This window comes from Bacillus sp. FCW2 (genome assembly GCF_021228595.1).
In the GTDB taxonomy this organism is placed as follows: Bacteria; Bacillota; Bacilli; order Bacillales; family Bacillaceae; genus Bacillus; species Bacillus velezensis.
In genome coordinates this window covers 2,751,672-2,808,517 of record NZ_CP089436.1, presented here as the reverse complement: position 1 = coordinate 2,808,517, position 56,846 = coordinate 2,751,672, and the positions used below count along the sequence as shown (strand labels likewise).

The window sequence follows — 56,846 nt, the reverse complement described above, 5'->3', positions numbered from 1 at the left end:
TTTACCTCGGTGGACAGGTGCCACATCGCCTCAGTTTTAATGAGTGACGGTTTTTCCGGCACATCAAGCACACGGCAGAACGGTTTAAGGGCGGCGGCCACGGCGGCCACGACTACGGCATGTTCATGCAGATCTTTTGCTGATTGCAGCAGTTCTTCCGCTCTTCTCTGATCCTCGGCGGGATCTGTGCTGCGAGGTCTGGAACCTGCCAGCGGATTGGACAGAATCGATGTTCCGTTTTTGGACAGCAGCAGTTCAGGACTTGCGCCGAAAAGCGTTTTTCTTGTTTCTGACGTTCCCGTCACATCCGCAGCGAATGTATAGCCGCGCGGGTTGTGCTGCGCCAAATGCTTGACGGCCTGAGGAATGTCGATATCCTTTTCAGCGGTCAGATGAAGCGTCCTTGACAGCACGATTTTGCTGAGCGGACCGTCCGTAATGTTGAATACGCCTTGTTCCACACCGCTCATAAAGCCCTCAGGCTCCGGAACGGGACAGATGTCATATGTATTGGATTGCGGCTTTTCTGCGGAAGATACCGCAAACGAAAGCGGGCCTGCCGTATGGACATTCTTCGGTACAAAAAGCCGGGAAGCTTTTCTGCTGTCAAAAGGAATGGCGCCGGCCGCAATCGGATGTTTGATGCCGGCTTGCTTTGCCTCAAGAAGCGTCTGTCTCACGCGTTCAGGCAGTGAATCCAGCTGATTTTCCGCGTCTGTATCAGGCACTTCCGCAAACATTCCTTCCGCAAGCATCGTACTTTTCGGGGAAGCTAAAAAGAACGCCCCGGGCTTGTAAGCGTCCAGCACCTCTTTTGCTGACACTTCCGCCAATAAATGTTGATTTGTCATGTTTGTCCCTCCTTCTCGTTAAATCAAACGCCTAAAGTAGCGCCGCCATCAACGCATAAATCATGCATCGTAATATGGTTTGCCTGTTCAGAAGCCAGAAACAAAACGGCATTTGCAATATCAGAAGGCTTCGCCAGCTTTTGAAGCGGAATTCCCGTTTTATATGTATCAAGCGAACCTCTGATGACGTCCCGGGCTCCGTTCTCGTCCTGCCACAGCGCCCGCTGCATGTCGGTTTCCGTTGAACCCGGAGATACGATGTTGCAGCGGATATGATGGGCCGCAAGCTCCAGTCCGAGGCATTTCGTAAACATGACGGCAGCCGCTTTTGACGCCGCATAAGCCGCCATGGAAGCACGCGGAACGCCGGCTGCATTCGAACCGACCGTAACGATGGCGCCTTTTTGACGCTCAATCATGTACCGGCTTACAGCCCGCGATACATGAAAAACGCCGGTCGTATTAACAGAAAATGTTTGATCCCAATCTTCATCACTGAGGGATTGCACCGGACCCGGCCGCAGCACGCCCGCAACGTTCGCCAATATTTCAATAGGCCCCATGTCGCGTTCAACGGCGGCGATGATATCATTGACAGCCGCACTGTCAGATACATCTGCGGCAAACCCCTGCGCCTGCACGCCTTTTTTCCGAAGTCTGTCAGTAAGCCCGAGAAGCAAGTCTTCATTTGTATCTATAGCTGCCACATTTACGCCTTGTTCAGCAAGGGCAAGCGCTGTTGCTTCTCCGATGCCTTGAGCGGCGCCGGTGACAACGGCCGTTTTCCCTTTCATTCCCAATGCGTCCATATTATCATTCCCTTTCTATATTGATAATGATTATCATTATCAATTATGATTCAAGACAATCATATCCAAATCAAAACACGCAGTCAATTAGAAAATTAGAATCAGCCGCATTTAGTTCGAAGGGCCTGTTTTTTCTCATACGGGAGAATACGGGGTATGCGGCCCTCCCGGATTCAGGCAGAAACGCAGGGCTCTGCTGATTAAAACGGGCAGGACAGAAATATGGCCTTCTCCTTCAAACTCGCTGTATTCAGCACGGACTCCATCATCTTCAAACCCGGATAATAAAGAGTACAGCGCCTCTGCGTGCTGCGGGATTCTGCTTTTATGTGTTTTTTCAATTTCTCCCGCAGCCAGCAATACGCTGACTTGAAGATTTTCCGCAGAGAGCCGGTCTGACAAACGTTCCGCTTTTTCCTGAATAAAACGCTTGTTCCAGTGAATTGACGGACTCCCGGCAACATAGGTCTGAAACATGTCCGGCCTCGCCAAAAGCACTTGCAGCACAAAAAGACCGCCCAGCGAATGGCCGAAAATCGTCTGCCTGCCTCTGTCGATCGGATAATCCCGCTCCATCGCGGGCTTTACTTCTTCTTCTATAAACTCCAGAAATGCTTCCGCCCCTCCCTGTTCGGGCCATGCCGCGCCGCGCGGATGCACCGGCAGTTCTGATTCAGAAAGCGGCATCGTAAAATCACTGTGACGTTCGGCGGAAAACGGCTGATCTGTCGGGTAGCCGATTCCGACAATCACCGCCGGAACAACGCCTGTTTTTTCAGGCCGTCGGCTTTGCACCCGCAAAGCTTCGGCCATTGTGCCGAATACGGAATTCGCATCGAGCAGGTATATGACGGGGAAGCCGGATGCAGGCGGTTCTTCTTGAGGAAAAGAGACAAAGATACGATACGTACGGCCTCCTTTTGAGCGCATTTCTCTTACTTCTGTGCCCGGAACCGCGTATCGGCCGGCCGGCGCGAAACCCCGCTTTATTTGTTTTCCGTCCATTATGTGTTCATCCCCTTTGCGGCAATTGCTTTATCTATGCTTATTGATAATGATTTTCAATATCAAAAGACACCTCAAATAATAGGTTTTTTGCCAAACAAAGTCAATGGATTTTTGATATAAAAAAAGCACCTTATTTCAATAAGGTACCTAAGAACTATATAGTGATAGGAGGCTTAATCCCATGTAAAGCGCTCATTCTTCCATGGATCTCCCCTCATATGGTAGCCGTTTTTCTCCCAAAAGCCGGGGTGGTTTTCCTTTGTGAACTGAATGCCGCGCAGCCATTTGGCGCTTTTCCAAAAATAAAGATGGGGGAAAACGCCTCTGAGCGGATAGCCGTGCTCTGGCGTTAACGGCTCGCCGTTATGCGCATATGCCAGCAGGGATGTTTCCCGCGTAAAATCAGAAAGCGGCAGGTTGGCCGTCCAGCCCTCTTCAGCGTGCAGAATGACGAATCCCGCTTCTTTGTGCACGCCCGCTTTCTCAGCGATGTCTTTGGCGCGTATTCCCTGCCAGATATTATCAAGACGGGACCAGCCCGTGACGCAATGAATATCATTTTTCACTTCGGCTTCCGGAAAGGCTTTGATATCTTCAAAGCTTAACAGCATAGGACGGTCAACAAGTCCGTACACTTGCAGATTCCATTTTGACATATCTTCATAATAAGGAACATTTCCGGCGTGAAGCACGGGAAACTTCGTTGTGACATTTTGGTTTGGCGGAATCCGTTCCGACTGTTTTGTTTGTTTCGTTTTCCCGAAAAACATATGGCTCCCTCCATTTAGTAAACCTGCATTAAATCTTTGTTGACAATCAATCACCCTTCGATTACGCTAATCTGGTACAAGTGTAAGGGGGAAAAACAAATGAAACAACGCAACCTTCGTGCGGGCGATATGGCGCTTATCGGCATGTTTGCCGCACTGATGGCCGTCGGCGCCAACATTACATCAATGGCTCCTTTTTTGCAAGTTGCGGGAATTCCGTTATCGCTGCAGCCTTTCTTTTGTCTGTTAGCCGCGATGCTTCTCGGCGCCAGACGGGCAGCCATTGCAATGACGGTATACGCATTGGCCGGACTCGCGGGGGCGCCTGTTTTCGCCCAATTCTCAGCAGGCTTTGCGCCGTTTATCGGAAAGAGCGGCGGATTTATTCTCGCTTACATCCCGGCGGCATTTGCAGCCGGATGGCTGCTGGAAAAAACAAAAAAACCCGGCCGCCTGCATTATGCATGGGCCTCTTTGATCGGTACCGCCGTCATTTATATCATTGGCACGACCTATACGTATATTGCGCTGAAATTATGGCTTCATGCTCCGATCAGCTACGGAATGGCCTGGTTTTACATGATATGGTTTTTCATAAAAGATATCGTTTTAGCACTGTTATTGGCATCAATCGCGCCTGCCGTATACAGGTCTATTCATAAAGCGACGGGGTTCAGCAGAAATCCGGCGTAAGATGTTCTCAGCATACAAAAAGGCTCCCCTTTCCGGGAGCCTTTTTTTTACAGGACAAGCGCGGCAATCCAGCCGAATATCACAAGCGGAATGTTATAGAAAATAAATGTCGGTACGCACGTATCCCAAATGTGGTGGTGCTGTCCGTCGGCGCTGAGGCCTGACGTCGGCCCGAGCGTACTGTCACTTGCAGGAGAACCCGCATCACCGACCGCGGCGGCCGCTCCGATTACGGCGATCGTCGCCATCGGGCTGAATCCGAGCTGAGCGCACAGCGGGACAAATATGGTCGTAATGACGGGTACGGTTGCAAATGATGATCCGATTCCCATCGTGATTAATAAACCGACCACCAGCATCAGGAGCGCGCCTAATGATTGGCTGTGGCCGATAAAGCCTGTTGATGCTTTGACCAAGGAAGCCACATCGCCCGTTTTATTCAATACATTTGAAAAACCGGCTGCAACAAGCATGACAAACCCGATAAAAGCCATCAGAATCATGCCGTCCGTGATCAGCTTATCCGCTTCATTGCGCTTCATGACTCCGCTGATAAACAGCGTAAACAAGCCGGCAAGCGCGCCCATGATCATACCTTCCACTCCGAGCACCTGTGACAGATAGAGCTGAACGGCAAGCGACACGGCAATGGAGATCAGGGCGATGGCAATGCTTTTTTTCGTATAAGGAGAAGACGATAGTCCGGCAATCTCCTTCGTCTCATATTTCTTCGGTTTCCGGAAGACGATGACGGCTAAAATTAAACCGACCGCCATCCCGGCCGTCGGGATGATTAAAGCATACGGGATATCACTGAGCGGCACCTTTAAACCGGCTGACGCCATATTATCTCTCAGCATCCCCTGGAAAATCTGTCCGAATCCGACAGGCAGAACGATATACGGCGCAGTCAGTCCGAATGTCATCACACACGCGATCAGCCTGCGGTCTATTTCAAGTTCGTTAAATATTTTTAAAAGCGGCGGAATCAATACAGGAATAAACGCAATGTGAACGGGCACCACGTTTTGCGAGAAACAGGATATGATTAAAATAATCAGTACGATTAACACTTTTGACAGTGCTTTTTTCCGCGAATCTTCCTTTTTTCCGATTAGTTTGACAGACGCTTCCACCATTGCATCGGGAAGCCCCGTCTTTGTCAGCGCCGCGGCAAATGCTCCGAGCAGCGCGTAGCTGACCGCGACGGTGGCATTTCCGCCGAGACCGTCCGTAAAAGCCTTCACCGTCTCTCCGAGGCCTAAGCCGCCGGTCAGCCCGCCGGCAAGCGCGCCGATCATTAAAGCTATAATAATATTGACACGCAGCAGGCTTAAGACGAGCATGAGCAATACTGCGACAACAACAGCATTCATTGATGAGTCCCTCCAAAAATCCTTTAGTTTGCTAATGTAGTAGATAATTAAAGTTACCATATATTCTGCGCTTTAGTCAACTAAAGATTTTGGAAATCAAAAAACCCGCTGCATCAAGGCAGCGGGCTGCTGTTATCTTTCGGGCGTAAACCGCTCAGTCAAAACAGCCAACGTCCTTGCCATGACGCCTGTTGCGCCGGCAGGGCCGAAGCATGTCGCTTTATTCGCCGTTGCGGTTCCCGCAATATCGAGATGAACCCACGGCGTGTTTTCCGCGAATTCACCAATGAATGCCCCCGCCATAATCGCGTGGCCTTCTCTTCCCGGAGAATTGTTCAAATCAGCCATCTGACTGTTTCTCACCCGTTTTTTATCCTTTTCTGTAATCGGAAGCTGCCAGATCGGCTCGCCGGATTCTTTCGCCGATTCCGCCACCTGTTCATAAAACGCGGCGTGATTGGTCATAGCGCCTGTCATTTCGTTCCCTAAGGCGACAATGACACCGCCCGTTAACGTTGCGACGTCTACGAGGACAGAGGCTCCGTGCTGCTTGGCGTATGTGATGCCGTCGGCAAGCACGAGACGCCCTTCCGCATCGGTGTTCAGGATCTCAATGGTTTTTCCGCTGAGCGAAACGATGACATCATCCGGCTTCATCGCATCGGACGAAATCATGTTGTCCGTAGACGGTATGACAGCGAGCACGTTTTGTTCAGGCCGCAGTTCGCCAATAATCTCCATTGCCCCTAATACCGAGGCGGCCCCTCCCATATCGCTTTTCATGCCGACAATGCCGGTTTTCGGCTTAATTGAATATCCGCCCGTATCAAAGGTAATTCCTTTACCGACCAGGCCGATGACGTCTTCCCACTGATCTTTGCCCTGGTACTTCAGAACGATCATTTTCGGCGGTTCGGATGAGCCCTTGTTAACAGCAAGCAGCCCTCCCATGCCAAGCTCTTCCATTTCATCTTTTTCTAAAATTTCACACTCGAAATCGTATTTTGCCGCAAGCTCAGCGGCATATGACGCCAAATCAGTGGCCGTCAGCATATTACCCGGCATATTCACAAGCGTGCGGGCTGAATTCGTCCCTTGGCCGTATGCCGCTCCGACGTTCAGGCCGGCCTGCACTTCCCTCAGGTCTTCTTCGGTCACGGCGCAGACTGATTTCAGTTCCTGATCCGGCTCATTCGATTTATGTTTATAATCCTGCACTTCGTAAACCGCAAGCAGACAGCTTTCTGAAAGCGCATGAGCGGCATCGGCGGCAGGCACTTCACCGGAGACGAATGTATCGAGCAACACGGATACTTCCTGTTTTTTATCTTGATGAATCTGCTGAAATACTCGTGCAAAGCATTCTTTCGTATCTTCAAACGAATAATCCGCTTCTCTTCCCAGGCCGATAAAATAAATACGTTTCATACCGGTCGCAGCCGGAGGGTATACTTTTGATACACGATTGCGTTTGGCGGACACATCACCATCCTTTAACAGCTGGGTCAGATGACCGTCCAATTTATCATCCAATTCCTTCGTAAATCCGTTCAGCGTGCTTTTTTGAAAAAGACCGATGACCAGTGTTTCGGGATGCCGCAGTTGATCAGATGCATAAAACATGAGTACACACTCCTTATGTGGGTATTTGTTATGTAAAGTGGTATAATGAAAAAACATTTTTCATTGATTTTATTTTACCAAACTAAGGGCGTTTTCTGCAGTTTTTCGATGCGATCGGAATCAGCAGATACAGAAAGGATGTCGCATATGGATGTACTTATGAATTTTCCTTTACTGGCGAGTTTTGCCGCCATTATTTTTGCCCAAGTTGTAAAAGTGCCTATTCAATTTATCGTATCCAAAAAACTTGACTGGTCTCTTGTGACGAGCACAGGCGGCATGCCGAGCTCCCATTCCGCCGCCGTCACCGCGCTGTCAACCGGAGTCGCTTTGGAACAGGGGCTGGACTCGCCCCTGTTTGCAGTCGCCGCGATTTTCGCCGTCATTACGATGTTCGACGCTACAGGTGTCAGGCGGCATGCGGGTGAACAGGCGACGGTCATTAATAAACTGGTCATCGACTTTAATCGGTTTGTCAGCGAAGCGAAGGACTTTCAGAAAGCGGAAGAGAAAGAAAAACAGAAGAAACTGAAAGAACTGCTCGGCCATCAGCCGATTGAAGTATTCTTCGGCGGCGTCACCGGTATTGTGCTGACATTGATTTTAGATTATTTCTTTATGTAAAAAACGCTTCAGCGGACGCTGAAGCGTTTTTATTCTTTTACCGTTTTGTATTGATTTCTGAACACTTGCAGCGACTTGGTTTCGTTCAGCTTTACAAGTTCGTCCTCGGTCACTGTGCCGTTCCCTTTTTTAATAATGTAGACCTCAAGTGTTTTTTTGCCCCAATTGTTATAGACGTCCTTGACGGTGTCAAAGTAGAGGTCAAGGCGGCTGCCTTTAATTTTTGAGCCGGTATCGGCGACAACCCCGTAACCGTAATTCGGTATAAACAGAATCGTCCCGATCGGGAAAACAGACGGATCGGCCGCAACAGTTGAATATAAATCTCGTTTGACCTTCACGCCTGAATATGTAATTCCGTACTGCGGATGCCCGGGAGATTTTCCGGTAGATTCCGCTCCGGCGGTATAACCGGTGGCCGTCACCTTTTGTGACGGATAGCGTTCCCAGTCAAAAGCTTCTTCCAGCGGTTTTACCCTGCCTGATGCCTTCTTTTCCGGCTGATTCTGTAAGGATTGAAACGGAGTGCCGATGTTTTTCAAAACGGCGCCGCGATGTTCCGTCATCCAATTTGTCAGATCCTTTGCTTCAACACCGGTTATGGAAAAGTATGTCGCATGGCATGCGCCCAAAAAGAGCACGATCATGAATACGCGTCTGATTATCGTCAATCTGAAATCACTCTCCTCCGAGTCATTGTTCCCAACTCGGTGAAGTGCTATACAAAAAGCGCCGCGACACAAAAAAAGCTTTCTCGAATAAGAAAGCGGCTTAAAACATTTGATATCCTCTTTTTCTGAGCGCCTTTATGGCAATGCCTGACATGATGGCTCCCGCCAGTCCGCCCGCCAAAATCACGACATCCGCAACCGCTAATGACATGATGCGCTGAAACAGGCTTTGAAAGGATTCCCCCGGCGCCTGCACGTAACTGATCATCTTTTTATTGCTGATAATGAAAAGGCATACAATCGGATAGACAACAGCCATAATCCACGACATTCTAAGCAGCATGTTCAACAGAAAGCCTATGCCGAAAAACAGTACAAAAAATAGTACGATTGAGATCAGGACAACCGGCAAACTAATCACAAACATCCACCCCCTACAGCACTTTCAGTGTACCTCGGGGGCGGTAAAAAAGTCAACGTCTGGAAAAATCATTGTCTCTCTTTGCCGCTTCCCTGGCAGGAGGGACATGTTTCGGAGCCGCCAAGAAGCAATTGAAAATACCCTTTACCTGAGCAGAACGGACACGCCGCCGTGCTTTTTGCTGTCGTTTTCATGCGGATCACCCTTTTTCTTAATTTTCTGATAATATACCATATTTACTTGTCAAGCACCAAGTCAGAATATGTGACAAATCAACTCATGTAAGCGGAAACATTCATTTTTTTCTCTTACATGCTTTTTATAGCGCTCTTTTCTAAAAAAAGAGAAAACCCGCGGCCGCGGGTTTTCAGAAGAATTTAAACTTCCCTTTTTTCAGCGTCAGGCCCAGTCCGCCGATCATAAAGAGCGAGCGGTTGTCAATGACCTTTTTCATAAAGGACGCCGGCATGCCTTTGAGCTTCCTGCCGTATACGACTCCGACAGCGTTATGCTCACCGAGGGAGGCGACGGTTCCTTTAATGTCAGGCTTGAACTCTTCAAGCTGGCCTCCTTTAATCAAACCGCCCAGATTTTTGGCGACCGTTTCTCCTTGCTGCATCGCGATCTGAGCAGTCGGCGGGTACGGCCGTTCCGTCTCTTCATTGATAAAGAGCGAGCTGTCGCCGAGAATAAAAACGTCATCATGTCCCGGCGCCCGAAGATCAGGGTTGACCTTGACACGGCCGCGCATATTTTCAAAACCCGCTTCCTCCACGATCGGATGTCCGCGCACGCCCGCGGCCCAGACAACAGTCTGCGATTTGATTTCTTCCGGCTCTTCATCTTTCTTGCCGACTGTGACACCGTCTGCGCGGCATTCTTGAACCGCGGTGCCGATTTTAAATTCAACGCCTTTGCTCTCAAGGTATTGAACGGCGTAATCGACAAGCTCCGGATCAAATCCCGGCAAAACCGTCGGGGCGGCCTCGACACAGACGATCCGGACGAGACTTTCATCTATATCATAATATCTGCATAACTCCGGCTTGCGGTTCGCAAGTTCACCGAGAAATTCAATTCCCGTAAAGCCCGCTCCGCCGACAACGATGGTTAAGCGGTCAGGGCGTTTTTCAGCCTCCGTATTGTATGTCGCAAATTGGAGCTCAATATGGTCTTTCAGCTGGCGCGACGTATTAATATTCGCGATCGGAAAAGCGAATTCTTTTAAGCCTTTAATCCCGAATGTTTCAGGGACGGCGCCAAGCCCGATGACAAGATAATCATAAGGGATGTCCCCTTGTGAAAGCGTCACCTTTTTATTTTGCACATCTATCGCTTTTACGGTATCCTGCACAAATTTGACCCGTGATTCATTGATTACATCTTTTATTTGATATCTGCAGCGGTCATGATGCAGCGTTCCTGCGCTCGCTTCATGCATCCATGTCGTTTCATAATGATAATTGTGTTTATTGACCAAAGTAATGTCAGCGTCATTTGCCCCGATATGCTTCGGAAGCCTTGTTACTGTCATTAATCCACCATAACCTGCACCTAAAACCACGATTTTGGGTTTATTCAATGCCATCACATCCACCTTCTTTTTTTTGCTGTTAGACGCATAATCAAATCAACATTTGTATTAGCTTCAGCTTATTGGCGGGATTTTATGAAATGAAATATAAAATTTTTTAGAAAACCGCACATGTCTGCATATCACCATACTATCCGGAAGAATCAGAAAACATTCAGGAAAAAACAGATTGGAATTTGTCCCCATATTAGCGGCGGCCGCAATTTTTTTCAAGAATGAAGCGGCCGGGCGGTTTTCGGCACTCGTCATCCTTTTAAATTGTATGTTATAATTAATAACAATTTTCAATTAGGAGGCAATTTGGTATGCAAGAGGATTCAAAGGTTTATGATATTACGGTCATCGGCGGCGGCCCGGTCGGCCTGTTTACCGCTTTTTACGGGGGAATGAGACAGGCGAGCGTCAAAATCATCGAGAGCCTGCCTCAGCTTGGCGGCCAGCTCAGCGCGCTGTACCCTGAAAAATATATTTATGATGTAGCCGGATTCCCGAAAATCCGCGCCCAAGAACTTGTGAACAACTTAAAAGAGCAAATGGCAAAGTTCGATCAGACCATCTGCTTAGAGCAGGCCGTTGAATCTGTTGAAAAACAGGCGGACGGTGTGTTTAAGCTTGTCACGAATTCAGAAACGCATTATTCAAAAACGGTTATTATTACAGCGGGAAACGGCGCATTTAAGCCGAGAAAGCTTGAGCTGGAATCAGCGGAACAATATGAGGGCAAAAACCTGCACTACTTCATTGACGACCTCAATCAATTCGCAGGCAGACGCGTTGCCGTTCTGGGCGGCGGCGATTCCGCGGTGGACTGGGCGCTCATGCTTGAGCCGATCGCCAAAGAAGTCAGCATCATCCACCGCCGTGATAAATTCCGCGCGCATGAGCACAGTGTCGAAAACCTGCATAATTCTAAAGTCAACGTGCTGACACCGTTTGTTCCCGCTGAACTTGTCGGTGAAGACCGGATCGAACAGCTCGTTCTCGAAGAAGTGAAAGGCGACCGTAAAGAAATCATTGAAATTGATGACCTGATCGTAAACTACGGCTTTGTTTCTTCTCTCGGCCCGATTAAAAACTGGGGCCTTGAAATCGAGAAAAATTCCATCGTCGTCAAAAGCACAATGGAAACGAATATCGAAGGCTTCTTTGCCGCCGGAGATATCTGCACATATGAAGGCAAGGTCAAGCTGATCGCCAGCGGTTTCGGCGAAGCTCCGACAGCCGTGAACAACGCGAAGGCTTACATGGACCCGAAAGCGCGCGTCCAGCCTCTGCATTCTACAAGCATGTTTGAAAAATAATAAAAAAGAGTCTGTGTCATACCGGCACAGACTCTTTTTTATTTAAACATCCAAATATAATTCATGACGGTTCCGACAACAAGCGCAATGACAAGCGCCGACACGACCCAAATCGTGCCTAAAATAATCCGGTCCTGAATTTTTTGGGCTTTCGGGCTGTGCCCGGGCTGTTTTTGTTCCACACCGGCCCCTCCCTTCTTCTGCAAATCTATCTATCGTAACAAATGTCTTACAACACCCAATACTACTATGATAACCAAACTGCAAATGGATGACAAGCTGACCGCATATGAGGCGGCATGAAATCATTTGACATTCCTGACAAAACAAAGTACATTATAAAAAGACGAACATTTCAATTTTATTTAATTATATTATTCGCTTTTAGGGGTGTTATATATGGAAAATGTATTTGATTACGAAGATATTCAGCTGATTCCTGCAAAATGCATTGTTGAAAGCCGATCTGAATGTGATACATCAGTTACGTTGGGCGGACACACGTTTAAACTTCCGGTCGTACCGGCCAACATGCAGACGATTATAGATGAAAACATCGCGGCCTGGCTCGCGGAAAACGGGTATTTTTATATCATGCACCGCTTCGAGCCGGAAAAACGCCTGGCTTTTGTCCGGGATATGAAAGCGCGCGGACTGATTTCTTCCATCAGTGTCGGCGTGAAGGAAAATGACTATGAATTCATCCGGGAGCTGAAAGAACAGGAGCTGGTGCCGGATTATATTACCATTGATATCGCGCACGGCCATTCCAATGCCGTGATCAGCATGATTCAATTTATTAAAGAACATGTCCCGGAAAGCTTTGTCATCGCAGGGAATGTCGGGACGCCTGAAGCTGTAAGGGAGCTGGAACGCGCGGGCGCTGACGCGACAAAAGTGGGAATCGGCCCCGGGAAAGTCTGCATCACCAAAATTAAAACCGGCTTCGGAACCGGCGGGTGGCAATTAGCCGCGCTTCGCTGGTGCGCAAAAGCGGCGAGCAAACCGATCATTGCTGACGGCGGTATCCGCACGCACGGCGATATCGCGAAATCCATCCGTTTCGGCGCATCTATGGTCATGATCGGATCATTATTCGCCGGCCACGAAGAATCACCGGGACAAACGATCGAAATCGATGGAAAGCTTTACAAAGAATATTTCGGCTCCGCTTCTGAATTTCAAAAAGGCGAAAAGAAAAACGTCGAAGGCAAAAAAATGCATGTCGAACATAAAGGGTCTTTACAGGACACGCTGGTTGAAATGGAGCAGGATCTGCAATCTTCCATCTCTTACGCCGGCGGCAATACACTCGAAGCCATCCGCAATGTCGACTACGTGATCGTAAAAAACTCTATTTTCAACGGCGACAGATTTTAACACGCAGCAGAGCCGCAAAAAAGATAAAAAAATGACATTCAATATGAATGTCATTTTTTTATTAAATACCGAAATAAAGAGCCGCACTGGCTAACAGATTAATCACAAAAATAAACAAAAAGATGTAACGAATGAATTTATTTTGCACCGGAGCAAATATAAAGAGATATAGTCCTGCCACCCCAAAAGTAAGAACAGGAAACAGCCACTCAAAGGATAAAGAAATGATATAACCGATAATCATAACAATCGGCACACCGATTAATGATAATTTACTTCTCATATGATTTCTGCCCCTTTTACTTAAAAATTGGTGTGATGTAAGCTTCAATAATGGCAGCGGCGATCAGCAGACAAATAATTATGAGCACCAATATTCCAATATGCCTGAATATTGAAGCCATTATCTTTTTTTCCTTAGAAAAACACAGCCTGATGACCAATTCAACGCCCTTAAAACCAATGGCGCCACTTAATAATAACGCGGGAACTTCAAATATACCATGAGGAATTAGCAGTAAAAAAATCTGATAAAAAGGAACCCCGCTATGCACATTTTCTATAATAGAGCCGCTTAAAATAAACCCGTTGGTGAATAAATAAAAGATTGAGGTCAACCCAAAGGTAAAAAAACCCGCGGCTAAAAACAGACAAGCGATTGCATTGTTTTTCAGCAGTTCAACCGCGCCTGACGAGCCGTTGTAAGACGCTGTTGAAACAAAGTGATCGGAAAAAAACGCAGCGATCACACCGCCTGAAAAAAACAGCAATGACGCGGTTAACGGAATGGCGGACGTTCTGATTGCCGGCAACATGCGGTTCATCATGTATAGATACTCTCAGCCAATTCTTCAATCTCTTCTAATGAATGCTCGGATGACTGATACTCCGCCGCAAAAACGCCCTCATGTATAATACCGATCGTATCGCACAGCGAATGCGCCAGCTCCAGCAGGTGAGTTGATAACAGGACCGTATTTCCCTGCTTGACGTACTCCTTTAATAACGTCCGTATCGTTTTACCGCTGATTAAATCAATGCCCGTCAGCGGCTCGTCAAGAATTAATATCTTTGGCTGATGAATGAGCGCGGCCGCAATTGATAATTTTTGTTTCATTCCGTGTGAATATGTTTTAATCAGCTGATTTCCGTCTTGAGCAAGCTTCAGCGTCTCTAACATATTCTTTATATATTCATTTGTCCGCTGAGACGGCACTTGAAACATCTCCGCTGTAAAACGCAAGTATTCGACTCCCGTTAAGTAATCATATAAAAAAGCATGGTCGGGCACAAAACCGATATCAGCCGATATTTGCCCCCCCTCTTCTGAATCCAGTTCCTTGCCGTCAATCATGACGCGGCCTGAAGTCGGTTTAAGCAGGCCCGAAATGATTTTCAAAGTCGTTGTTTTCCCGACTCCATTAGTCCCCAGCAAAGCATAAATTGAGCCTTTTTTCACCTCAAACGAAATATCTTTCAACACCTGTTTTTCACTATAGTTTTTTTGTATATTCACTAATTTAATCATTGTTCGCAAACCTTTCCGCCATATTGATTCTGCGAAGAAACAGAAACATGACTCCATAGTTTAATAGTGTGAACAGGACAAAAATACCTGATGCAGAATGAATAAGCATCGTTTCAAGTTCCGGCTTTTTATAGATAAAATACGATGTGATCGCAGCGATTTGAAGCGACACAATGAAAATGAAAGAACTGTATAAGTTGTTATACGTCTTTGCTTTCCCCGCTTCTCCAATTTCGTACAGATGCTCCCAGTTTTTCTTAGGATACAGGGCGGTGCTTGAAATCTGGACAAGACTGTATAAAAAACCCGAACATAAAAACACAATAAACAAGTAGATCGTCAGCGCCGCAGAAGACGGAAAAAACACCGTAATCAAAATGGTGATGATGAACGAATAGATAAGAGCGGCGAGATTATAAATACATACTTTCGGAAACACCAGCTGCCACGCATGTTTGATATTCCGGTGAAACAAATGCTGATTTTTTATTTCCCCGTCCACTGATAATACTGTTTTGAGCGCATCTCCGACGAGCTGATACGAAAAGTTCGCAATGATAACCGCCGCAGACACGATGGCGGCTGCCGAATACCCGATAAAGTGATGCGATAAAAGCGGAATACAAAAACCTAAAAACAGCATGAACAAATACAGCATACTGCCGAAATTCCTGATAAAAAACCCGTCAATTCTCGATAAGAACAGGAGGTCCTTTTGAAAAACGGCATGAAATATTTTGTTATTTCTATATAATTTCAGCTTTGGCGCAAAATCTGCGTTTGTCAAAAACATATAAGGAATAAGGTCCATTTTCTTCAGGGTGGCCGACCACAGTTTAAACATTCCCGCCGTTAAAAGGACGCCGGCCGCAAACACCGCAGCGAAAACGAGCACGGAATGTGAGCGGAATGCTAACCATACATACGGCGTATTCATGAGGATGTTCCGGAAAGCCGGTGACTCCGTAAAGCTAGAAATATCCTTTGCGGTATACTCCCCAAACACGAGAAGATAAACGGCATACCCGACTGCAAGCGGAACCAGCAGGCTGACGCTGAATAAAATGCCTTTCATGATTTTCAAGTAAAACAATTTGCTCCACATATTTGTAAGAAGATAAACAACATAAGAAAACAGCATAGATAAAAATAAATTGAGAAGAAAATAAACGAAGCCCAAGAAAAATACGATGATCGCCGCAGACCCGGTCATGCCTGCGCTTGATAAAAACAAAAAGACCGGAAAAACAAAAAGATACCATACGAAAATGGTTTTTTTGATCGCCTGGCCGGCAAAAACAGAAAACAGCTGTAAAAAACGAACCTTTTTTAATTGATGAATAACCTTGCGCGTATCCAGCAGAAAGGCATTGTGATGTTCTTTAAAGAAGCCGGCAGCCCAAAAAAGCTGCTCAAGTGAAACGGCGATTAAAACAAATTGCCCCCATGCGCTGAGGGGCAGCTGAATCAGTTTTGTCCCGAATACAACACCGCATCCCAGGAAAACGAGATATAAACATAACAGAGAAATAATAATGGCAGACAGCAGTTTGCTGTTGAGTTGAGGAATGCCCCAATCTTCCTTTCTTTTTCGAAACGATGACAGGGTATTATATTTGATAAGAGCCGCAATTTGTTTGACTATCATACTTTCAATCCTTACATATGTATTTGGGAGAGAGGCTCTTTTTGCAGCTTGTACAAAAAGAGCAATTATTTATTGATCGATTTTACCAAGCAGCTGCGTATTTTTTGCCGTATTTCTTAATCATTGTTTTTGCTGTTGCAACGATTGCATAAGAAATCGCGCCTGCGCCTGTAACGATACCGATAAGAGAAATGATAGAAGCAATTGTTGATGCCGCATCAATAATATCAATTGCTTTTTTAGCTGCTGCTGTAGAGATGCCGAGAGTAGAAGCTAATTCAGCATTGGCTGAGAATGCATGAGCCGCCGCCACGTTTAATTCAGTTCCCGTTAATAATAGTGCATAAACCAATGTTGCTGCAGCAAGAGCCGCGCCAAACAAAATGAAAGACTTTTTATTAGATTTTACTAAGTTCATCATAACATCTCCCTACTCTGTTTTTTTAATTTATAATAAAATTCAGCTTAATTGACTCTCTCCCGAGCTAAATTTTATCCGCCATAAAATAGTTTAAGAAAATAGTAAAGAGTTTTAGTAAAACAAAACATCCAGTCAAAATGATTCTCTTGCCTTTACTGAGATCGGTCAGTTTTCCTGCGGCAGCATAAAGAGCCGCGATTGATATGAGCAGAAATGGGTCCAGCAGCTGCAGACTCAAGCTGGTGCCGCCGGCAGAATATATAAGCGAGGAATCAGCCGTTAAGTAGTTAACAACTGAAAGAATCAACATTTTAAATGCCGAGATTAAAGAAGTCAGCGTATATAGAAGCAAATAATTTTTTTTCGGTTTCTTTGTGCCGAGAATAAAAGCGGTAACAAATAACAGAAATCCGCCTATCAGAATTTCCACAAAAGTTGTGAAGATCATAAATCCTTGCAGAAACATGACAATCGTACGAACACTTTTCTCCCCGATATCGTAGGTACTTTCTCCGACGGAAGAATAATACGACTGCAGAACTTTATCTGAAATACTGAATTGGAAGAGTAATGAACAGATCAAAATGATGAAAAAAGAACTTAAAAATATTTTTTTATTGCTCAATTGACCTATCATATTATCATCCTTTTCTTACAAAATAAATTAACTATTCTATACTTTTACAATTTAGTTTAATCCTATCAAAAAATCAATATCCTTTCGAAAAATATGACTTTAGGATGTGTTGACAATGAGCACATCTTTCAGAGTTTTCAGTTCTATATACCCTTTATTTTTTTTTGAATTTGCAAATAGTATGATTTAGACAATTGATTTGAAGTTTTAGGAAGAACCTGTCGAAAGAGACGAAGGATATAAAAAAGGAGGATATTGTCATGTATCCTCCGGATGTATGATCGCCAGCACCTGATGATCTTCCCATTTTCCATTTATTTTTACATTTTTTCTCGCAATGCCTTCTTTATGAAAGCCAGCTTTTTCGAGCACCCGGATTGACGCCTTATTGTGCGGCATGACTCCGGCTTCTATCCGATGCAGTTTCAGCTCATTGAATGCATAATCGACTGCCAGCTTAACAGCCTTCGTCGCATAGCCTTTCCCGTTATGTTTGCCATCTAAAAAATAACCGATAAAAGCGCTTTGGAGGGAACCCCGAACCACCTGAAAAAGGCTGATCGTGCCAATCAGGGTCTGATCTTGAAGAAAAATGCCGAAGCTGTATTCTGTGTCATTTTCCGCATTCTTCAGTGATTGTTCAATTCGTTTTTTCCGGCCTTCCAGCGTATAAAAATCCTCTTGTCTCGACATGGCAAACCGTTCAAAAAACATGCGGTTTTCCGTCTGCAAAACCAGTTCCTGCTCTGCATCATTCAGGCTGAGCGGCCTGATATCAATGCTGTTTCCTTCCTGCACATGCATCGCCGTCCTTTTGTTTTGGTTTTTTAATTGCCTCTCACCCATGTGATACGGTACGCTTTATCGCATCAAGAAAATTCCAAGACTTCACATTCACCTTTCGTGACCTATGTCTGATGTGAGTAACCGAAACGGAATCACAAGATTCTTTTGTTGACTTAAACCGTGCTTTAAGCCGTATCATCATATTGTGACAAGGAAAGAATAACTTTGGCGGTTTCCCGATCATCCAAAAAATATATTGATTGGATTGCAGCTGCAGGATAGAAGCGGGAGCTGAAATGTTATCTAAGAAGTATGAAACAATCGGAAAAGAGGAGTTAATATGAAACTGACGGGAAATACAATACTGATTACAGGCGGAAATGCCGGAATAGGATTGGCTTTCGCAGAACGGTTTTTAAAAGCGGGAAATAAAGTCATTGTGACCGGACGGCGTGAGCACGCTCTTCAAAAAGCAAAGGAAACATTCCCGGATCTTATTACATATGTCAGTGATTTGAGCATTCCATCTGAACGTATATCACTGTTTGATTGGGTGAAAGAAAATTATCCGGAAGTGAATGTGTTAGTAAACAACGCGGGGATTCAACAACGTTTTCATGTGCTGAAAGCGGATGCGAAGGACAATTGGGACTATTTCAATAAAGAAATCACAACGAACATTGAAGCTCCCTTCCACCTGTCTATGCTGTTCGCTCCGTTTTTTGCCGGAAAAGAAGATGCGGCTGTCATTAACGTCTCTTCGGGATTGGCTTTTACACCGCTTGCCATTGCACCGATCTATTCAGCAACGAAAGCGGCGCTTCATTCATTTACAATGAGTCTGAGACATCAGCTTTCTGATTCATCTGTAGAAGTGATTGAAGTTGCGCCTCCGGCGGTGAATACAGATTTAGGCGGAGCAGGGCTGCATACTCAAGGAGAACCGCTGGATGAATTCGCTGATGGGATTTTTAAAGGACTGAAAGAGGGCAAACTAGAAATCGGATATGGTTCTTCAGCGGAACGGCTGCGCATGTCACGGGATAAAGCCGATGAACATACGGCAAATATGTACAATGCAATGAAACATACAATTGAATAACATCTTTAAAAAAGCAAAACCCGCTTCTGTTGAGCGGGTTTTATTTTTATTAAACAGATAAACGCCTTTCTTAACAATAGTGCAAGCGCCACCGAAAAGAAAGACGTCATATTTTTTCATCCTAAGAATGGCGGGTTGACCTTAGCACTCTTCCGGCGTACCGGCGTTTTTGGCCGTGCGGAAAGATGAACCGCAGCCGCAGGAAGCGATGGCGTTTACTTCAGTTACGATAAATGATCTACCTGCACTCGGGCTGCTTTTTATTTCGCGGTTTGTTCCTGAATAACGTTTTTTATTAATCGTAGATCATTCGCTGAATCATACGCTCTACTATTCGCTTCATCTAAGATTCGGATAATAATTGCTAGCCCGAAAAGGATGGCGCCGGATACTACACCGGCCAAGACGCTAAAGAATACGGAAAACTGCATACTGTTCGCTAATGCTTTGTCCGTTTTATATTGCGCTTGCGCGACAGAATTATCGTATAGCTCCTCGCTTACCTTCTTACTCGTTTTTGCATCTTCTGCTACGTCCCTATCATATATTACGAAACCCGCAATAATCCCCGCTATTACACAAATAACGCTCAAATACATGAGCACTTTAACAGTAATCTTCTCCAAAATTCCACACCTCCCCTATTTATAGTAAAATTATACCGGACACCTACCATTTTCCACAACACCTGTTCGTTATGTAACACGGACACCTACGTATTCATGCGCAAGTGCCCGTAAAGCTCTTCGTTATCATGTTTACATTACATATACCATTTGCAACATTCTTATATTTCTTCTATGTATCAACCACACTGCGTTAATTGGATATAATTTACAATATTAGAAAACGTGCGATTTTTTTATTAATCACTTCACGCAGTTCTCCCGACCTTTTTTCGCTCAAAATAATTTCTATTGCTTCACTGAGTAACAACTTTCTCTTGAAAACGCCCGCAACTCTCCCCCGTTTTTGGTTTATACTCATAATAAAAACGCCTTTCTTAACAATGGTGCAAGCGCCATCGAAAAGAAAGACGTCATATTTTTTCATCCTAAGAATGGCGGGTTGACCCTTAGCACTCTTCCGGCGTACCGGCGTTTTTGGCCGTGCGGAAAGATGAACCGCAGCCGCAGGAAGCGATGGCATTCGGGTTGTCAATGGTGAAACCGCCGCCCATCATGGACTGTTTGAAGTCAATGATCGTGCCGGTCATAATATCGAGGCTTTCGCTGTCGACCAAGACGGTGATTCCGTGCTGTTCAAACATGCTGTCTTTTTCGCCTTTTTCATGCTCAAATCCCATTCCGTAAGACAGGCCGCTGCAGCCGCCGCCTTTTACGCCCACACGAAGGAACGCGTTTTCTTCTTCATGCTCTTTCATCATATCTTTTATATGCAAAGCCGCTGCTTCAGTGATGGTTACTGGAACACTCATAGGTAGACCTCCTTTTTTAAAAACAATGCTGATATCTATTATAAACCTTGAGGAGAGTATTTCTCAAACGAGCTGTTTACAAATAAAAGACGCCGCTGCATACGGTTTCGGCGGGTCCCGTCATCAGCACGTGCCCGTTGTCCTGCCAATTAATCACAAGGTCGCCTCCCGCTAAATGAACGGTGATATCCCGGTTTCGTTCGGAAACACCGTTCAATACGGATGCGACAGCCGCCGCACAGGCGCCTGTTCCGCAAGCCTGTGTAATGCCGGAGCCGCGTTCCCATACGCGGAAATGAAGTTCATCGGCGCTGACGGTTTCCACAAATTCGACATTGACGCCTTCCGGAAATCTCGGGTCTTTTTCAATGACGGGACCGAGCGTTGTAAGAGGCGCTTGATTGATATCCGCAACCGGAAAAACAATATGGGGGTTTCCCATTGATACGGCTGTTCCGGAAAGCTCCGTTTCTCCAAAAACAAAGGTTTCATCGATCGTCCGTTCATCTTCATTGCCGAGCATCGGCAGCTCTTTTTTGGTGAGGCGCGGTTCGCCCATATCGACGGCGACTTCACGCACAATCCCGTTGTCCTCTGTAATGTCTGCTTTCACAAGACCTGAAAGCGTCTCAATGAAAAAGGACGTTTCTTCTGTCAGCTTATGTTCGTATGCGTACTTTGCCACACAGCGAAGGCCGTTGCCGCAATTTTTCCCTTCTGAGCCGTCATTATTAAAAATCCGCATTTTGACGGGCGCTTTTTCTGATGGACAGATGAGGATCATTCCGTCAGAGCCGATGCCCGTGTGAATGCTGGACACTTTAACGGCAATCTCAGCCAGCCGTTCTTCCGGCAGCTGTTCTTCAAATTGATTTACATATATATAACTGTTTCCAAGACCGTGCATCTTGGTAAAACGGAATGAATTCATATCGGCCTCCAACTTTTTTTCTTTTACTTAGTATAAAAGCTCTTCTGCTCGGACACAATACAAATATCCCCCGTTTTTCATACATAAAAGCTCCCTGCATATGCAGGGAGCTTTTATCGTTTACTACATAAACATGCCGGCAATCGCCGCGCTGAGAAGGTTTGCGAGTGTTCCCGCAATAACCGCTCTTAATCCGAGGCGCGCAATGTCCGAACGGCGGCTTGGGGCCAATCCGCCCAGTGTGCCGAGCATAATCGCAATCGAAGAGAAATTGGCAAATCCGCACAGCGCAAAGCTGATAATCGTAGACGTTTTTTTAGAAAAGTCCGCAATATGCGGACCGAAGTTTGAATAAGCGACAAACTCATTCAGCACAAGTTTCTGTCCGATATAGCTTCCCGCTCCGAGCGCTTCATGCCAAGGAACGCCGATTACAAATGCGATCGGTGAAAACACGTAACCGAGAATGGATTCTAATGTAATATGTTTGAAACCGAACCAGCCGCCGATTCCGCCGAGAATTCCGTTCACTACGGCGATGAGCGCGACAAACGCAAGCAGCATGGCGCCGACATTTAGAGCAATCTGAAGGCCCGTTGACGCGCCTTTTGCCGCTGCATCAATCACATTAGCGGCGCCTTCGCCTTCTTCGTCCATATTAAAATCGCCTTTTATCGTCTGCGTTTTTTCCGTTTCAGGTATTAAAATTTTTCCGAACACGAGACCGGCGGGAGCCGCCATAAAGCTGGCCGCCAGCAGGTATTCAATCGGAATGCCTAACAGGGCGTAACCGAAAAGCGTCGAACCCGCTACAGCCGAAAGGCCGCTCGTCATAATCGTAAACAGCTCGGAACGGGTCAATCCCGCAATCAGCGGTTTAATGGCAAGCGGTGATTCAGACTGTCCGACAAAAATATTCGCAGCCGCCGCAAGCGATTCCGTTCTGCTTGTCCCAAGAAGTTTTGACAGTCCGCCTCCGATGACGCGAAAGATGAGCTGCATGATTTTCAAGTGATACAAAACGGCAATCAGCGCTGAGAAAAAGATAATGACCGGCAGAACGCTCAGCGCAAAAGCCGGGCTGCTGCCCACTTTTAACAGCGGGCCAAAAATAAAGCTGATGCCTTCGTTCGCATAATCAATGAGAAGCTGCACACGGCTTGAGAACCATAAAAATACGGCCCGGCCGGCGTCCCACTTTAATACGATGAATCCGAAGGCCATTTGTAAACATAAACCGACAATAACGGTTCGCAGGTTAATTTTGCTTTTCTTCTCTGATAACAAAAAAGCAATGGCTAATATAGCAACTGCCCCGAGCAGCCCCCAAACGATATTCAATGAATCCACCTCTAAAATTTTATTTAAAAAAAGTCTTTATTAAGATAACAATATTTATTTTTGCTGTCTACAAATTTTTTATTTTGCCAAAACCCGGGGCGCAATAAAAAAGAGACCCCGTTCGGAGCCTCTGATTAAAACATCGGATTTTCTTCTATGAATGTATATATGTTGTCAACCAATTCAGCAGGCGTGCCCCCCGTGACCACTTCGCCGTTAACCAGGGCGAACAGGGACTCCATGCATTTCCCGCAATAGCTTAAACAGCCATATTCAAGCACGTCCAAGTTCGGATCCTTCTCTAAGATCTCAAGTGCTTCCTGGGAACCGCGCGCTAAATTGCTGACACAGAATTCAATCATCGGATTCATGCGGTTTCACCTCACATATGTACCTTATCCTAACGGAATTTCCTCTATTCGTCAAAGATCCGGTTTCACGCTCAATGTTATCGTAACATATTAATTCAGGTTAAAGGTTTTACTATTACGTGTTTTCTGGTCAATTTGTAGGTTATTTTAAAACTATTATTGTGGTTTTAGATCAAATTCGATATAATTCTAGATGTTATTTTACATAGTTCGTTATTTTGTAACAACATTGACTACCATATTTTTCGGGCAAAAGGGGAATCATTATGAAAAAATTGGTCTTGATCGGCGGGGGTTACGGAAACATGCGGGTGCTGCACCGCTTACTGCCGAACCAGCTTCCGTCAGATATATCCATCACGCTGATTGACAGAAACCCGTATCACTGCTTAAAAACAGAATATTATGCGCTCGCCGCCGGCACGATTTCTGATCATCATATCAGGGTGTCTTTTCCTGAGCATCCGAATCTGGATGTTCAATACGGTGAGGTGGCTTCCGTCGACACGAAAAACAAACAGGTTCTGTTTCATGACCGCGAACCGATTTCTTACGATGACGCGGTGATCGGACTGGGCTGCGAGGATAAGTATCATAACGTGCCCGGCGCGCCGGAACATACTTACAGCATTCAGACCATTGATCAGTCACGCGAAGCCTATCAAAAGCTGAACAACCTCGGCGCCAATGCATCTGTCGCTATCGTCGGAGCGGGATTAAGCGGCGTGGAGCTTGCCAGTGAATTAAGAGAGAGCCGTGACGATCTGAAGATTATGTTATTTGACCGGGGCGACCTGATTTTATCAAGCTTTCCGAAAAGACTCAGCAAGTACGTTCAGAAATGGTTTGAAGAACACGGCGTCACCATTATCAATAATGCGAATATTACAAAAGTGGAAGACGGCATCGTTTATAATCATGATGAAGGAATACCGGCCGATGCCATCGTGTGGACGGCGGGAATTCAGCCGAATAAAGCCGTCAGAGAACTGGACGCTGAAAAAGACCCGCAAGGCCGCATCGTTTTAACACCGCATCACAACCTTCCGGGCGATGAGCATGTTTACGTCGTCGGTGATTGCGCGAGCCTGCCGCATGCGCCGAGCGCCCAGCTGGCTGAAGCACAAGCGGAACAAATTGTGCAGATCCTCCTGAAACGCTGGAACAATGAAGAGCTGCCGGAAACAATGCCGCAATTTAAGCTGAAAGGCGTTCTCGGTTCACTCGGAAAAAAAGCGGGCTTCGGTCTTGTCAACGACCGTCCGCTCATTGGGCGTGTGCCCCGTTTATTAAAATCAGGCCTTTTATGGATGTACAAGCATCATAACGGCTGATAAGAAAAAAGCCGCTGATTGCGATCAGCGGCCATTTTTAAGAGCCCGCCACATAGCCGCGCTTTTCCATTTCTTCATATATATCTTTTAAATGCGGATTCCCTTCCCCCACAATGACATCCTCCACCAGCACGAGCGGATAGAAAAATTCATCGTTTCTGATGCGCTCCGCAAGCTCTTCTGTCTCCTTTTGCTGAGGCGGTGCGTCAATATCAATATACCGCATGTTAAAAGGCTGCTCCGGGTATTTCCGTTTCAGCGCCGCCTCCAGCCACTCAAACGTATCTTTGGCGCTCGGCATATTCACGCAGCTTGCGCAAAGCGTTTCAGCGCCGTAAACACTGAGCGTAACCGGCTTTGTCATGTATATCATCCCCTTTACACCAGTATACAAAGGACGGGACAGCTTTTGTATAAAAAACGGTTTTTATGTTCAAGTTTAAATATGCTATAATGGGGAAAGCAGCTTTGCAAACCAAACATTAGATTTTTACCGTTACTGTGAATATAATGGTTTTATGTATATGAAAGGAGCGAATCTCATGACTGAGGTTGAAATGAAAGAGCAAGTACAGGAAGTATTGGATAAATTACGTCCGTTTCTGCTTCGTGACGGCGGTGACTGTGAGCTTGTTGATGTAGACGAAGGCATTGTAAAGCTTCGCCTCCTTGGCGCATGCGGCAGCTGCCCAAGTTCAACGATTACGCTGAAAGCCGGAATCGAACGCGCCCTTCTTGAAGAAGTACCGGGTGTCGTTGAAGTAGAACAAGTATTTTAATCATAAAACCAGGCTGCATGACAGCCTGGTTTTTTATTTTTTACAAATAGTCATCAAACCATGAACAAATATAACGGATGCGTTTCATCCGCTGTTCCGGATGGCCGCTTCTCGACAGCTCATGCGTGGCTTTCGGAAATCGGATGAACGACGTCGTTTTGTTCAGTTTCTTCAACGCGGTAAAGAGCTGCTCGGCCTGCTCTATCGGACAGCGGTCATCTCGCTCACCGTGCAGAATCAAAAGCGGCGACGAAACGCGGGACGCATATTTTACAGGAGAACGATCCCAAAGCTTATCCGCTTCCTCAAACAAATCATGTCCGAGCTGCCAGTCGGTAAAAAAGAAACCGATATCGCTGACACCGTGGAAGCTGAACCAATTTGAAATGGAGCGCTGCGTGACGGCTGCTTTAAAACGGTCTGTCTGCCCGACAATCCAATTCGTCATAAACCCTCCGTAGCTTCCGCCCGTCACACCGAGACGGCCGCTGTCAATAAACGGATACGCCTGAACGGCTTCATCCACCGCCTGCATGACATCACGGTAATCTCCGCCTCCGTAATCACCCCTGACACGATTGACAAAATCCTGCCCGTAGCCGTGGCTTCCTCTCGGGTTGACATACACGACAGCATATCCTTGTGCGGCCAGCACTTGGAATTCGTGAAAATACGTATGGCCGTACATCATGTGAGGCCCGCCGTGTATGTATAGAATGAGCGGATAAGTTTGATCCTCTTCAAAAACGGCGGGCTTTAAAAACCAGCCGTTTACCGTCAGCCCGTCCTTTGTTTCATATTGCAGCTTTTCCGGCACGGATATGATGCGCTCCTCAATAAACCGATCATTGTTGAATGTCAATTGCTTCTCTTCCCCATCTTCGAGCGAAATGCTGTAAAGCTCGGAAGGCTGTGCGGGTTTGGCAATGACAGCGATACAGCTTTTCTGATCAGGATGAAAAGCAAAACCGTTCACATACTCTTCTTCTAATCGGATCGGATATACGAGGCCGTCAATCGAGATATAATAAATACCGGTGCTTCCCTGCTCGCTCCCGAGAACGTAAAATCCCTGCCCGTCGTTTGTCCATACCGGCCGGGGCGTCACTCCTCCTATGATTGAATCCGCAATCAGCGCATCGCTCAAATGAACATCCAGCATGTCGGTCAGGCAGGTGAGCCGCTCAGTTTTCACGTCGTACAGCCACGCTTTTTCTAAAGTCGCATTGCGAAATTCATTTTCATGGCCCAGCATCGCGATATAAGAACCGTCCGGTGAAAACACGCAGGAACCGAAAGAACCGCGGTGCGGCGTAATCTGCTTCAGGCTTCCATCCGCCAGATTCATCAGATAGACATCGCTCGGCTTTCCGGCGTCACCCGGCTCGCATAAATTGGCGGTAAACGCAAGCTGCCTGCCATCCGGTGAAAAGGCCGCGTCATAATGATCCGCTTCATGATCCGTCAGCTGCTGAATCTCCCCCGTTTCAAGATGAATCAGCACAAGCTGGGCCCAGCTTCCGTTCAGCAGGCCTTTCCCGTCACGTTTATATGTTAATGACTGAATGTCAACCGGCTCATACTCGTCATGCTTCTTTTTTTCTTTCTCATCGGCGCGCTCCGCTGATGTCAGACTGACGGACACAAGAACGGATCTGCCGTCGGGCGCCCATATCGGATCTGATACGCCCCAAGGAATATCGGCCGCCTGTTCCGCCTCTCCGCCGGCAGCGTCGATGATGTACAGCTGAGGGATGCCGTTCTCCCTGTCAGAAACAAAGGCGAGGCGCCGTCCGTCAGGCGACCACCGCGGACTTGTATTTCTATTGTCCCCGAAAGTCCACGGGTTTGAGATGCCTGATTCTGTGTCATATACCATAATGGCTGAGGAATAGGAATCACGCTTATGATTGACTGTTGTCCGGACGTAAGCGGCTCTTCTGCCGTCAGGGGCATATTGCGGGTCTGTCACGGATACGAGTGACGCAATGTCCTCCTCGGTTATGAGTTTTTTCAATCGTATCTCCTCCTTTTCTTTTTTATTTCGCTTCCCTAAATAAAAATCCTTCTCCAGAAAAAGAAAGCGTCCTTCTCTGATGGGAAGAACGCTTTTTTATCATTATACACTTTTCACCTGCTCTAAAGGATTCCGTTCAATTACGCTTCCTTCTGACGGGACGGTAAGCGCCGCAATCTCACAGTGCGGGAAATGCTCAGAAAGCTGTTTTCTCAGCTCTTCTCCCTTTCCTTTTTCAATCAGAACAAGAATCGTCGGTCCCGCTCCGCTCAGCGCCGTTCCGTAAGCGCCTTTCATTTCGGCCGCATGTTCCACCTTTGAAAGCTCAGGAACAAGCATGGCGCGGTACGGCTGATGGAGCATGTCTTTTCTCATCATTTTCCCGGCGAGCGCCCAGTCATTTGACATGATCGCAGCAACGAGAAGGTTGCTGACGGCGCTTGCTTTAACGGCGTGCCGGTACGGCAGCTCTTTCGGGAGCACGTCTCTTGCGTCCCTGGTCAGAACTTCGTAAAACGGAATCACTGCCACAACGTCGATATCCGCTTCGGCAACACGCACGATATGTGTTTCATCTTCTTCGTGAAGGCCGATCACAAGCCCTCCTGCAAGGGAAGCAGCGGCATTATCAGGGTGCCCCTCTTCAAGACTGGCTAAGTGCAGCTTGTCACTTTCCGACAGCTGCAGGCCGCATAACTCATCCGCAAGCTCAATGGCGGCGACGATAGCGGCCGCGCTGCTTCCGAGACCCCGCGCAAGGGGGATGTCACTCCACACTTTGACATGGGCGGGCGGCAGCTCTTTCTGATAGCGGTCAGCCGTCCGTTTGGCGACTTGGTAGATGAGGTTGTCCGTTCCTTGAGGGATGCCCGCGACAGTTTCAGTTTCCGCCGAGAACTGCCATTCATCGTTTCGGAAAACCGAAAGCTTCAAATATCTGCTGAGCGCCATCCCGACGGAATCAAACCCAGGCCCTAAGTTGGCGGTGCTTCCCGGAACCGTAATGGAAAACAGCATCTCCGCCTCATTCATACACGCGCCGCTCCATTTAAGTATTCCAGAATACTGTCCTCATCTGTCGGCAGCGTAATCGGTTTTATGTCAGAAACGTCCACAGCCGTGTTCGGATCTTTCAGGCCGTTTCCGGTCAAAACTGCGACAACCTTGCTGCCTTTTGGAATTTCACCGGATTTCACCTGTTTCAGAACGCCGGCGATGGATGCACAGGAGCCCGGTTCGGCAAACACGCCTTCTTCACGGGCAATCAGCTGATAAGCGTGAAGAATTTCTTCATCTGTGACTTCATCAATTTTTCCGGCTGATTCTTCCGCAGCGAGCACCGCTTTGTCCCAGCTGGCAGGATTCCCGATTCGGATTGCCGTCGCAACGGTCTCTGGATTTTTAATGACTTCGCCGCGGACGATAGCCGCAGAACCTTCCGCCTCAAAACCGCGCATCTTCGGAAGTCCGGTGCCGTTTTTCTCATGGTATTCTTTGAACCCTTTCCAGTAGGCCGTGATATTCCCGGCGTTTCCTACCGGGATCGCCAGAATGTCCGGCGCTCCGCCGAGCTGTTCGCATACTTCAAAGGCCGCTGTTTTTTGCCCTTCAATCCGGTAAGGGTTTACTGAATTCACTAATGCAATCGGTGATTTTTCGCAAATTGACCGGACGATGGCCAGCGCGTCGTCAAAGTTTCCGTCAATCGCAATGATTTCCGCACCGTACATGACGGCCTGCGCAAGTTTTCCGAAGGCGATTTTTCCGTCCGGGATGATGACGATGCATTTCATACCTGCTCTCGCCGCGTATGCCGCAGCCGCCGCGGATGTGTTGCCTGTAGAGGCGCACATGATGGTATCATTGCCTTCTTCTTTCGCTTTGGCGACCGCCATGACCATGCCGCGGTCTTTAAAGGACCCCGTCGGATTAACGCCCTCTGTTTTCACATGCAGTTCAATTCCGAGCTTTTCAGAAAGCTTCGGCAGGTGAATCAGCGGCGTGTTGCCTTCATGCAGTGTCAGGGCCGGCGTCCGATCCGTCACCGGCAGAAATTCTTTATATTGATGGATGAGTCCTTTCCACATTAGCTCCAACCGTTCCCTTCTACGCGATATGTGCTTTTTACTTCTTGTACGACTTCGAGGTCATTTAAGTTTTGCAGAATGTCACTGAAATCTTCTTCCGATGTATGATGCGTGACGATGACGATTTCCGCGAGGTCGTCATGGCCTTTGATCGGCAGCTGCAGAATTTTTTCAAAGCTGACGCCGCGCTCTGAGAAGGCCGATGTGATTTTTGAAAAAGAGCCGACCTGGTCTTTGACGTGAATTCTTAAAAACTGCTGGGCATAGATATCAGACGGCTGCTTCATATTTCTTTCATACTGCGGAGCGACAAAGCTGTTTCCGTTTACGCCGAGACGCATGTTTTTCATGACCGCGACCAGATCGGAAACGACCGATGTCGCAGTCGGCATGCTTCCGGCTCCGGGGCCGTAAAACATCGTTTCGCCGACGGCTTCTCCGTACACGTAAACGGCATTGAACTCGTTATGCACCGCAGAGAGCGGATGATGATCCGGAAGCAGTGTCGGCTGAACGCTGACTTCGATTTTATTGTCATCACGCTGGGCGATGCCGATCAGCTTCATCGTATAGCCGAGCCGTTTGCTGAAGCTGATGTCTTCATCCGTAATCCGGGAAATTCCTTTTACTTTGACATCGTCCAGATCGACGTTCATAGAGAAGCCGAGACGGGCTAAAATCGCCATCTTGCGCGCGGCATCGAGTCCTTCTACATCGGCGGTCGGGTCAGCTTCCGCGAATCCGAGATCCTGCGCTTCTTTCAGCACTTCCTCATACGGGCTTTTTTCTTTAATCATTTTCGTTAAGATGAAGTTCGTCGTTCCGTTGACGATTCCCATCATTTTTGTGATCCGGTCAGAGGAAAGGCCTTCTTCGAGCGTGCGTAAAATCGGGATTCCGCCGGCGACACTCGCTTCATAATACAAGTCACAGCCATTTTCCTTTGCGGCGGCTAAAAGCTCTGAGCCATATACGGCGATCAGATCTTTATTTGCGGTCACAACATGTTTTTTCGCTTTCAAGGCATCAAGAAGATATTGCTTCGTCTGTTCGACACCGCCGATGACTTCAATAATCACGTCGACCTCAGGGTCATCGATTACATCATAGACTTCTGTCGTCAGCACATCCTTCGGCAGGTCTGCGTCTCGTTTTTTATCAATATCTTTAACTAGCACTTTTTTGATCGTCACCGGACAGCCGACCTGGTGCATAAGCTTATCCTGATGATCTTGTATAATTTTGACGACACCGCTTCCCACGGTTCCCAGTCCTAACAGTCCAATACGAATCGCTTCCAAAGAGAAACTCCACCTTTCTTCCTTTTGTCCACTAGAAAAGGACAATTGTTAACCCTTCACAGACATTTAAGTTACAAATATTATATAAGCCCGCATTTGTTTTGACAAGCGGCTGAATATTGTTTCTTCGGCTATGAAAACGCTTAACACATTGATATGACAAGATTCCCTATTTTCTAAATATTTTTACGTCATATTTTCTTACGAACTGATTCCTTTTCCGAGCCACGCCACAGGCGGGACAAAAACCTGCGCCGACCTGACATTCATCATGTCGTGACATGTCTGTAAAAACTGTTCATAGCGGGTGCAGTCGGCAAGAATGTAGTCAAGCTGCTCTTCGTAAAACTGTTTTTCAGAATCATGAGAAATGTAATAGCTCTCCACCGTCTCGAAGAAATGGAGCGGAAACAGCAGGCGGCTGTAAAACAGGCGCTTGGAAAAGGAGGATAACGGCGTAACTTGCTCATATTCCTGCAGAAACAAAAACCCATCTTTGAGCAGGTCGTCACGATGATACAAATATGTGCTGCGCATATATTCCGCAATATCACGGGCGGCATGGTCGAATACCCAATCGCCCGGAATGCGGATCAATGATTCCTCCGACCAGGTATCCCGTTCCATCCGCTGATGGCAGATTGTCCCCGAGTCTTCTGCGCCGGGATTGTCATCCAACTCCGTATCCACTAAATATTGAATGGCGTTTTCCGCTAAACCTGAATAATAAGGAAATGCTTCGATCATTTTCTTTTCGAACGGTTCAAGCGGAGACATATGAATTTTCTGCATCCAGAATGATTCCAGCTGATCCACCCGTTTTCCCCATAAGTCCTTCCATTGGCCGATCCTGCCCGCTTCTTTCACTTCGTACGGAAAACCCCGCCCTTTTCTGTGAAATTCGGCAAGCTCCCCTCCGACAGAAAACGACCGGTTTGAGACGGGAATCGGCGCTTTTAAGAGCGCATACGTTTTGCCTTCGTCCTCAAAGGTCAGTTCTCCTTCCTTCGTAAAGATAAACACTGAAACGTATGGGTCACTTTGTTCTTGTAAATACTGACTCATGTAGTAAAGCTCCGTCAGCTCTGATTGCGAAAACCCGGAGACGGGAATAATAAGAAAGAAGGAATTTGGCGTCTGGAAGCATTGGTATTTCTGATAAACGGAGAGCTGTCTGACGTGGATGCCGTATTTTTCTTTAATGATGCTTTTCATCATAATCACCTGCCTGAAAAATTAGAGCTATTCACATCGTAGTCATACGCCGGCGGAATTATGAATACATATTGTAATCCTTTGAATAAGTGGAGAAACATCGTACACATCGGAAGAGTGTTGTATAAACTAGTAAAAAAAGATTGGGTGAAGCAAATGTCAGAAAAGGAACAACTGAATCAGGTGGAAGCTGTCGCCAGGGCGCGTTTAAAAGAACGGGGGGTTGAGACGGACGATATTGCCGAGCTGGTGTATTTCCTTCAAAAAAAATATCATCCTGATTTGACGATGGAGGTATGCAGGCTCAATGTGGACCGTGTCATCGCAAAACGCGAGGTGCAAAACGCCATTTTAACGGGAATAGAATTAGATGTGCTCGCCGAACAAAAAAAGCTGTCTGAACCGCTTCAGACCATTCTGGCGATTGATGAAAGCCTGTATGGGGTTGACGAGGTGCTCGCCTTCTCTATCGTGAATATATACGGCTCAATCGGCTTTACGAATTACGGCTACATTGACAAAGAAAAACCCGGCATTCTCGGGCGGTTAAATGATAAATCTACGGGCGAATGCCATACGTTTCTTGATGATATCGTCGGCGCAATCGCAGCAGCGGCTTCAAGCCGGCTTGCTCACAGCGCCAGAAATACAGAATAAGGACGGCCGTCATGGCCGTCCCTTTTTTTATAGATGTTCAATCCATTCGGTTAAAGAGTCAATCGCATATGTCGGCTTCTGGTCGTAATCTTCCATATGCTCACGCTTTGTCACTCCGGTATGAACCAGCAGCGTATCCATGCCCGCATTGATGCCGGCCATAATATCCGTGGCATAGTTATCGCCGACCATGAGTGTTTCGGAAATATCCGTTCCGAGCACACGCATCGCCTGTTCCATAATAATGGATTCAGGCTTGCCGATAAAGACAGGCTCAACGCCCGTTGACACCGTCAAAACGGATGTGAGCGAACCGTTCCCTGGTAAAAGCCCTCTTTCAGTCGGAATGGCGACGTCGCCGTTTGTTGAAATGAACCGGGCGCCGTTTCTGATCGCAAGGCATCCCGTTGCCAACTTTTCATATGTAATGCCGCGGTCGATTCCCACAACGACAAAGTCCGCGTTTTCTTCTCCTAAGCTCAGCCCGTTTTCTTCAATGGCCTGACGGATGCCTTCTTCGCCGATCACATACACCGACGCGTCTTTTTTCTGCTGGGCGATATGCTGCGCAGTCGCCATGCTCGTCGTGAAGACCTGCTCTTCAGATGCCGGAATGTCAAAGCTCATCAGCTTGTCCGCCACCTGCTTCGGCGTCCGGGAAGAATTGTTCGTCACGAATAAATACGGAATGCCGCGCGCTTTAAGCGTTCTCACGAATTCACACGCTTCTTCGATTTTTTCCGTCCCGTTGTACATTGTGCCGTCCAAATCTATCAAATACCCTTTATAATCCTTCATACTCAACACTCCTGTGGATTTTCTCACTCGTTGTTATTTAAATGCGGAAACAGGCCCTAATTCTGTTTCCAGATAGGTTCTTACACGGGCCGGAAAGGCTTTCAGCACGTCCCTGTTTGACGTGATCAGCGTTAACAGCTCCTGATGGTCGGCGTGCTGATATTCCTGGACAAGCTGCTTTCTGGAAGAGATCAGTTGCTTCAGCTTATTTCCTTCATCCTCAGCTACCACCTTTTCATCCGTCAGAATATCCATGATGTCGTCATAACTCCCCGGATCGCGCATGATAAAGCCGTCAATCATATCATTTCCGACATCGAGAATGCATTCGATCATAAGATGGCTGATCCGCTCAAGCGCCCTTTTTTCGATTTCGCTCTGCCATGCAGGCGTGCTGTCAAACAGCGCCAGCTGGGTCTCAAAAAAACGGAGTGTTTGTTCGATATTATTTCTGTCAACAAAATACACGTGACAGCATCCCCTTCTGCATCAATTATTTTCTGATTCGTTTTAAAACAAAATACGCGCAGCCGAAATTGCAGTATTCGTAAATGTATTCGTCCAATGTGCTGATTTTCGTTTCAAAGGTTGCTTTTTGATTCTGGTCATCAAAGAAGCCTTTGAGCCGCAGCTGACTGTATCCCCAGTCTCCCACAATGTAATCATATTTATTTAATATGTCCGAATAGCGGGCTTTGAACGCTTCTTCATTAAAGCCGTTTTTAAAATCGTGTACGAGTTCAAACTCGGCATTTTGAATAAGAATCATGTCTTCACCTCTTTTATCACTCTTTACTATCATAATTCATTGACTTCTGTCCATCAATTGCAAAATGAGACGGTTCGGACGGACGGAGAATTTTTCCTCTTTATATCCAGTGTAGCGGTTCAGACGATCCTTATTCAAGAATGACTTTTTCCCTGCACAAAAAGCTCCATCACAAAAAACCCAAAACCTGCGGCGTTTTGGGTTTTTTCGGCTTATCTTATGCTTGGGCCTGGCGTTTTTTAGACGCTTCGTTCACTTGTTCATCCGCATGGTAGGAAGAACGGACAAGCGGGCCTGCTTCACAGTGGCTGAAGCCTTTTTGCATCGCGATTTCTTTCAGTTCGGCAAATTCGTCGGGATGATAATATTTTTGGACTTTTAAATGTTTTTTCGACGGCTGCAGGTATTGGCCGATCGCCATGATGTCGACATTGTTCGCAAGCAGGTCGTCCATCACTTCAATAATTTCTTCCTTCGTTTCGCCGAGACCGATCATAATGCTTGATTTCGTCGGGATGTCAGGCTGCATTTCTTTCGCACGGCGCAAGAATTCCAAAGAACGGTCATATGTTGCGCGGGCCCGGACTCTCGGTGTCAGGCGGCGGACGGTTTCAATGTTGTGGTTCAGAATATCAGGACGGGTATCCATTAATGTTTTCAGGTTGTCGTAATTTCCGCCCATATCGGATGGCAGCACTTCAATTGTCGTGAACGGGCTTTTTCTGCGGATCGCCCGGACCGTTTCCGCAAAGACGCCTGCTCCGCCGTCTTTCTGATCATCACGCGCTACGGCCGTGATGACGGCGTGTTTTAAATTCATCAGCGCGACGGAATCAGCTACGCGTTCCGGTTCCTGCAGATCCAGCTCAGTCGGCAGACCCGTTTTTACAGCGCAGAAGCGGCATGCTCTCGTACAGACGGAACCGAGAATCATGAACGTCGCCGTACGTCTGACAGCCCAGCATTCATGGATGTTCGGGCATTTTGCTTCTTCACATACGGTATGCAGATTATTTTCACGCATTAATTTTTTCAGACCCGTATAGTTTTCATTCGTGTTCAGCTTTATTTTGAGCCATTCCGGCTTTCTCAGATGCTCGTCTTTCTTTGCCATTTCCCCATCATCTCCATTATCCCTTTATTCATGTTCGTGTGCGAAAAATTTCTATTTCACGATGGATATAAAACTTGCGGATTTCTATTCAATAGTCACTTTAACATAGGAAAAATTTCTCGACAAGGGAAGAGAATTACTTACATTTTCTCGGATTGTTGCCGCAAACTATTTGTATTCAATCCTGAAAGGAGATCATGTTGTGAAAGTTCTGTTATCTGCTCTTCTCCTTTTATCAGTTTTCTGTCCGGCTGCAAGCGGGAAAGAACAATCGGCTCCTGTTTACGGCGAACGGATGCAGTTGTACCGCAAAGCCGAAGCAGTCACGCAAATTCCTTGGTATGTGCTTGCGGCGGTTGACCAATATGAAGAAAATGTCCGCTCGAACCGAAAGGATCTGCCGGAAAAAGCGGGAATCATCAGCATTTATATTCCGGATCATTTGTGGAGCGGCCCTGAAAATCCAAATCCTAAGGACGATGCGCCCCTCAGCATTAAAGTATTTGACGGGATCGGTCTGGACGGCGACGGCGACGGAAAAGCCGAGGTAAGCAATGATGAGGATATCCTTTATACATTTGCTCAGTATTTAGCGGGATTCGGAACGGATCTTGACCATATCCGCATCGGCCTCTGGAATTATTACCGCCGTGATCAGACGGTCGGCATTATCACCGAATTCATGACACTGTTTAAAACGTTCGGCCGCCTTGATCTCGGAGAGCACGCTTTTCCGCTTCCCGTGAAGACGGATTACAGCTACCGCAGCACATGGGGCGCCGCACGGGGTTTCGGCGGGCGCCGGATTCACGAAGGAACGGATCTGTTCGCTCATTACGGGCTCCCCGTCAGATCGACCTGCTACGGTATTGTTGAAATGAAGGGCTGGAACCGTTTCGGCGGCTGGAGAATCGGCATCAGGGATATCAATAACACGTATCACTACTTCGCTCACCTGAACGGCTTTGCAAAAGGTGTGCATAAAGGCCAGATCGTCAAACCCGGAGAGGTGATCGGCTCTGTCGGCAGTTCCGGATACGGACCGCCGGGCACCGCGGGAAAATTTCCGCCGCATCTTCACTACGGGATGTATAAAGATAACGGCAGATCGGAATGGTCTTTTGACCCGTATCCTCATTTAAGGGCATGGGAACGAAAAGAAATCCGCAGGAAAAAGTAAACACACAGCCGCCAGGAAAGATTGCGGCTGTGTGTTTTTATTTATCTTTCTTCTGTTTTTCATTCGGCAGCTGGATGGAAGGCGTCACACCTGACCCGCCGCTTCCGTTATAAAACTGCGGCACCTCTCCTTGAATCGCTTTAATGGAGACCGGAATATTATTTGTGACGACTGATGTCTTACTGGCAAACGGAATAATGACCTTCACTTTTATTTCCACAAAGATGCTGATATCGATCAGGGCATTGTTAATGCCGTACGGCTTTATTTTTGTTTTCACATCAGTTAACGCATCGCCGATCAGGTTAAAACGCACGGGGATTTTCGGTCCGAGATTTCCGAGAATGCTGTTTCCCGTGACCTGCCCTAAAGGGATGCTAATCATAATTTCATCGGCCGTTTTCGCGTCTTTTTCCGTTTCATGCTGCTTATTGTTCGACTCCGCTTCCTTCAGATGAGCCTGAAGCTGCTTTGTCACTTTCGCCTTCATGCTGTTGACCATTTGTGTATTAAAATCCATCGTTGTGACTTTTCCGTTTTCATCCGTTTTCATATCGACCATATCTTTCACATTGTCGCTGTGAGACATGTATTCTTCAATGGATTCCGTAATGACCTCTGTCGCCACCCGTTTGGTTTCCATTTCTCCTATGTTCATCAGCACCGGTTTGATTGAGGAGTTGATCATCCAAAGGCTGATGACCGTCGATATGATAAAAAAAGCAAACGACAGAAGAAGCACATATCGAAAAGGCAAAGGCCCTCTCTTGCGAAGAGCGCTCCGGTATCTAGGCAAGAAAAATCCCCCCTTACATATCACAATGTATGCTTGTAAGAGGGGACATAGTATTTTATTTTTACTCTTAAAAAGTCCCGCTTACCTTCATTCGGGTGAAATGGAACGGCGGGCGGATATCTGACATTACGCTTGCCGCGCGAGCTTCCAGGCGAGCAGATCCCTTAAAAACTCCGGCATAAAGTATTGTTTTTCTTTTGAATCGCGGATGTAAGGGAACAGCTTTCCGAGTGTAAACATGTCGAGAACGGCAACCGAGTATATCCGCTCCGGATCAATCTCTTCTCCGTTCACTTTCACATTGAGGAGATGCGTCACACCGTCTTCAAGAATGCCGGCCTCTGCCTCCGCTCCGGCATATACCATCCTGCCCATCACTTCCCCGCGGAAGCCGAGACCTTTTATCCGCAACTGCTCCATTTGTTCCGAGGCGGCCTGGCTGATTGTTTCCTGGAGTTCCCTGCCTGAAAGACGAACGGCCACCGGATTGATCGGATGAGGGCAGATGCGGTGCAGGTCAAGCTTTGTGACAGGCCCCTTCTGTAAAGGCCCCAAAATGACGCCTGAATTCACCATGCTGACTTCACAGCCGCACCAGCTTTTCAGCGCTTCGGCTAATAGAAGCGGGAGCGGCGATTCCTCAAACCACTTCACGCCGGCTTCTTCATTCAGGTTGGCGACTTGTTCGGAGAGCAGGTTTTCCGCTTCCCGTTCTTTCTCTTTCAGAAAAGCCGCCGTATCTTCAGATTCCCCGTGCCAATCAGCCATTTTCTGTACAGATGCCTGTTTGCTGACAATGGTTCGTGATTCACTTTCTATCGTCAGCTCGACACAGCCGACATAGTTCCCGTATTTCTCCGCACATGCAAGCAATACACCGTTTATGTCCTGTCCGTCCTCAAGAAGGTGGTGCGTATGTGATTCAAGAATGACATCGATGTCGGGAAATTTTTCCGCTGCGGCCCGGTCATCGATCAAGCCTAAATGAGAAAGCAGAATGATGATATCCGCTTTGCCCTTGATATCGTCAAGTGATTCTTGAATGCTTTTTTCCGCATCCGTCACCGTCCAGCCTAGTTTTTGATAGACGGGATAATACGGCACCGTGACGCCCAGTATGCCGGCGGTCATCCCGTTTTTCAGCGTTTTGATCACGTAGGGCTCGGCCCATTCCGGCCGCTGTCCGTCCGCGTCAAACAGGTTGGACACAATGACCGGAAACGCGGCATGGGTATATAAATCCGCCAGCTCATCGTGAGGCAGCGTAATTCCTTCATTATTCCCGACGGCAGCCGCATCAATCTCAAGCCGATTTAACAAGTCGACATTCGCTTTGCCGAAGGTCGCTTCCGTTATCATTTGGAATCGGTCCATATGATCGCCGATGTCGAATACGAGTGTTTCCTCCCCGTCTTTTTCATGTTCATTTCTCTTCTGCTCAATATAATGTACGATTTTCGGCCAATTTTCGAAATGGCTGTGCAAATCATTCGTATGATATAAACGGAGCTTCTCTAACATACCATCTCTCCTACCTTTTAGCTGAATATCCCTTGATAAATCAATTCACAGCCGATCAAAATCAAGACGACCCGCATGAAAAGCACGATCGTTTTCGTCTGCACCCGCTTATTGACCCACGCGCCCATTTTGCCGCCGAACCACGCGCCCGGAACGAGGCACAGCGCATACAGCCAATTGACATGGCCCTCTGCGATATGTGACACGGAACCCGTCACGGAGGATAAGAAAATAATGAGCATTGACGTCGCCACAGCCACTTTCGGCGGGAACAAAAATAACAGCATCATGGCCGGAACCATAAGAGAGCCGCCGCCAATGCCGAAAAGACCGCCCAATAAACCGACGAAAAAGGCAATCACGATACCGGTGAAAATACGGTACGAATATGTATAAAGCTCACCTGATTCATCCTCATATGTCCGGATCATGCCTTTATGCGCTTTATTGACCGGTTTTGCTTTCGCCTTCAGCATTAATGTAATGGAAATCAAAATCATAAAAAGTCCGAACCAGACGGAAAACGTATGCGCATTAAAAAGTTTAGACAAATACGCGCCGATGATGCTTCCCGGGCCGGAACCGATAAAAAAGATCAGTCCGCTTTTGTAGTCAACGGTTTTATATTTCATATAGGCCAGAGTTGATGACAGGCCCGTAAAAATAATCACCAAAAGGGACGTGCCGATGGCAGTCTGCGGTGTTACGTCATGAAAAAACGGAGTCATCGTGCTTAAATAGAGCATCGCCGGCACGATGATAATTCCTCCCCCAAGCCCGATCAGGCTGCCGACCGTTCCCGCGATAAATCCTAATATGATCAAAATAAGATAAGACATGTGTCTTGAAACCTCTTTTCTAGCTGAATAGGTCGAGCTGCTTCGGAGCAAGCCCGGTATATGAGATATCTAACATTTCAAGCATCTCAAGCCCGTTATCGGCGGCGTCTCCGCCTGAGTTATTGTTGAATAGCACATACAGATTGCGCGACTGTTTTTTCAGCTCCTGAAGATTGTTTTTCCAATCTTTGAGCTCCTGTTTGTTATAGCGGTATAAATATCTGACCTCACGCCAGTTTTGTCCGCCGTCTGGTTTGATCCAGCCCTGCTTGTTCCGTCCGTGAAAACGGACAAGCGTTTTTTCTTCATCCGTTGCTTTCAGGACGGTCGGAATGCTGCCCTCGCCGATTTGCGGCTCGTCACATATGCTGTGAATCCAGCCTTCCTCCTTCATAAAGGAAAGCGTCTGCTCGTAAAATGGCGGGGAAAACCAAGACCGGTTGCGGAATTCAAGCGCGCACGGAATATCGCCCATCTGCTGCCTGCACCATCTTAAATATGCGACGTTTTCTTTCTTGCAGTCAAACCACGGCGGGAATTGGAACAGCACCATGGCAAGCTTTCCATGCTCTATATACGGCGATAATGACAGCTTAAACGCCTCAAACATTTCTTCCTTCGATTCAAAGGGAATATCGCCGCGCTGATGGCCCGTCATTCCTTGATATGCCTTAATGACAAATTGAAAAGATTCCGGCGTCTCTTTGACCCATCTTTCATTATTGCGGGCGGGCTGTATCGCGTAAAAGCTCGCGTCCAGCTCAACGATGGGAAAATGGGAAGAATACGCCTGCAGTTTTTGCGGGCCCGCCGTTTTAGGCGGATAGATGCTGTCATGATCCCCCCACCCCGTCAGTCCGATATAAATCACAATCCTTCACCTCTCACTCTAGTTTATCACAGGTGTTTTTCTCTTTCCGTTTCCATGTTTTTTCTGAATGCACTTTTCAGGAACCGGTATTGATGTTCATTGGTGTCCGAAAATGCCTCATCTCTGGAAGAAAGAATGTGCTGATAGACGATCGGCTCTGAAAATTGACCGCTCGTGAAATCATATATCTCCCCGTCTATTCGGTTATAAAAATGCCAGCTTGTGCCGGTTTTTGTTTTGAGAATGTCACCGCCGTAAACATCTTGGATGACTAAAGCCGTCACGCCGCACTGGCCTTTGGCCGGGCAATCTTCCGTCCATTTTGTACTAGTCTTGCGCGACCAGGATGCCGTTAATATGTTCAAGATTTGATCATACAATGTGTTTTACTCCTTTTTATAAAAAGATACCACGAGACCCGCTTTCCAAACGACAAAAAAAGCCGATTCTCATCAGAGAATCGGCTCTTTTATTTGAGAAGGCTTCAGGAATGTTCCGAAAGCCCCGCTCTGCTTACCCACGCCATCCTGGTACACACAGCGCCCCTTGCTGTAGGTCGCAGCAATTCGGTATGGAAAAGTGCGGCCTTCATACAGGCTTTGCTTATGTTTGGAATACATCGTTTCTTTTGTGACGGTAAAAGGTTCCGGCCGGACAATGGCAAAATCAGCGTCAAATCCTTCTTCAAGCCGGCCTTTATTCGTTAAACCGAAGCGCTTGGCCGGTGCTTCGGCCGTCCATCGGGCCACATGTTCAAACGGAATCCCATGATCGATCGCTAATTGAATCATGCCGAGAAGCGTAAATTGGCCTCCGCTGATCCCGCCCCACGACAGGAACATATTATCCTCGCGTTTCAAAGACGGATGACAGGGAGAATGATCCGAAGACACCATATCAATCAGGCCCTCAGCCAAAACCCCGATCAATTCCTCTTTATCAGCCTCTGAGCGGAGCGGCGGAGCGCATTTGGCAGCCGCCCCTTTTTTGAAGAAGTCTTCAAAGCTGAATAATAAGTAGTGCGGACACGTTTCAACGGTGACATCCAATCCGTCTTTTTTCGCCTGCTGAATGGAGAGCACGGCCCGTTTCGTGCTGATATGTACAAAATGAAGCGCGCATCCCGTCGCTCTTGCATACTCAATCGCCCGCTGCACAGCCTCGCATTCGGCCTCTTCCGGACGTGAGGAAGCGTAAGCGCGGGCATCAATTTTCCCTTGGAGCGCGTACTCGGCTTCAAGGAATCGGGTGAGGGCGTCGCTTTCTGCGTGCAGAGCCAAAACCTTGCCGCACGCCGCGATTTCCTTCATTCCCTTTAAAAGAGTCCGTTCATCGGCTGATTGAAATTCATCCGTTCCCGATTTAGACAGAAACGCTTTAAACCCGATTGCCCCCGCTTCTGCCATCGGCCGGATATGTTCGGTATATCCGGGCATCAAACCGCCCCAAAGCGCAAAATCAACCGCTGACTTCCGTTCGGCGATTTCCGCCTTTGCCAGCAGGTTTTCAGCAGTTACCGTCGAAGGGATGCAGTTAAGCGGCATATCAAAATAAGACGTACAGCCGCCGGCAGCCAGCATGTTTGAGCCGGTTTCAATGCCTTCCCATTCTTCGCGGCCGGGTTCATTGAAATGCACGTGACAATCGACCGCTCCCGGAAACACATACATGCCGTCCGCCTGCACCACTTGTTCCGCGTTTTCGTCAATGCCGGGCCCGATCAAGGCAATTTTTCCGTCCTTGACGGCGATATCAGCCCGCTCTGTTCCGCCTTTTCGCACAGCTTTCGCACCCTTTACAATTACGTCATAGGCCATTTTATCTTCCTCCCTGTAAGGATGACGATTTTCTGTCAGTTTTTATCCCAACATGCGTCTATGATTGCCAGTTTACTGCTACTATGATCGTAATACATCAGCAAAACCGCTATAATTTTTGATGATTTTTATTCATATTAACCAATGGTTGTCTTTAGAACCTGAAAGGAGATTGACTACTGATGAATATTTATGACGTGATGAAGATTCCCGCTTATGAGCGGGCGGCATTAATCGCAGGCAAGTCCGGCGGCTGGAGGGAGGTGCAGCACGTCAACATGATGGATGCGCCGGACATCGCTGATTTTTTACATAAAAACGAATTGCTCGTCACGACGGCTTACCACTTGAAGGACCGCCCGCAGCTGTTGAAAGATTTGATCCGCCTCATGGCAAAACGGGGCTGCGCGGGACTGGGGATCAAAACGAAACGTTATCTTAATGTCATTCCGAAAGATGTGGCGGAGCTTGCCGACCGGTATGAATTTCCGATTATTGAGCTGCCGGAAGACATCAGGCTCGGAGATATCGTCAACGCCACTCTGAGCCATATTCTTGATATGCGTTCAAATGAGCTCCAGCAGGCCATTTACGCCCATAAAAAATTTACAAACCACATCATGAGCGGCAAGGGGCTGCAATCCCTGCTTAAGAAGCTCTCAGACATTCTCCGGCTTCCCGTGCTGCTTTTGGATCAGCATACAAAACTCTTATCATCGTCCCACCGCATACCCATTGACACGTCTTTATTGAAAAACATCTGTTATTCCCTTTCCGGGCCTTATTTCACCTGCTTTTCCATGCTGTCTGACAGAAAGGCGTATTCTGTCCTTCCGATTCTGAATGTTGAAAAAAACTGCGGTTATCTGGTGATTCCGGAGCTGGTGCAGACCGCTGATAAAGGCATGATTTTGACAATTGAACAGGCGGCCAACGTCATTTCCTTTGAACTGCTGAAAGAAAATGCCATCAAACAATTCGGCAGACGGGCGCGCAATGAATTTTTCAGCAATTTCATCGACCGCTCGTTTACCGGCCATGAAGAAATCAAAAGCCGCGCCAAAGAATTCCGGCTCCGCTGGGATCAGAAATACATGTGCATTTGCGGAAAACTTGACCGAAATGAGAAAACGATCAGCTTTACCGAAAATCAGCTCGTTTCCGATCATGTATTTGATCTGCTTGAAGGAGAGCTGTCATCCTTTCCGTTTCCCCCTCATCTCTTTATTAAAGGAAATGTCGGTATTCTTTTAATTGAAGCGACAGACAGCTGGAATGAAATGCACGCGTCTGTCATCAGCTTTTTGGAGCAGTTTCAAAAGCAGGTCCGGACGCAGTTTAAACGGACTGTCTCCTTCGGCATCTCAAACATATGCCAAAAGCTGATCGACGTCCCTGACGCTTTTACCGAAGCTTCAGACGCCATTTCATCCGGGCATTTGTCCAGAAGCGCGGAGTTTATTCAAATCTATCATGCCAAAGACGTGCCGGAGCTGCTCCGCCTGCTTCCCGCGGAAGATGTGAAAAAGTTTTACGAAGCCACCCTCCAAAGCCTGGCCGACCGGCAAAAGGAGGACCAGAGCCTGCTTCATACGCTGTCTGTTTATCTGGAGACCCACTGCCAGATTTCAGAAACGGCTAAGCGCCTGTACGTCCATCGAAATACGGTGATCTATCGTTTAGAAAAATGCGAGGAACTGCTCGGCAAAAGCTTAAAAGATCCGGAAACGACGATGCGCCTGCGGCTCGCGCTGAGAATGCAGCGGCTGATCGGTTAAGAAATAGTTAGAGACAGGGATGCGGGTGTTCTCCCGCATCCTATTTAAGTGGGATTGATTCAGCTTAATTCTCAAAAAATGCTGCCGTCAAAATCTGCTTCCATTGACATCATCAGCCGTTAGTTATGATTTTCAGCAGACTCTAATCTAAACTAAAAAAGCCTTTCCCGAAGAAAAGGCTTTTGCTGTTCAAGTCTGAAAACGATCCGAAGCAGTTTGAAAGGTATCATGTGTTTTTTCCACTGTGTTCACACCCAATCCGCATACTAAAGATAACGACAGACCCAAAATAATGAAGATGCTTTTTTTAAAATTCATACAGGCATTCTCCCCTTTGAATTTGTGTTTGCGTATCTACCATTTTTTTATGATAAAAATAAGACGTTTCAAATTCCTTTGAATCTGCATAAATCGAAGCAGTTTCACAGGCGATGTCTTCAACATATGAATAATTCTTATTTTTCTCCAGGTATTCGATCGTATCGTTTATCCCTTGCTGATTCACAGCGTCTACATAAAGAGCTTTGAGATAGCCTTGTAGTGACTCAAAAAGCTTATCCCCTTGGGATACTGCTGCCGATAATCCTTTCTTACTCGCTTGCATTCCTTCAGCCATTTTCCCTTGTTTAAAAAGAACCTTCGCATAAGAAAACAAGGAATGAGGTAAGTTACTCAGCTTTGCTTTTTCTGTAATTTCAACAGCTTGTTTCAAGAAGTTTTCAGCCTGTGAATGTTCTCCCCTATCAGCGTAATTTGCACCCAAATTATAAAGAGCAGAACTAATCAACCTACTATTATCTAACTCTTTCGATAATTTAAGAGCCTTTTCAAGGTGCGGCTGACTCTTCTCATAACGTTTAAAATCACAATAATTCCCTGATATGACAAATAGACATTGAATTTTCCGGACCTTATACAACTCATACTGATCGTAAATATCGAGCGCTTGCTTTACGTGATGCATGGAGACGTGGCTTTGTTTCATACCGTAATATGCTTCAGCCAGTTTAAAATGAAACTCCGCTCTCTCAATTTCATCATGCACATGAACGAGTTGTTTTTCAGCCTCTTTATAAAAGCCGATCGCCTTTACATACTGCTTTTGATCAAATTCATACATGCCGCGGAAAAATAAAGAATAATAGCACAGCAGGCCGGAAATTCCTTTATTTGATGCTTCAATTTTTTCCAGCAGCTCGTCAATTGTCGGTCTCACGCGGGTAGTCACCGGTTCTAAATAATCCAGCATAAGCTGATGGCGGAATTTCATGAGGGTGTAGTAAATCAGTAGATACTCGTCTTCTTCCATCTCATTTATTTCTTGTTCCACTTCCGCTTTCAAAATCTCCGCATCCGGAACACTGAACTGACGTATCATTTTGTACCATTCATTAATCTTAACGCCAACCTCCGATGATGGTAAAACAGAACTCACAAGGCCACTCCTCCTTTTATATCATATTCTAACATTTCCAAAATTATGTATGTCCGCAATAAAACCGCAAAATTTCATTCGTCTTGATCATAAATCTTAGTTTTGAGTTTTAAGTCTACAACAAAAAAGAAGGCCTTATGCAGCCTGCTTTTTTTTGAGAAATTTATCTAAGATGAAAATAAATAATGTGAATAATAGAGACATCATCAACATGTCCAGTATAGTTACATTAGAATTTTCTTTTACTAAGAAGAACCAAAGAAGCTGTAAAACGAAAGAAATCACAAAATACAATATGTACCTAATACTATTCATGTCAATCCATCCCTTCAATGATCCTTATTGTCCTATACAGCGTACACTGAACCATGCTGGAATCTCCCGGTAATGATGAGTAAATATATGCAGAATAAACTGGAGCTGATCTAATCACCTAAACTTATTTTAAAATTTCAAAACGTGCAATTTCCCACTCTTTGTTTGCTTTTAGCGGGATTGTTTTTACCTTTTTGCCTGATTTCAAATCATAAGACGTGATGTCTCCAAGCTTCTTATCGCGCTGGATATCTAAGTTTTTGAGTAAAACATACATCTCTCTGTCAGTGAATTGAACATCATTCATTAATTTGTTATCATCCCCCGCATAAAAATTGAAAGAGTTTTTCTTAACCATTTTTTTATCAAATATCTGCAGCTTCCCATCAAAAGAAACAGCTAAGATGCTATCTTTTACTATTTTCAATTTTGCAGGATGAAACCCTTTCTCCATCTCGACTTCTTTTTTCACCTTTAGCGTCTCTTTGTCTATTAATATGAGCTTAGAATTCTCTTTCTCATTCACGTTATCATTAACTGCCAGTACAAATGTATTTGCATCTAGAGCTTGGAATGCATCCTTTTCATCCATGAAGTATATCCCTTTATTCGGTATGGATGCCTTGTTCTCTTGCTTATTTGTCTCTTGGTTAATTGAAAGGATGGACATACTTTCTTCATCACTTGAAATGACATAAATTTTATTTTTAGCGACGATTGCTGATCCAAGTTCTCCGTCAAGCTTTATTTGTTTCTTGTTTTTTCGGCTGTTTTCCTTCCAATATACCAATTCACTCTTCAGCCCTTTGTCTGTATATCCAACGTTAATGTCATGGATGATATAACCGTCAGAACTTCTTATAAAGAAAGCACCTTCATCCTCAGTTGTTTTTGACAAACTCTTTTCATTTATTTTGTTTATTGTTCCGGTTTTATTGTCTATCATCAAGTGATTATTGCTTCTATTTGATGAGAAGTACGTATCGTTTTTGTTATGTGAAGACATCGTGAAATTTATACCATCTTTCAATTCCAAGCTATCCATTTTAGTACCATCTTCACCGTAAACCCCAATCTCACTTCCCCTATCTAAAGTATTGGAAAAACCAACAATAAATTTTGCATTGTCAATATCCTTTAATACAGTCTTTTGATTGCTGCTTTTTTCCTCTTTTTCATTCCCAGTTGGGATGAGACCGCAAGAGGTTGTGACGATCAGTATGCAAATGAAAATAAACAAGGTTTTAAGTCTATTCATTTTTTTCCTCCCTATGAGATAGCAAAAAGCCTCCGGATACCCGGAGGCTTTTGATTCTTATCCTTGCTGCGTGAACGGCCGGGTCTGTGTCTTTTTGCCCCAGCCAAGCGCGGCCAGAAAACTGATGGCGAGAATGGCCGCTCCCAGCATATACGGAAATTCCATATTTACGTCAAAGAGAAAACCGGCGGCTGACGGTCCGGCGATATTCGCTAAGCTGATGAATGAGGTATTCATCCCGCCGGCAAACCCCTGCTGGTCACCGGCAAGCTTCGACAGCATCGTATTAACCGCCGGCCGGAGCAGCGATGTCAGCGTCAGAAAAAAGATTGCCGCGGCAAAAACAGTCCAATATGAACCCGCAAACCGGCACCACACAAGTCCTGCAGCCGCCCCGATCAACGTCACGTTAATGACGCGTTTTTCCCCGAACTTGCGGACGAGATAACTGACGCCGACCGCCTGCACAAACACGCCGATGAGACCCGCAGCCGTAATAATAAAGGCAATATCAGAGGCTTTAAATCCGTGTTTATGGTCAACGTAAAGGCCGAAAACAGATTCAAAGTTCATAATTCCGAAGTTCAGCACAAAAACCAGAATCAGCATAAACGCGAACGGCGACTTGAGCGCGCGTGACATTTGCTTAAACAGATGCTCACGTTTTTCCGTTTTTGCCCGGGCTTCCAGCTGCTTTTCACGTCCCAGCGTTTCGGGCAGAAAGAAAAATGAAAGCACACTTGAAAAGCAGGCGAGACTTGCAGACACGATGAACGGCACAGACATGCCGTAATGAACCAAATAGCCTCCGACACCGGGCCCGATGACGACACCGAGCGTCATCGCCGCGCTGAACAGCCCCATTCCTTTCCCGCGTTCTTCTTCGGTCGTAATATCCGCTATGTAAGCGAACATTGACGGCATTAAAAACGCCGCGCCCATTCCGCCTAAAAGCCGGGATGCGAACAGTTGCCACAGGCTTCCGGCAAAGGCGAAGATCAGTTGTGACACGGCAAAGGCGGCGATGCCGAAAATAATCAGTTTCCGCCGTCCGTATTTGTCGGTTATTTCCCCGGCAATAGGCGCAAATAAAAGCTGTGTAAGCCCCGCCGCCGCAACAAGCAGACCCATCGTGCTGCCCGTCGCTCCGAATTCGGTAATATAGGTGGGCATAATCGGAATAATCAATCCGATTCCAAGCATCGCAATAAACATATTCAGCATTAAAATTGACAATCGGCCTATGTACGCCATGATTTCTTACCTTCTCCCCAGACAAACAAATGATCATTCCATATTTGTCATTTTTTATACCATTCAGTATAACGGGCAAAAGGGAAAAAAGTCCAGATGATTTCAATCTCGTTTTCATGTCTCATGACAGCACACCGGTTTCAGCCGGCAGATCATATATGTTAAGGGCCGCCTGCAGCGCTTCACCGGCTTTAACGGCAACTCCGTGTCTGATCAGAACCGCTTCAAGTCCGGCCAGCACAAACAGTACATTTTCCTTTCTGCAGCTGTAGCCCATCGTTCCGATTCTCCAAATTTTCCCCTGCAGCGGACCGAACGAGCTGGCGATTTCAATTCCGAATTGAGACAAAAGCATCCTTCTGATCGATTCGCCGTCTGCTTCCGGCGGAATCTTCACACATGTGACGACAGGCAGCTTCGCCTCCGGATCGCCAAATAAATCAAGGCCCATCGCTGCAAGTCCCGCCGTAAGCGCTTTTTCATGACGCCGATGCCTGCGGAACCGTTCTTCAAGTCCTTCTTCCAAGACAAGGCGCACACCCTCCCGCAGCGCATAAAGCATTGCTGTCGCTTCTGTATGGTGATTCAGCCTTCTTTCACTCCAATAATCTTCGAGCTGGCTCAGATCAAAATAGTTGCTCGTAATCGGACGGTGACCGGACAGCATGTTGCCGTCAGCCGCCGTCGCAATGCCCCGTTCTATTTTTTTACGCGCGGCAATGACAGCTGCCGTCCGGTCATTATAAGTAATCGGCGCCATTCCGGAAGGGACCGATAGGCATTTTTGCGTTCCCCCGATGACTGCGTCAATCTTCCATTCATCCGTTTTTACGGCGCAGCCTCCGATCGTGGCCACGGCATCCACGATAAAGAGTGCGTCTTGGGCGCGGCACGCTTCCCCGATTTCTTTCAGCGGGTGAATCCGCCCCGTTGATGTTTCTCCATGCACCATAGCGACGATTTTCGGGGAAATCTTTTTCATCTCGCTGATAATCTCGTCAGGCCGGAAGACCGTTCCCCATTCACGCTCGATCGTATGAACGTCCGCTCCGTACCGCTCGGCGATTTCAGTCAGCAGGTATCCGAAGCGTCCGTATATCGGAACGAGCACGCTGTCGCCCGGTTCTATCACACTTGCGAGAACAGCCTCAATCCCCGCTCTTGATGTGCCGTCAATCGGATAGGCCCAGCGGTTTTCCGTTTGAAACAATTCACGGAGCATTTGCATCGTTTCGTTCATGATGCCGGTAAATGCCGGGTCAAACTGGCCGATGATCGGAGCGCCCATCGCCCTCAGCACTCTCGGTTCAGCTTCTGTCGGTCCCGGTGTCATAATGGTTCTTTGCGGAATGCACAATTCTTTTCTGGTCGGCACGCCGATTCCCCCTTTACGTTAATAGGCAAGTTTATGTAATACATTCGCCAGCGTAAGGACGCCGGTTTCAAGCTGATGTGCGGGTGTGAATTCAAGCGGCGAGTGGCTGATCCCGCCACGGCTCGGCACAAACAGCATGCAGGCCGGAAAGGTTCTGCCGAGCATCTGGGCGTCATGTCCCGCTCCGCTTACGATCTTCTCCGGGTCCGCCCCCTGCTCTTTTGCAGCCTCTGCTGCGGTTCGTGTCAGGGTCTGATCCATTTGAACCGGCTCTATCCTCATATATTCATCAATAACAGGTCTGACTCCTTTGCTGCGGCTGATGTTTTCAACAATCGACACCAGTTTCTGATGGAAGGCTGCCAGCACGTCTTCCTGCCGGTGGCGAATATCAACTGAAAACTGGATACGGCCCGGAATGACATTCGCCATATTCGGCTCAACCGTCATTTTCCCGCACGTCAGGCGGAGCTCTTCCGGCTGTCTTTCCGCTGAAAGCATCAGTTCGTGGATGATGCTGCTTCCCGCCGCGAGCGGGTCTTTCCGCCATTTCATCGAAGTGGTGCCGGCATGGTTGCATTCACCGTCAAGCGTAACGGTATAGCGTCTCTGTCCGGCAATCCCGGTGACAATCCCGATATCCTTTCCTGATCGTTCAAGCGTTTGCCCCTGTTCAATATGAATTTCCAGAAAGGCTTTGATATCAGTGCGCAGCGGTGCTGGATAACGGCCTGCACCGAAGCCATACTGCCGCATGGCTTCTTTCAGAGAAATGCCGGACGCGTCTTTCGGCGTTTCCGCATCTGAAAGCGAGAAAGCACCGGTGATATTGCCTGAGCCCCAATAGGTGATGGGAAAACGGCTCCCTTCCTCTTCACAGAGCGACACAGCCTCCAGCGTTTTTTTCGGACGCCCGCACATCTCATGCAAATGCCGGATCGCCAGCATGCCCGCCAGCACGCCGAACGCACCGTCATATTTGCCGCCGTCAATAACAGTGTCAATATGCGACCCGGTCAGAATCACCTCATCAGGCGATTCTGTGCCGTTCAGCCGGCCGAATACGTTACCGACATCGTCAAATGCCGTTCCCAGCCCGAACGCCTCCATTTTCTTTTTGACGGCAAGCTGGGCGTCCATCCATTCTTTCGTATATAAAAGCCTCGTCACTCCGCCGGAAGCGGAAGCGCCGAATTGAGACAGCCATTGTATATCATCGGAAATCCCGATATTCGCCCCCGAAAGCCGCTGGTGTTCCATACACGCCCTCCTTTTTAAACTGCTGACAAGATGATCTTCATTATAGAAGGAGCGCATAACGAGTTCATTATCATATCTTCCAAAAAATCAATGATTTTCCGGATACTTTGACCAATAAGCCGAAGGAACCTTTTTTCAAAAAAGATAGAATATTAGATTTATTTTTTAGATAATAGAGGTAAAGGAGGGCAAGTCATGACAAAAAAACTTTGGTTTCTGCCGATTGTCTGCCTGTTTTTCATTTTTGGATGGGCCGCGCCGTCAGCCTCTGCGGGCGCGCCGGCTGACACGAATCTGTACAGCCGGATGGCGGTTTCAACTGCCGGCGGCACAACTCTTTTTCCGCAAACTGCCTCAGCTGTCATCACTCCGTCTGCGGATACGGACACATATTACAAAGAAGCTTCCGGAAAAAGCGGAACGGCCTTAAAGAGCGCCCTGCACCGCATCATCAGCGGACATACAAAGCTGTCTTACAGCCAAGTATGGAATGCATTGAAGGAAACTGACGAAGATCCGGCAAACCCGAATAATGTCATCTTGCTCTACACCCAGGAATCACGGGCCAAAAGTAAAAACGGCGGCAGCGTCGGGGACTGGAACCGTGAACACGTATGGGCAAAGTCACACGGAAACTTCGGAACAGCTGCCGGCCCCGGGACGGACATTCATCATCTGCGCCCTGCAGACGTCCAGGTGAACAGTGCCAGAGGAAACATGGATTTTGATAACGGCGGCTCAGAATATCCGAAAGCGCCGGGCAATTATTACGACGGTGATTCCTGGGAACCGCGCGATGAGGTCAAAGGAGATGTCGCCCGCATGCTGTTTTACATGGCGGTGCGTTATGAAGGAGACGACGGGTATCCCGACCTTGAGCTGAATGATAAAACCGGAAACGGCTCAGCTCCTTACATGGGAAAACTGTCCGTTTTGCTCAAATGGAATCAACAAGACCCCGTCGACAGTAAGGAAAAACGGCGGAACGAAATCATTTACGAAGACTATCAGCATAACCGCAATCCGTTTATCGACCATCCGGAATGGGCGGACGAAATCTGGTAATCGTATCATAAGAAGTGATAAGGGAGCCCCGATCATCAGGCTCCCTTTTTCAATATACGGCGTTTTTAGTGTCGGCATCAAAAAAGACGGCCCGGTTCATATTGACCGCAAGCAGAATGGCATCGCCGGGTTTCACCTGTGAAGCGCCGTCAAGACGGATCGTCATGCGGTTATTTCCGCTCACCGCATGAACGTACATCTCCGCGCCTAAGTTTTCACATACTTCCGCCACAGCGCGGCACACCGCTTCAGGCGGGTGCTCTGATTGTCCGGCAAGCGTCAAATGCTCCGGACGCAGCCCCGCAATCATCTCCTTACCGCTGTATCCTTTCTGCACAAGAACGGCCGCTTTTTCTTTCGGAATGGGCAGACGAACGGACGAACCGGCAAAATACCATTGCCCGTGACTTTCTTCAATGAGGCCTTTTATAAAATTCATACTCGGAGAACCGATAAAACCCGCCACAAACATATTCGCCGGATAATGATAAATCTCATGGGGGCTTGCGGCCTGCTGAATATCTCCTTCATTCATCACGACAATCCGGTCGCCCATTGTCATCGCTTCCGTCTGATCATGCGTCACATAAACGATGGTCGCTTTCAAACGCTGATGGAGCTTGCTGATTTCGGCGCGCATCGTCACTCGCAATTTCGCATCTAAGTTGGAAAGCGGCTCGTCCATCAGAAACACTTTCGGCTCCCGCACGATCGACCGGCCGAGCGCAACCCGCTGCCGCTGCCCGCCTGAGAGAGCCTTCGGTTTCCGCTTGAGCAGATGCCCGATTTCCAAAATATCAGCGGCCGTCCGGACTCGCTCTGCGATTTCTTTTTTCGGCAGCTTTCTGAGCTTCAAACCGAACGCCATATTGTCAAACACCGTCATGTGGGGATACAGCGCGTAATTCTGAAAAACCATCGCGATATCACGATCCTTCGGGGGCAGATCGTTTACCGCGTCTCCATCGATATAAAGCTTCCCCTCAGAAATGCTCTCCAGTCCGGCAATCATTCTGAGTGTCGTAGATTTGCCGCAGCCGGAGGGACCGACAAGCACCAAAAGCTCCTCATCTTTTACATCTAAGTGAAAATCCTTCACTGCCGCCGATTGGGCGCCGTATGTTTTTTTGATATGGTCAAATGTTAATGATGCCATTCGAAACCTCCTCCAATACTGGAAACCGCCACATCTTTCTGTTATGTTAAAAATGTTCGGGGTTTCTGACAGATTCATAAATCAAAAGCAAATTTGTATTATAACGTCATAATACATATAATAGTACTACTACTTGACAAAGGAGGTCCGTCCCATTGTTAAATAACGGGAGCTCGAAACCTTTATATATTCAGCTGAAACAAATTATCGCGGACGATATCAAGAAGGGCGTTTATTCGCCGTCCGTAAAACTGCCGACTGAAAATGAGCTGTGCGAAACGTACAACGTGAGCCGCATAACGGTCAGGAAGGCCATCCTTGATCTTGTGGAAGAAGGCTGGCTCGTCCGGCAGCAGGGAAAGGGAACGTTCGTTAAAAGCCCTAAACTGAAGCGGGAGCTCATCGCGGTCAACGGCTACTCTGAATTTATGGAATCAACGGGGAAAAAACCGAAACACCAGATCCTTTCTCATGAAATCATTGAAGCGCCTAAATCCATCGCCCAAAAACTTCGCGTCGATTCCGAAAGTCCCGTTCTTGAATTAAAACGCATTTTATTTCACGACGACCAGCCGCTCTCATTCGAAATCGCCCACTATCCGCTCAGTTTATTTCCCGACATCGGCAAGCATATTAAAGGCGGCGTGTCGATGCATGACATTTTGAAACAGCACTATCAGGTGGTGCCAACCCATAATACGAAGCTGTTAAATGTCGTATATGCCAAGCAGGAAGAAAGCCGCTATCTGGCTTGTGATATCGGGGATGCGCTTTTTGAAATTGACAAAACCGCTTTTATGTCAAAAGACCAGCCGATATACAGCTCGCTGTTTGTAATGCATACCGACCGCGTCACGTTTACCATTAACAGTCCCTATGCGTAACAAGTATAAAAAACGAGACAATGCTTATCGTATTCTCGTTTTTTCACTGCTTTTCCCGCCGCCCGGCCTGTAGGGATGCCCGTAACCGAACGCTCCGAACCCTCCGCATGTTTTGGCAGCCGTCCCGGCGGCCGCAGTAAGCGCTCGCCGAATATCCTGGTGCTCGAAGAAATCGGTAAGAAACCCGGCGATAAAAGAATCACCCGCGCCCAATGTATCTATTATATCAGCTCTTACCACCGGCTGATGATAGACGCGTTCCCCATCCGATAACACCGCGCCATATTCCCCCCTTGTCAGACAGACGATTTTCGCTCCGAAACCGCGGGCTTTTTCGGCAAGCCGCACACATTCACTTTCACTCAAATCACTCCCGGAAAAAAACGCATACGTCACGTACGGACAGACTGCTTCTAAATAGGCTTCGTCACGTTTTACAGAGAAGTCAAAGGAAATCGGCACATGGCCGCTCAGCATCGGAAGGTCACGTTCTATCCTGCTGTATACGCTCGTATGCAGCAGATCATGTCCGGCGATAAATGAGATGTCATTCTCCTGAAAAGCGAGCGTCAGACGCGATTGCACGCCGCCTTTATTTGATCCGGCAAATATCCTGTCCCCTCTTTCATCAAGCGTGACGACCGCCATCCCGTTTTCTCCGTATGCCCGGCGGATCAGATCGGCATTCACCTTTTCCAATTTCAGCACATTCAATACGTGATCCGCCGCTTCATCACTGCCGAGAATCCCGATATAAGAAGTTTCGTGGCCTAAGCGCCGGGCAAGCACGGCTACATTTAACGCATTTCCGCCCGGGTAAAACGTCTCCTGATCCTGATAATAATCTACTACATTATCTCCGGCCGCTATCAGTTTCATCTTTTCATCCCCCTTATCCTTTCACGCTTCCCGCTGCAATGCCGCGGATAAAATATCTCTGCATCAATAAAAACAACGCGATGATCGGAGCAGCAGAAATCGTCAGCCCGGCCAGCAGCACGCCCCAATCCGTCTGCAGCGCATCTCTGAACTGCATCAGCCCGGCCGGAATCGTCCGTAAATTTTCATCATCGATAAAAATAATCGCAAACATAAACTCATTCCATGTATGGTAAGCCGTCAAAATGCCTGATGTCACAAGAATCGGCACGCTCATAGGTAAGAATATTCTGAAAAATATTCCGAAACTTGTACATCCATCCAGATAGGCAGCTTCCTCAAGCTCTTTGGAAATCGACAAAAAATAGGAACGGATCAGAATCACGGTAAACGGAATACGATAGGCGGCGTACGGAAGAATCAATGCCCAATACGTATTGTACAGTCCCAATGACTGGATAATGGAGTACAGCGGCACAAGACTGACCTGCGGCGTCAGCATCAAGCCGCCAAGACAAATGATCAGCACAAACCCTTTTCCTTTAAATTGAAAACGGGCCAGCCCGTATGCCGCCCAGGCGCTCACAAATACGGTGATGAGACAAGTCAGCACGGTCACAATGACGCTGTTCATAAAATAAGCGGAAATCCCTTGGTTCCATGCGGATACGAAGTTTTCGGGATGCCAGACAGAGGGCAGCGACCAGCTGTGCTCAAAAATCTCATCCGAGCTTTTAAAGGCGCTGACCGCCATCCATAACAGCGGATAAGCAACGGCAATGAGGTAGATAAAGAGAAACAGCCACACAGACGTTTCCCCGACATACCATTTTCTCGGTTTTCCGCCTGTTCTGACGGCCTGACGGGCATGACGCAAGTCCGTCTTTTCAGGAAGCATCGGCTACTCCTCCTTTCCGGTCTTAAAGAATTTCATCTGAATAAGCGACAGAGCAAGCGTCAGCAAAAGCACCACCGTCGCGATCGCAGAAGCGTAGCCCATCATATCTTTTGTAAAAGCGCTCTTATACAAAAATGTGCTCAGCACTTCTGAAGCATTGCCCGGCCCTCCGCCGGTCAGAATATACGGTTCATTAAATACGGTAAATGCGCCGGTCAGCGTCATCACCACGGCAACAAACGACATTTCTTTCGTCTGCGGCACCGTAATGTGAAAAAACTGCTGGATTTTTCCGGCTCCGTCCAGCTGCGCCGATTCATATAATTCAGCGGGAATGCTCTGAATCGAGACAATGTACAGCATGGCGATGTAACCGACAGACTGCCATTGAGACACAAAAATGACAGACAGCATAGCGGTGTTTTCATCGCCCAGCCACGCCCGGGTCAGTTCATCAAGTCCGACGGCTTCCAGCAGCTGATTCAAAAGCCCGATTTCCGGGTTATAAATAAAATCAAACAACAGCGCAATAACGGTCATGGAAATAACGACCGGAAGAAAAAAGACCGTGCGGAAAAACGGCGACCATTTTCTTACCAATCTGTCTTCCAGCACGGCCGCCAGAATTAAGCCGCCGCCAACCTGGCAAATCAGCGATATGACCGCATACAGCACATTGTTGCGGAGTGCTGTAAAAAACACGGGATCGTGAAACAGGTCAATATAATTTTTCAAACCGATAAACGTCTTTTCGGGTTGAAATGAGCTCCATTCAAACAGACTGAAAAACACATTCTCAATAATCGGAATGTAAACGAACAGCAGAAAAATCAGCGCGGGCGCGAGAAACAGATACGGAATGAAACGTTT

Annotated in this window: 60 protein-coding genes and 1 pseudogene (2 of these 61 cut by a window edge); 12 read left to right on the top strand and 49 right to left on the bottom strand. The window is 47.2% G+C overall.

The annotated features are described in order from the left end of the window. The 4 genes from dhbC to K3G25_RS14190 all read right to left on the bottom strand — a co-directional run. A protein-coding gene (gene dhbC / locus K3G25_RS14205) for an isochorismate synthase DhbC (protein WP_021495377.1) crosses the window boundary here: on the bottom strand, positions 1-851 show its 5' portion. The gene continues 346 nt to the left of window position 1, outside the view; the window shows 851 of its 1,197 coding nt (coding positions 1-851); its start codon is at positions 849-851; the stop codon falls past the left edge of the window. Positions 852-874: 23 nt separating this feature from the next. Continuing rightward, positions 875-1,660, bottom strand: a complete 786-nt coding sequence (locus K3G25_RS14200) for a 2,3-dihydro-2,3-dihydroxybenzoate dehydrogenase (protein WP_014418780.1) — start codon at positions 1,658-1,660, stop codon at positions 875-877. A gap of 135 nt (positions 1,661-1,795) precedes the next feature. Continuing rightward, on the bottom strand, positions 1,796-2,665 hold the full coding sequence (locus K3G25_RS14195) for an alpha/beta hydrolase (protein ID WP_232489358.1): 870 nt from the start codon (positions 2,663-2,665) through the stop codon (positions 1,796-1,798). Between the two features lie 176 nt (positions 2,666-2,841). Next, entirely contained in the window at positions 2,842-3,438 is a 597-nt protein-coding gene (locus K3G25_RS14190) for a sulfite oxidase-like oxidoreductase (protein ID WP_012118333.1), read from the bottom strand. Between the two features lie 99 nt (positions 3,439-3,537). On the opposite strand from K3G25_RS14190, the gene K3G25_RS14185 reads away from it, so the two are divergent. Further along, positions 3,538-4,131 (top strand): biotin transporter BioY, encoded by a 594-nt coding sequence (locus K3G25_RS14185; protein ID WP_007408702.1) that lies wholly within the window; start codon positions 3,538-3,540, stop codon positions 4,129-4,131. A 47-nt stretch (positions 4,132-4,178) separates the two neighbouring features. Here the strand turns inward: K3G25_RS14185 and K3G25_RS14180 are convergent, their stop codons facing one another. Continuing rightward, positions 4,179-5,507 carry a Na+/H+ antiporter NhaC family protein gene (locus tag K3G25_RS14180; protein ID WP_007613482.1) on the bottom strand — a complete coding sequence of 443 codons (1,329 nt, stop codon included), beginning with the start codon at positions 5,505-5,507 and terminating at the stop codon, positions 4,179-4,181. A gap of 132 nt (positions 5,508-5,639) precedes the next feature. Next, on the bottom strand, positions 5,640-7,130 hold the full coding sequence (locus K3G25_RS14175) for a leucyl aminopeptidase (protein ID WP_007613484.1): 1,491 nt from the start codon (positions 7,128-7,130) through the stop codon (positions 5,640-5,642). Between the two features lie 147 nt (positions 7,131-7,277). Between K3G25_RS14175 and K3G25_RS14170 the strand changes: the two genes are divergently transcribed. Continuing rightward, positions 7,278-7,754 carry a divergent PAP2 family protein gene (locus tag K3G25_RS14170; RefSeq protein WP_021495380.1) on the top strand — a complete coding sequence of 159 codons (477 nt, stop codon included), beginning with the start codon at positions 7,278-7,280 and terminating at the stop codon, positions 7,752-7,754. A 29-nt stretch (positions 7,755-7,783) separates the two neighbouring features. Here the strand turns inward: K3G25_RS14170 and K3G25_RS14165 are convergent, their stop codons facing one another. From K3G25_RS14165 to K3G25_RS14150, 4 genes are all read right to left on the bottom strand, one after another. Beyond that, positions 7,784-8,425, bottom strand: coding sequence for a 3D domain-containing protein (locus tag K3G25_RS14165; protein ID WP_003151990.1), 642 nt, complete (start codon positions 8,423-8,425; stop codon positions 7,784-7,786). A 100-nt stretch (positions 8,426-8,525) separates the two neighbouring features. After that, positions 8,526-8,846 (bottom strand): YuiB family protein, encoded by a 321-nt coding sequence (locus K3G25_RS14160; protein ID WP_003151989.1) that lies wholly within the window; start codon positions 8,844-8,846, stop codon positions 8,526-8,528. A 68-nt stretch (positions 8,847-8,914) separates the two neighbouring features. Then, positions 8,915-9,040, bottom strand: a complete 126-nt coding sequence (locus K3G25_RS14155; RefSeq protein WP_167409221.1) for a YuiA family protein — start codon at positions 9,038-9,040, stop codon at positions 8,915-8,917. Between the two features lie 173 nt (positions 9,041-9,213). After that, positions 9,214-10,434, bottom strand: a complete 1,221-nt coding sequence (locus tag K3G25_RS14150) for an NAD(P)/FAD-dependent oxidoreductase (protein WP_007408709.1) — start codon at positions 10,432-10,434, stop codon at positions 9,214-9,216. A 311-nt stretch (positions 10,435-10,745) separates the two neighbouring features. On the opposite strand from K3G25_RS14150, the gene yumC reads away from it, so the two are divergent. After that, positions 10,746-11,741 (top strand): ferredoxin--NADP reductase 2, encoded by a 996-nt coding sequence (gene yumC / locus K3G25_RS14145; RefSeq protein ID WP_007613496.1) that lies wholly within the window; start codon positions 10,746-10,748, stop codon positions 11,739-11,741. Between the two features lie 38 nt (positions 11,742-11,779). Here the strand turns inward: yumC and K3G25_RS14140 are convergent, their stop codons facing one another. Further along, positions 11,780-11,923 (bottom strand): hypothetical protein, encoded by a 144-nt coding sequence (locus K3G25_RS14140; protein WP_003151982.1) that lies wholly within the window; start codon positions 11,921-11,923, stop codon positions 11,780-11,782. 217 nt (positions 11,924-12,140) lie between these two features. On the opposite strand from K3G25_RS14140, the gene guaC reads away from it, so the two are divergent. Continuing rightward, complete coding sequence (gene guaC, locus K3G25_RS14135) at positions 12,141-13,121, top strand: GMP reductase (RefSeq protein ID WP_031378398.1); 981 nt, start codon at positions 12,141-12,143, stop codon at positions 13,119-13,121. A gap of 61 nt (positions 13,122-13,182) precedes the next feature. Here guaC and K3G25_RS14130 read toward each other — a convergent pair whose 3' ends face one another. The 7 genes from K3G25_RS14130 to K3G25_RS14100 all read right to left on the bottom strand — a co-directional run bounded on the left by K3G25_RS14130 (position 13,183) and on the right by K3G25_RS14100 (position 18,159). After that, entirely contained in the window at positions 13,183-13,404 is a 222-nt protein-coding gene (locus tag K3G25_RS14130; RefSeq protein ID WP_003151978.1) for a DUF5970 family protein, read from the bottom strand. A 16-nt stretch (positions 13,405-13,420) separates the two neighbouring features. Then, complete coding sequence (locus K3G25_RS14125) at positions 13,421-13,948, bottom strand: stage II sporulation protein M (RefSeq protein WP_232489357.1); 528 nt, start codon at positions 13,946-13,948, stop codon at positions 13,421-13,423. Next, positions 13,945-14,649 carry an ABC transporter ATP-binding protein gene (locus K3G25_RS14120; RefSeq protein ID WP_172869827.1) on the bottom strand — a complete coding sequence of 235 codons (705 nt, stop codon included), beginning with the start codon at positions 14,647-14,649 and terminating at the stop codon, positions 13,945-13,947. Before K3G25_RS14120 ends, K3G25_RS14125 begins: the two co-directional genes overlap by 4 nt. After that, positions 14,642-16,297 (bottom strand): hypothetical protein, encoded by a 1,656-nt coding sequence (locus K3G25_RS14115; RefSeq protein WP_014418787.1) that lies wholly within the window; start codon positions 16,295-16,297, stop codon positions 14,642-14,644. Before K3G25_RS14115 ends, K3G25_RS14120 begins: the two co-directional genes overlap by 8 nt. An 82-nt stretch (positions 16,298-16,379) precedes the next feature. Continuing rightward, positions 16,380-16,715, bottom strand: coding sequence for an uberolysin/carnocyclin family circular bacteriocin (locus K3G25_RS14110; protein WP_003151973.1), 336 nt, complete (start codon positions 16,713-16,715; stop codon positions 16,380-16,382). A 67-nt stretch (positions 16,716-16,782) separates the two neighbouring features. Further along, on the bottom strand, positions 16,783-17,355 hold the full coding sequence (locus tag K3G25_RS14105; RefSeq protein ID WP_115941011.1) for a hypothetical protein: 573 nt from the start codon (positions 17,353-17,355) through the stop codon (positions 16,783-16,785). A 258-nt stretch (positions 17,356-17,613) separates the two neighbouring features. Continuing rightward, complete coding sequence (locus K3G25_RS14100; protein WP_404977507.1) at positions 17,614-18,159, bottom strand: GNAT family N-acetyltransferase; 546 nt, start codon at positions 18,157-18,159, stop codon at positions 17,614-17,616. A gap of 322 nt (positions 18,160-18,481) precedes the next feature. Here K3G25_RS14100 and K3G25_RS14095 point away from each other — a divergent pair, with 322 nt between their 5' ends. Then, positions 18,482-19,243, top strand: a complete 762-nt coding sequence (locus tag K3G25_RS14095; protein WP_015387769.1) for an SDR family oxidoreductase — start codon at positions 18,482-18,484, stop codon at positions 19,241-19,243. A 141-nt stretch (positions 19,244-19,384) separates the two neighbouring features. On the opposite strand, the pseudogene K3G25_RS20885 reads toward K3G25_RS14095, so the two are convergent. The 6 genes and pseudogenes from K3G25_RS20885 to K3G25_RS14065 all read right to left on the bottom strand — a co-directional run. Continuing rightward, a pseudogene (locus K3G25_RS20885) lies at positions 19,385-19,525 on the bottom strand (iron-sulfur cluster assembly accessory protein); the annotation flags it as partial. Further along, a complete protein-coding gene (locus K3G25_RS14085; protein WP_232489356.1) occupies positions 19,504-19,869 on the bottom strand; it encodes a hypothetical protein in 366 nt (121 codons plus the stop codon). The gene K3G25_RS14085 and the pseudogene K3G25_RS20885, both read right to left, overlap by 22 nt. A 449-nt stretch (positions 19,870-20,318) precedes the next feature. Beyond that, positions 20,319-20,681 (bottom strand): HesB/IscA family protein, encoded by a 363-nt coding sequence (locus tag K3G25_RS14080; RefSeq protein WP_003151967.1) that lies wholly within the window; start codon positions 20,679-20,681, stop codon positions 20,319-20,321. Between the two features lie 76 nt (positions 20,682-20,757). Continuing rightward, positions 20,758-21,612: a diaminopimelate epimerase gene (gene dapF, locus K3G25_RS14075; protein WP_014418790.1), complete on the bottom strand. Its 855-nt coding sequence runs from the start codon at positions 21,610-21,612 to the stop codon at positions 20,758-20,760. Positions 21,613-21,735: 123 nt separating this feature from the next. Continuing rightward, a complete protein-coding gene (locus tag K3G25_RS14070) occupies positions 21,736-22,953 on the bottom strand; it encodes a NupC/NupG family nucleoside CNT transporter (protein ID WP_053574118.1) in 1,218 nt (405 codons plus the stop codon). Between the two features lie 134 nt (positions 22,954-23,087). Next, positions 23,088-23,324 (bottom strand): YuzB family protein, encoded by a 237-nt coding sequence (locus K3G25_RS14065; RefSeq protein ID WP_007408721.1) that lies wholly within the window; start codon positions 23,322-23,324, stop codon positions 23,088-23,090. A 266-nt stretch (positions 23,325-23,590) separates the two neighbouring features. Here K3G25_RS14065 and K3G25_RS14060 point away from each other — a divergent pair, with 266 nt between their 5' ends. Then, the gene (locus K3G25_RS14060) at positions 23,591-24,658 is read left to right on the top strand and encodes an NAD(P)/FAD-dependent oxidoreductase (RefSeq protein ID WP_007613539.1); all 1,068 of its coding nucleotides are present in this window, start codon (positions 23,591-23,593) and stop codon (positions 24,656-24,658) included. Positions 24,659-24,695: 37 nt separating this feature from the next. On the opposite strand, the gene K3G25_RS14055 is transcribed toward K3G25_RS14060, so the two are convergent. Beyond that, positions 24,696-25,022, bottom strand: a complete 327-nt coding sequence (locus tag K3G25_RS14055) for a YuzD family protein (RefSeq protein WP_017419453.1) — start codon at positions 25,020-25,022, stop codon at positions 24,696-24,698. 79 nt (positions 25,023-25,101) lie between these two features. Between K3G25_RS14055 and K3G25_RS14050 the strand changes: the two genes are divergently transcribed. Beyond that, positions 25,102-25,437 (top strand): NifU family protein, encoded by a 336-nt coding sequence (locus tag K3G25_RS14050; protein ID WP_169510385.1) that lies wholly within the window; start codon positions 25,102-25,104, stop codon positions 25,435-25,437. 40 nt (positions 25,438-25,477) lie between these two features. On the opposite strand, the gene K3G25_RS14045 is transcribed toward K3G25_RS14050, so the two are convergent. The 5 genes from K3G25_RS14045 to yutH form a co-directional block, all read right to left on the bottom strand. Beyond that, the gene (locus tag K3G25_RS14045) at positions 25,478-27,454 is read right to left on the bottom strand and encodes a S9 family peptidase (RefSeq protein ID WP_232489355.1); all 1,977 of its coding nucleotides are present in this window, start codon (positions 27,452-27,454) and stop codon (positions 25,478-25,480) included. Between the two features lie 102 nt (positions 27,455-27,556). After that, complete coding sequence (gene thrB / locus K3G25_RS14040) at positions 27,557-28,486, bottom strand: homoserine kinase (RefSeq protein ID WP_014418794.1); 930 nt, start codon at positions 28,484-28,486, stop codon at positions 27,557-27,559. Next, on the bottom strand, positions 28,483-29,541 hold the full coding sequence (thrC, locus tag K3G25_RS14035; protein WP_014721762.1) for a threonine synthase: 1,059 nt from the start codon (positions 29,539-29,541) through the stop codon (positions 28,483-28,485). The genes thrB and thrC overlap by 4 nt, the downstream gene beginning before the upstream one ends. Then, positions 29,541-30,842, bottom strand: coding sequence for a homoserine dehydrogenase (locus K3G25_RS14030; protein ID WP_029973818.1), 1,302 nt, complete (start codon positions 30,840-30,842; stop codon positions 29,541-29,543). The genes thrC and K3G25_RS14030 overlap by 1 nt, the downstream gene beginning before the upstream one ends. 201 nt (positions 30,843-31,043) lie before the next feature. Next, positions 31,044-32,060 (bottom strand): spore coat-associated protein CotNH, encoded by a 1,017-nt coding sequence (gene yutH / locus K3G25_RS14025; RefSeq protein ID WP_029973819.1) that lies wholly within the window; start codon positions 32,058-32,060, stop codon positions 31,044-31,046. 153 nt (positions 32,061-32,213) lie between these two features. On the opposite strand from yutH, the gene K3G25_RS14020 reads away from it, so the two are divergent. Beyond that, the gene (locus K3G25_RS14020; protein WP_003151934.1) at positions 32,214-32,714 is read left to right on the top strand and encodes a phosphatidylglycerophosphatase A family protein; all 501 of its coding nucleotides are present in this window, start codon (positions 32,214-32,216) and stop codon (positions 32,712-32,714) included. Positions 32,715-32,741: 27 nt separating this feature from the next. On the opposite strand, the gene K3G25_RS14015 is transcribed toward K3G25_RS14020, so the two are convergent. The 4 genes from K3G25_RS14015 to lipA all read right to left on the bottom strand — a co-directional run bounded on the left by K3G25_RS14015 (position 32,742) and on the right by lipA (position 35,395). Beyond that, complete coding sequence (locus K3G25_RS14015; RefSeq protein ID WP_110124331.1) at positions 32,742-33,512, bottom strand: TIGR01457 family HAD-type hydrolase; 771 nt, start codon at positions 33,510-33,512, stop codon at positions 32,742-32,744. Positions 33,513-33,545: 33 nt separating this feature from the next. Then, complete coding sequence (locus tag K3G25_RS14010; RefSeq protein WP_017419457.1) at positions 33,546-33,980, bottom strand: DUF86 domain-containing protein; 435 nt, start codon at positions 33,978-33,980, stop codon at positions 33,546-33,548. 25 nt (positions 33,981-34,005) lie between these two features. Next, the gene (locus K3G25_RS14005) at positions 34,006-34,281 is read right to left on the bottom strand and encodes a YutD family protein (protein ID WP_003151928.1); all 276 of its coding nucleotides are present in this window, start codon (positions 34,279-34,281) and stop codon (positions 34,006-34,008) included. Between the two features lie 217 nt (positions 34,282-34,498). After that, positions 34,499-35,395, bottom strand: coding sequence for a lipoyl synthase (gene lipA, locus K3G25_RS14000; protein WP_003151923.1), 897 nt, complete (start codon positions 35,393-35,395; stop codon positions 34,499-34,501). Between the two features lie 202 nt (positions 35,396-35,597). On the opposite strand from lipA, the gene lytH reads away from it, so the two are divergent. Then, positions 35,598-36,575: an L-Ala--D-Glu endopeptidase gene (gene lytH / locus K3G25_RS13995; protein ID WP_032876720.1), complete on the top strand. Its 978-nt coding sequence runs from the start codon at positions 35,598-35,600 to the stop codon at positions 36,573-36,575. Between the two features lie 37 nt (positions 36,576-36,612). Here the strand turns inward: lytH and yunB are convergent, their stop codons facing one another. The 6 genes from yunB to K3G25_RS13965 all read right to left on the bottom strand — a co-directional run bounded on the left by yunB (position 36,613) and on the right by K3G25_RS13965 (position 42,419). Then, on the bottom strand, positions 36,613-37,371 hold the full coding sequence (gene yunB, locus K3G25_RS13990) for a sporulation protein YunB (RefSeq protein ID WP_022553730.1): 759 nt from the start codon (positions 37,369-37,371) through the stop codon (positions 36,613-36,615). A 126-nt stretch (positions 37,372-37,497) separates the two neighbouring features. Further along, positions 37,498-38,892, bottom strand: coding sequence for a bifunctional metallophosphatase/5'-nucleotidase (locus tag K3G25_RS13985; RefSeq protein ID WP_022553731.1), 1,395 nt, complete (start codon positions 38,890-38,892; stop codon positions 37,498-37,500). A gap of 17 nt (positions 38,893-38,909) precedes the next feature. Further along, complete coding sequence (locus K3G25_RS13980; RefSeq protein ID WP_007613562.1) at positions 38,910-39,731, bottom strand: sulfite exporter TauE/SafE family protein; 822 nt, start codon at positions 39,729-39,731, stop codon at positions 38,910-38,912. Between the two features lie 19 nt (positions 39,732-39,750). Continuing rightward, positions 39,751-40,602: a DUF72 domain-containing protein gene (locus tag K3G25_RS13975; protein WP_014418802.1), complete on the bottom strand. Its 852-nt coding sequence runs from the start codon at positions 40,600-40,602 to the stop codon at positions 39,751-39,753. Between the two features lie 26 nt (positions 40,603-40,628). Beyond that, entirely contained in the window at positions 40,629-40,982 is a 354-nt protein-coding gene (locus tag K3G25_RS13970) for a YunG family protein (protein WP_007408736.1), read from the bottom strand. A gap of 72 nt (positions 40,983-41,054) precedes the next feature. Beyond that, on the bottom strand, positions 41,055-42,419 hold the full coding sequence (locus K3G25_RS13965) for an allantoinase (RefSeq protein WP_110124333.1): 1,365 nt from the start codon (positions 42,417-42,419) through the stop codon (positions 41,055-41,057). Between the two features lie 182 nt (positions 42,420-42,601). Between K3G25_RS13965 and K3G25_RS13960 the strand changes: the two genes are divergently transcribed. Continuing rightward, a complete protein-coding gene (locus K3G25_RS13960) occupies positions 42,602-44,197 on the top strand; it encodes a PucR family transcriptional regulator (RefSeq protein WP_022553734.1) in 1,596 nt (531 codons plus the stop codon). Positions 44,198-44,504: 307 nt separating this feature from the next. Here the strand turns inward: K3G25_RS13960 and K3G25_RS13955 are convergent, their stop codons facing one another. From K3G25_RS13955 to allC, 5 genes are all read right to left on the bottom strand, one after another. Next, a complete protein-coding gene (locus tag K3G25_RS13955) occupies positions 44,505-45,632 on the bottom strand; it encodes a Rap family tetratricopeptide repeat protein (RefSeq protein ID WP_014418805.1) in 1,128 nt (375 codons plus the stop codon). Positions 45,633-46,071: 439 nt separating this feature from the next. After that, entirely contained in the window at positions 46,072-47,205 is a 1,134-nt protein-coding gene (locus K3G25_RS13945) for a hypothetical protein (protein ID WP_173613649.1), read from the bottom strand. A gap of 57 nt (positions 47,206-47,262) precedes the next feature. After that, positions 47,263-48,459: an MFS transporter gene (locus tag K3G25_RS13940; RefSeq protein ID WP_072177417.1), complete on the bottom strand. Its 1,197-nt coding sequence runs from the start codon at positions 48,457-48,459 to the stop codon at positions 47,263-47,265. A gap of 121 nt (positions 48,460-48,580) precedes the next feature. Beyond that, positions 48,581-49,792 (bottom strand): pyridoxal-phosphate-dependent aminotransferase family protein, encoded by a 1,212-nt coding sequence (locus tag K3G25_RS13935; RefSeq protein ID WP_217365583.1) that lies wholly within the window; start codon positions 49,790-49,792, stop codon positions 48,581-48,583. A gap of 60 nt (positions 49,793-49,852) precedes the next feature. Next, entirely contained in the window at positions 49,853-51,094 is a 1,242-nt protein-coding gene (gene allC, locus K3G25_RS13930) for an allantoate deiminase (RefSeq protein WP_104678953.1), read from the bottom strand. A 195-nt stretch (positions 51,095-51,289) separates the two neighbouring features. On the opposite strand from allC, the gene K3G25_RS13925 reads away from it, so the two are divergent. Then, the gene (locus K3G25_RS13925) at positions 51,290-52,159 is read left to right on the top strand and encodes an endonuclease I family protein (protein ID WP_007410107.1); all 870 of its coding nucleotides are present in this window, start codon (positions 51,290-51,292) and stop codon (positions 52,157-52,159) included. 49 nt (positions 52,160-52,208) lie between these two features. On the opposite strand, the gene K3G25_RS13920 is transcribed toward K3G25_RS13925, so the two are convergent. Further along, positions 52,209-53,315 carry an ABC transporter ATP-binding protein gene (locus K3G25_RS13920; protein ID WP_021493994.1) on the bottom strand — a complete coding sequence of 369 codons (1,107 nt, stop codon included), beginning with the start codon at positions 53,313-53,315 and terminating at the stop codon, positions 52,209-52,211. 155 nt (positions 53,316-53,470) lie between these two features. Here K3G25_RS13920 and K3G25_RS13915 point away from each other — a divergent pair, with 155 nt between their 5' ends. Continuing rightward, a complete protein-coding gene (locus tag K3G25_RS13915; protein WP_014418812.1) occupies positions 53,471-54,199 on the top strand; it encodes a transcriptional regulator FrlR in 729 nt (242 codons plus the stop codon). Positions 54,200-54,223: 24 nt separating this feature from the next. Here K3G25_RS13915 and K3G25_RS13910 read toward each other — a convergent pair whose 3' ends face one another. The 3 genes in view from K3G25_RS13910 to K3G25_RS13900 are tightly spaced (at most 13 nt apart) and all read right to left on the bottom strand, a layout consistent with a single transcriptional unit that may run on beyond the window. Next, a complete protein-coding gene (locus K3G25_RS13910) occupies positions 54,224-55,078 on the bottom strand; it encodes a PfkB family carbohydrate kinase (RefSeq protein WP_007613586.1) in 855 nt (284 codons plus the stop codon). A gap of 13 nt (positions 55,079-55,091) precedes the next feature. Then, the gene (locus K3G25_RS13905; protein WP_003151895.1) at positions 55,092-55,976 is read right to left on the bottom strand and encodes a carbohydrate ABC transporter permease; all 885 of its coding nucleotides are present in this window, start codon (positions 55,974-55,976) and stop codon (positions 55,092-55,094) included. Positions 55,977-55,979: 3 nt separating this feature from the next. After that, positions 55,980-56,846: the 3' portion of a carbohydrate ABC transporter permease gene (locus tag K3G25_RS13900; protein WP_012118373.1), read on the bottom strand. Its footprint extends 24 nt past the window's final position; only the last 867 of its 891 coding nucleotides appear in the window; its start codon lies beyond the right edge, outside the window — the gene reads right to left on this strand; the stop codon is at positions 55,980-55,982.

What these genes read in the sequence shown, in the direction of transcription:
- K3G25_RS14200 (WP_014418780.1), bottom strand. Translation starts at nt 1,660, where the DNA reads ATGGACGCATTGGGAATGAAAGGGAAAACGGCCGTTGTCACCGGCGCC.
- K3G25_RS14195 (WP_232489358.1), bottom strand. Translation starts at nt 2,665, where the DNA reads ATGGACGGAAAACAAATAAAGCGGGGTTTCGCGCCGGCCGGCCGATAC.
- K3G25_RS14190 (WP_012118333.1), bottom strand. Translation starts at nt 3,438, where the DNA reads ATGTTTTTCGGGAAAACGAAACAAACAAAACAGTCGGAACGGATTCCG.
- K3G25_RS14185 (WP_007408702.1), top strand. Translation starts at nt 3,538, where the DNA reads ATGAAACAACGCAACCTTCGTGCGGGCGATATGGCGCTTATCGGCATG.
- K3G25_RS14180 (WP_007613482.1), bottom strand. Translation starts at nt 5,507, where the DNA reads ATGAATGCTGTTGTTGTCGCAGTATTGCTCATGCTCGTCTTAAGCCTG.
- K3G25_RS14175 (WP_007613484.1), bottom strand. Translation starts at nt 7,130, where the DNA reads ATGTTTTATGCATCTGATCAACTGCGGCATCCCGAAACACTGGTCATC.
- K3G25_RS14170 (WP_021495380.1), top strand. Translation starts at nt 7,278, where the DNA reads ATGGATGTACTTATGAATTTTCCTTTACTGGCGAGTTTTGCCGCCATT.
- K3G25_RS14155 (WP_167409221.1), bottom strand. Translation starts at nt 9,040, where the DNA reads ATGAAAACGACAGCAAAAAGCACGGCGGCGTGTCCGTTCTGCTCAGGT.
- K3G25_RS14150 (WP_007408709.1), bottom strand. Translation starts at nt 10,434, where the DNA reads ATGGCATTGAATAAACCCAAAATCGTGGTTTTAGGTGCAGGTTATGGT.
- yumC (WP_007613496.1), top strand. Translation starts at nt 10,746, where the DNA reads ATGCAAGAGGATTCAAAGGTTTATGATATTACGGTCATCGGCGGCGGC.
- guaC (WP_031378398.1), top strand. Translation starts at nt 12,141, where the DNA reads ATGGAAAATGTATTTGATTACGAAGATATTCAGCTGATTCCTGCAAAA.
- K3G25_RS14130 (WP_003151978.1), bottom strand. Translation starts at nt 13,404, where the DNA reads ATGAGAAGTAAATTATCATTAATCGGTGTGCCGATTGTTATGATTATC.
- K3G25_RS14125 (WP_232489357.1), bottom strand. Translation starts at nt 13,948, where the DNA reads ATGATGAACCGCATGTTGCCGGCAATCAGAACGTCCGCCATTCCGTTA.
- K3G25_RS14120 (WP_172869827.1), bottom strand. Translation starts at nt 14,649, where the DNA reads ATGATTAAATTAGTGAATATACAAAAAAACTATAGTGAAAAACAGGTG.
- K3G25_RS14115 (WP_014418787.1), bottom strand. Translation starts at nt 16,297, where the DNA reads ATGATAGTCAAACAAATTGCGGCTCTTATCAAATATAATACCCTGTCA.
- K3G25_RS14110 (WP_003151973.1), bottom strand. Translation starts at nt 16,715, where the DNA reads ATGAACTTAGTAAAATCTAATAAAAAGTCTTTCATTTTGTTTGGCGCG.
- K3G25_RS14105 (WP_115941011.1), bottom strand. Translation starts at nt 17,355, where the DNA reads ATGATAGGTCAATTGAGCAATAAAAAAATATTTTTAAGTTCTTTTTTC.
- K3G25_RS14100 (WP_404977507.1), bottom strand. Translation starts at nt 18,159, where the DNA reads ATGCATGTGCAGGAAGGAAACAGCATTGATATCAGGCCGCTCAGCCTG.
- K3G25_RS14095 (WP_015387769.1), top strand. Translation starts at nt 18,482, where the DNA reads ATGAAACTGACGGGAAATACAATACTGATTACAGGCGGAAATGCCGGA.
- K3G25_RS14080 (WP_003151967.1), bottom strand. Translation starts at nt 20,681, where the DNA reads ATGAGTGTTCCAGTAACCATCACTGAAGCAGCGGCTTTGCATATAAAA.
- dapF (WP_014418790.1), bottom strand. Translation starts at nt 21,612, where the DNA reads ATGAATTCATTCCGTTTTACCAAGATGCACGGTCTTGGAAACAGTTAT.
- K3G25_RS14065 (WP_007408721.1), bottom strand. Translation starts at nt 23,324, where the DNA reads ATGAATCCGATGATTGAATTCTGTGTCAGCAATTTAGCGCGCGGTTCC.
- K3G25_RS14060 (WP_007613539.1), top strand. Translation starts at nt 23,591, where the DNA reads ATGAAAAAATTGGTCTTGATCGGCGGGGGTTACGGAAACATGCGGGTG.
- K3G25_RS14055 (WP_017419453.1), bottom strand. Translation starts at nt 25,022, where the DNA reads ATGACAAAGCCGGTTACGCTCAGTGTTTACGGCGCTGAAACGCTTTGC.
- thrB (WP_014418794.1), bottom strand. Translation starts at nt 28,486, where the DNA reads ATGAATGAGGCGGAGATGCTGTTTTCCATTACGGTTCCGGGAAGCACC.
- thrC (WP_014721762.1), bottom strand. Translation starts at nt 29,541, where the DNA reads ATGTGGAAAGGACTCATCCATCAATATAAAGAATTTCTGCCGGTGACG.
- yutH (WP_029973819.1), bottom strand. Translation starts at nt 32,060, where the DNA reads ATGATGAAAAGCATCATTAAAGAAAAATACGGCATCCACGTCAGACAG.
- K3G25_RS14020 (WP_003151934.1), top strand. Translation starts at nt 32,214, where the DNA reads ATGTCAGAAAAGGAACAACTGAATCAGGTGGAAGCTGTCGCCAGGGCG.
- K3G25_RS14015 (WP_110124331.1), bottom strand. Translation starts at nt 33,512, where the DNA reads ATGAAGGATTATAAAGGGTATTTGATAGATTTGGACGGCACAATGTAC.
- K3G25_RS14005 (WP_003151928.1), bottom strand. Translation starts at nt 34,281, where the DNA reads ATGATTCTTATTCAAAATGCCGAGTTTGAACTCGTACACGATTTTAAA.
- lipA (WP_003151923.1), bottom strand. Translation starts at nt 35,395, where the DNA reads ATGGCAAAGAAAGACGAGCATCTGAGAAAGCCGGAATGGCTCAAAATA.
- K3G25_RS13985 (WP_022553731.1), bottom strand. Translation starts at nt 38,892, where the DNA reads ATGTTAGAGAAGCTCCGTTTATATCATACGAATGATTTGCACAGCCAT.
- K3G25_RS13980 (WP_007613562.1), bottom strand. Translation starts at nt 39,731, where the DNA reads ATGTCTTATCTTATTTTGATCATATTAGGATTTATCGCGGGAACGGTC.
- K3G25_RS13965 (WP_110124333.1), bottom strand. Translation starts at nt 42,419, where the DNA reads ATGGCCTATGACGTAATTGTAAAGGGTGCGAAAGCTGTGCGAAAAGGC.
- K3G25_RS13960 (WP_022553734.1), top strand. Translation starts at nt 42,602, where the DNA reads ATGAATATTTATGACGTGATGAAGATTCCCGCTTATGAGCGGGCGGCA.
- K3G25_RS13945 (WP_173613649.1), bottom strand. Translation starts at nt 47,205, where the DNA reads ATGAATAGACTTAAAACCTTGTTTATTTTCATTTGCATACTGATCGTC.
- K3G25_RS13940 (WP_072177417.1), bottom strand. Translation starts at nt 48,459, where the DNA reads ATGGCGTACATAGGCCGATTGTCAATTTTAATGCTGAATATGTTTATT.
- K3G25_RS13935 (WP_217365583.1), bottom strand. Translation starts at nt 49,792, where the DNA reads ATGACACCGGGACCGACAGAAGCTGAACCGAGAGTGCTGAGGGCGATG.
- allC (WP_104678953.1), bottom strand. Translation starts at nt 51,094, where the DNA reads ATGGAACACCAGCGGCTTTCGGGGGCGAATATCGGGATTTCCGATGAT.
- K3G25_RS13925 (WP_007410107.1), top strand. Translation starts at nt 51,290, where the DNA reads ATGACAAAAAAACTTTGGTTTCTGCCGATTGTCTGCCTGTTTTTCATT.
- K3G25_RS13920 (WP_021493994.1), bottom strand. Translation starts at nt 53,315, where the DNA reads ATGGCATCATTAACATTTGACCATATCAAAAAAACATACGGCGCCCAA.
- K3G25_RS13910 (WP_007613586.1), bottom strand. Translation starts at nt 55,078, where the DNA reads ATGAAACTGATAGCGGCCGGAGATAATGTAGTAGATTATTATCAGGAT.
- K3G25_RS13905 (WP_003151895.1), bottom strand. Translation starts at nt 55,976, where the DNA reads ATGCTTCCTGAAAAGACGGACTTGCGTCATGCCCGTCAGGCCGTCAGA.